This window comes from Microbispora sp. NPDC049633 (genome assembly GCF_040675265.1).
GTDB lineage: Bacteria > Actinomycetota > Actinomycetes > Streptosporangiales > Streptosporangiaceae > Microbispora > Microbispora maris.
Genome location: NZ_JBFAOO010000030.1, coordinates 1 through 53,503 on the forward strand (window position 1 = coordinate 1; position 53,503 = coordinate 53,503).

54 protein-coding genes and 1 riboswitch are annotated in these 53,503 nt (G+C 70.9%); of the genes, 22 read left to right on the plus strand and 32 right to left on the minus strand.

From position 1 onward, the window contains the following. Positions 1–247 precede the first annotated feature (247 nt). From AB0J39_RS10695 to AB0J39_RS10710, 4 genes are all read right to left on the minus strand, one after another. Positions 248–1,000, minus strand: a complete 753-nt coding sequence (locus AB0J39_RS10695; RefSeq protein WP_363463168.1) for an SDR family oxidoreductase — start codon at positions 998–1,000, stop codon at positions 248–250. 2 nt (positions 1,001–1,002) lie between these two features. Then, on the minus strand, positions 1,003–2,319 hold the full coding sequence (locus AB0J39_RS10700; RefSeq protein WP_363463169.1) for an MFS transporter: 1,317 nt from the start codon (positions 2,317–2,319) through the stop codon (positions 1,003–1,005). 67 nt (positions 2,320–2,386) lie between these two features. Next, entirely contained in the window at positions 2,387–2,968 is a 582-nt protein-coding gene (locus AB0J39_RS10705; RefSeq protein ID WP_363463170.1) for a TetR/AcrR family transcriptional regulator, read from the minus strand. A gap of 37 nt (positions 2,969–3,005) precedes the next feature. Then, positions 3,006–4,178: an FAD-dependent monooxygenase gene (locus AB0J39_RS10710; protein ID WP_363463171.1), complete on the minus strand. Its 1,173-nt coding sequence runs from the start codon at positions 4,176–4,178 to the stop codon at positions 3,006–3,008. A gap of 55 nt (positions 4,179–4,233) precedes the next feature. Between AB0J39_RS10710 and AB0J39_RS10715 the strand changes: the two genes are divergently transcribed. Both AB0J39_RS10715 and AB0J39_RS10720 read left to right on the plus strand, forming a co-directional pair. Further along, on the plus strand, positions 4,234–4,803 hold the full coding sequence (locus tag AB0J39_RS10715; RefSeq protein ID WP_363463172.1) for a PadR family transcriptional regulator: 570 nt from the start codon (positions 4,234–4,236) through the stop codon (positions 4,801–4,803). Between the two features lie 50 nt (positions 4,804–4,853). Next, entirely contained in the window at positions 4,854–5,822 is a 969-nt protein-coding gene (locus tag AB0J39_RS10720) for an aldo/keto reductase (protein ID WP_363463173.1), read from the plus strand. Positions 5,823–6,133: 311 nt separating this feature from the next. Here AB0J39_RS10720 and thpR read toward each other — a convergent pair whose 3' ends face one another. The 5 genes from thpR to AB0J39_RS10745 all read right to left on the minus strand — a co-directional run bounded on the left by thpR (position 6,134) and on the right by AB0J39_RS10745 (position 9,458). Beyond that, positions 6,134–6,703, minus strand: coding sequence for an RNA 2',3'-cyclic phosphodiesterase (gene thpR / locus AB0J39_RS10725; RefSeq protein WP_363463174.1), 570 nt, complete (start codon positions 6,701–6,703; stop codon positions 6,134–6,136). Next, the gene (locus AB0J39_RS10730) at positions 6,666–7,919 is read right to left on the minus strand and encodes an MFS transporter (RefSeq protein ID WP_363463175.1); all 1,254 of its coding nucleotides are present in this window, start codon (positions 7,917–7,919) and stop codon (positions 6,666–6,668) included. The genes thpR and AB0J39_RS10730 overlap by 38 nt, the downstream gene beginning before the upstream one ends. A gap of 5 nt (positions 7,920–7,924) precedes the next feature. Continuing rightward, entirely contained in the window at positions 7,925–8,368 is a 444-nt protein-coding gene (locus tag AB0J39_RS10735) for a MarR family transcriptional regulator (RefSeq protein ID WP_169986502.1), read from the minus strand. Between the two features lie 159 nt (positions 8,369–8,527). After that, on the minus strand, positions 8,528–8,956 hold the full coding sequence (locus AB0J39_RS10740) for a VOC family protein (RefSeq protein ID WP_363463176.1): 429 nt from the start codon (positions 8,954–8,956) through the stop codon (positions 8,528–8,530). Positions 8,957–8,966: 10 nt separating this feature from the next. Next, entirely contained in the window at positions 8,967–9,458 is a 492-nt protein-coding gene (locus AB0J39_RS10745) for an AraC family transcriptional regulator (RefSeq protein ID WP_363463177.1), read from the minus strand. 96 nt (positions 9,459–9,554) lie between these two features. On the opposite strand from AB0J39_RS10745, the gene AB0J39_RS10750 reads away from it, so the two are divergent. Further along, positions 9,555–10,118: a TetR family transcriptional regulator gene (locus AB0J39_RS10750; protein ID WP_363463178.1), complete on the plus strand. Its 564-nt coding sequence runs from the start codon at positions 9,555–9,557 to the stop codon at positions 10,116–10,118. Between the two features lie 31 nt (positions 10,119–10,149). After that, on the plus strand, positions 10,150–10,620 hold the full coding sequence (locus AB0J39_RS10755; RefSeq protein WP_363463179.1) for a hypothetical protein: 471 nt from the start codon (positions 10,150–10,152) through the stop codon (positions 10,618–10,620). Positions 10,621–10,674: 54 nt separating this feature from the next. Here the strand turns inward: AB0J39_RS10755 and AB0J39_RS10760 are convergent, their stop codons facing one another. Beyond that, positions 10,675–12,138 (minus strand): NCS2 family permease, encoded by a 1,464-nt coding sequence (locus tag AB0J39_RS10760; RefSeq protein WP_363463180.1) that lies wholly within the window; start codon positions 12,136–12,138, stop codon positions 10,675–10,677. 136 nt (positions 12,139–12,274) lie between these two features. Between AB0J39_RS10760 and AB0J39_RS10765 the strand changes: the two genes are divergently transcribed. After that, positions 12,275–12,535: a DUF2530 domain-containing protein gene (locus AB0J39_RS10765; RefSeq protein WP_363463181.1), complete on the plus strand. Its 261-nt coding sequence runs from the start codon at positions 12,275–12,277 to the stop codon at positions 12,533–12,535. Positions 12,536–12,547: 12 nt separating this feature from the next. On the opposite strand, the gene AB0J39_RS10770 is transcribed toward AB0J39_RS10765, so the two are convergent. Further along, positions 12,548–13,549, minus strand: coding sequence for a GntR family transcriptional regulator (locus AB0J39_RS10770; protein WP_363463182.1), 1,002 nt, complete (start codon positions 13,547–13,549; stop codon positions 12,548–12,550). 155 nt (positions 13,550–13,704) lie between these two features. Here AB0J39_RS10770 and AB0J39_RS10775 point away from each other — a divergent pair, with 155 nt between their 5' ends. Next, complete coding sequence (locus AB0J39_RS10775; protein ID WP_363463183.1) at positions 13,705–14,910, plus strand: FAD-dependent monooxygenase; 1,206 nt, start codon at positions 13,705–13,707, stop codon at positions 14,908–14,910. Between the two features lie 245 nt (positions 14,911–15,155). Here AB0J39_RS10775 and AB0J39_RS10780 read toward each other — a convergent pair whose 3' ends face one another. After that, positions 15,156–15,560 carry a nuclear transport factor 2 family protein gene (locus AB0J39_RS10780; protein WP_363463184.1) on the minus strand — a complete coding sequence of 135 codons (405 nt, stop codon included), beginning with the start codon at positions 15,558–15,560 and terminating at the stop codon, positions 15,156–15,158. 89 nt (positions 15,561–15,649) lie between these two features. Between AB0J39_RS10780 and AB0J39_RS10785 the strand changes: the two genes are divergently transcribed. Continuing rightward, the gene (locus AB0J39_RS10785; protein WP_363463185.1) at positions 15,650–16,438 is read left to right on the plus strand and encodes a helix-turn-helix transcriptional regulator; all 789 of its coding nucleotides are present in this window, start codon (positions 15,650–15,652) and stop codon (positions 16,436–16,438) included. Here AB0J39_RS10785 and AB0J39_RS10790 read toward each other — a convergent pair. Next, the gene (locus AB0J39_RS10790) at positions 16,435–19,365 is read right to left on the minus strand and encodes a hypothetical protein (protein WP_363463186.1); all 2,931 of its coding nucleotides are present in this window, start codon (positions 19,363–19,365) and stop codon (positions 16,435–16,437) included. The genes AB0J39_RS10785 and AB0J39_RS10790 overlap by 4 nt on opposite strands. A 2-nt stretch (positions 19,366–19,367) precedes the next feature. Continuing rightward, on the minus strand, positions 19,368–20,165 hold the full coding sequence (locus AB0J39_RS10795) for a DUF3027 domain-containing protein (protein WP_169986520.1): 798 nt from the start codon (positions 20,163–20,165) through the stop codon (positions 19,368–19,370). Between the two features lie 74 nt (positions 20,166–20,239). Between AB0J39_RS10795 and AB0J39_RS10800 the strand changes: the two genes are divergently transcribed. Continuing rightward, positions 20,240–21,532 (plus strand): MFS transporter, encoded by a 1,293-nt coding sequence (locus tag AB0J39_RS10800; RefSeq protein WP_363463187.1) that lies wholly within the window; start codon positions 20,240–20,242, stop codon positions 21,530–21,532. A 128-nt stretch (positions 21,533–21,660) separates the two neighbouring features. Here the strand turns inward: AB0J39_RS10800 and AB0J39_RS10805 are convergent, their stop codons facing one another. Further along, the gene (locus tag AB0J39_RS10805) at positions 21,661–22,059 is read right to left on the minus strand and encodes a cold-shock protein (RefSeq protein ID WP_363463188.1); all 399 of its coding nucleotides are present in this window, start codon (positions 22,057–22,059) and stop codon (positions 21,661–21,663) included. Positions 22,060–22,256: 197 nt separating this feature from the next. Between AB0J39_RS10805 and AB0J39_RS10810 the strand changes: the two genes are divergently transcribed. The 3 genes from AB0J39_RS10810 to AB0J39_RS10820 all read left to right on the plus strand — a co-directional run bounded on the left by AB0J39_RS10810 (position 22,257) and on the right by AB0J39_RS10820 (position 26,987). After that, a complete protein-coding gene (locus AB0J39_RS10810; RefSeq protein WP_363463189.1) occupies positions 22,257–24,641 on the plus strand; it encodes a helicase C-terminal domain-containing protein in 2,385 nt (794 codons plus the stop codon). A 47-nt stretch (positions 24,642–24,688) separates the two neighbouring features. Beyond that, positions 24,689–25,228, plus strand: coding sequence for a hypothetical protein (locus AB0J39_RS10815; RefSeq protein ID WP_363463190.1), 540 nt, complete (start codon positions 24,689–24,691; stop codon positions 25,226–25,228). Positions 25,229–25,331: 103 nt separating this feature from the next. Next, on the plus strand, positions 25,332–26,987 hold the full coding sequence (locus tag AB0J39_RS10820; protein ID WP_363463191.1) for a DNA repair helicase XPB: 1,656 nt from the start codon (positions 25,332–25,334) through the stop codon (positions 26,985–26,987). Here the strand turns inward: AB0J39_RS10820 and AB0J39_RS10825 are convergent. Beyond that, positions 26,936–27,178 carry a CGNR zinc finger domain-containing protein gene (locus tag AB0J39_RS10825; RefSeq protein WP_363463216.1) on the minus strand — a complete coding sequence of 81 codons (243 nt, stop codon included), beginning with the start codon at positions 27,176–27,178 and terminating at the stop codon, positions 26,936–26,938. The genes AB0J39_RS10820 and AB0J39_RS10825 overlap by 52 nt on opposite strands. Before the next feature lie 85 nt (positions 27,179–27,263). On the opposite strand from AB0J39_RS10825, the gene AB0J39_RS10830 reads away from it, so the two are divergent. After that, complete coding sequence (locus AB0J39_RS10830) at positions 27,264–28,133, plus strand: hypothetical protein (protein WP_363463192.1); 870 nt, start codon at positions 27,264–27,266, stop codon at positions 28,131–28,133. A gap of 540 nt (positions 28,134–28,673) precedes the next feature. Here the strand turns inward: AB0J39_RS10830 and AB0J39_RS10835 are convergent. Further along, complete coding sequence (locus AB0J39_RS10835) at positions 28,674–28,982, minus strand: hypothetical protein (RefSeq protein ID WP_363463193.1); 309 nt, start codon at positions 28,980–28,982, stop codon at positions 28,674–28,676. A 137-nt stretch (positions 28,983–29,119) separates the two neighbouring features. Between AB0J39_RS10835 and AB0J39_RS10840 the strand changes: the two genes are divergently transcribed. Next, entirely contained in the window at positions 29,120–31,105 is a 1,986-nt protein-coding gene (locus AB0J39_RS10840) for an AAA family ATPase (RefSeq protein ID WP_363463194.1), read from the plus strand. Then, positions 31,102–31,530 carry a GNAT family N-acetyltransferase gene (locus tag AB0J39_RS10845; protein WP_363463195.1) on the plus strand — a complete coding sequence of 143 codons (429 nt, stop codon included), beginning with the start codon at positions 31,102–31,104 and terminating at the stop codon, positions 31,528–31,530. Before AB0J39_RS10840 ends, AB0J39_RS10845 begins: the two co-directional genes overlap by 4 nt. Before the next feature lie 78 nt (positions 31,531–31,608). On the opposite strand, the gene groL is transcribed toward AB0J39_RS10845, so the two are convergent. From groL to AB0J39_RS10870, 5 genes are all read right to left on the minus strand, one after another. Next, complete coding sequence (gene groL, locus AB0J39_RS10850) at positions 31,609–33,231, minus strand: chaperonin GroEL (RefSeq protein WP_363463196.1); 1,623 nt, start codon at positions 33,229–33,231, stop codon at positions 31,609–31,611. Between the two features lie 452 nt (positions 33,232–33,683). Then, positions 33,684–33,884: a cold-shock protein gene (locus tag AB0J39_RS10855; RefSeq protein ID WP_079319298.1), complete on the minus strand. Its 201-nt coding sequence runs from the start codon at positions 33,882–33,884 to the stop codon at positions 33,684–33,686. A gap of 252 nt (positions 33,885–34,136) precedes the next feature. Continuing rightward, positions 34,137–34,412 (minus strand): MoaD/ThiS family protein, encoded by a 276-nt coding sequence (locus AB0J39_RS10860; protein WP_030509193.1) that lies wholly within the window; start codon positions 34,410–34,412, stop codon positions 34,137–34,139. A gap of 45 nt (positions 34,413–34,457) precedes the next feature. After that, on the minus strand, positions 34,458–35,732 hold the full coding sequence (thrC, locus tag AB0J39_RS10865) for a threonine synthase (RefSeq protein WP_363463197.1): 1,275 nt from the start codon (positions 35,730–35,732) through the stop codon (positions 34,458–34,460). Positions 35,733–35,746: 14 nt separating this feature from the next. Continuing rightward, positions 35,747–35,886, minus strand: a riboswitch (SAM riboswitch). Between the two features lie 97 nt (positions 35,887–35,983). After that, complete coding sequence (locus AB0J39_RS10870) at positions 35,984–36,535, minus strand: sigma-70 family RNA polymerase sigma factor (protein WP_363463198.1); 552 nt, start codon at positions 36,533–36,535, stop codon at positions 35,984–35,986. 103 nt (positions 36,536–36,638) lie between these two features. On the opposite strand from AB0J39_RS10870, the gene AB0J39_RS10875 reads away from it, so the two are divergent. Both AB0J39_RS10875 and AB0J39_RS10880 read left to right on the plus strand, forming a co-directional pair. After that, a complete protein-coding gene (locus AB0J39_RS10875) occupies positions 36,639–38,063 on the plus strand; it encodes a trehalose-6-phosphate synthase (protein WP_363463199.1) in 1,425 nt (474 codons plus the stop codon). 51 nt (positions 38,064–38,114) lie between these two features. Then, complete coding sequence (locus tag AB0J39_RS10880; RefSeq protein WP_363463200.1) at positions 38,115–39,272, plus strand: MFS transporter; 1,158 nt, start codon at positions 38,115–38,117, stop codon at positions 39,270–39,272. Between the two features lie 12 nt (positions 39,273–39,284). Here the strand turns inward: AB0J39_RS10880 and AB0J39_RS10885 are convergent, their stop codons facing one another. From AB0J39_RS10885 to AB0J39_RS10900, 4 genes are all read right to left on the minus strand, one after another. Then, entirely contained in the window at positions 39,285–39,884 is a 600-nt protein-coding gene (locus AB0J39_RS10885) for a hypothetical protein (RefSeq protein ID WP_363463201.1), read from the minus strand. Positions 39,885–39,952: 68 nt separating this feature from the next. Next, positions 39,953–40,552 carry a hypothetical protein gene (locus tag AB0J39_RS10890; protein WP_363463203.1) on the minus strand — a complete coding sequence of 200 codons (600 nt, stop codon included), beginning with the start codon at positions 40,550–40,552 and terminating at the stop codon, positions 39,953–39,955. A 10-nt stretch (positions 40,553–40,562) separates the two neighbouring features. Beyond that, positions 40,563–41,384: a trehalose-phosphatase gene (otsB, locus tag AB0J39_RS10895; protein ID WP_363463204.1), complete on the minus strand. Its 822-nt coding sequence runs from the start codon at positions 41,382–41,384 to the stop codon at positions 40,563–40,565. 107 nt (positions 41,385–41,491) lie between these two features. Continuing rightward, positions 41,492–41,770 (minus strand): DUF3263 domain-containing protein, encoded by a 279-nt coding sequence (locus AB0J39_RS10900; protein WP_363463205.1) that lies wholly within the window; start codon positions 41,768–41,770, stop codon positions 41,492–41,494. A 107-nt stretch (positions 41,771–41,877) separates the two neighbouring features. Here AB0J39_RS10900 and AB0J39_RS10905 point away from each other — a divergent pair, with 107 nt between their 5' ends. Beyond that, entirely contained in the window at positions 41,878–42,684 is an 807-nt protein-coding gene (locus AB0J39_RS10905; RefSeq protein WP_363463206.1) for an SAM-dependent chlorinase/fluorinase, read from the plus strand. 11 nt (positions 42,685–42,695) lie between these two features. Here AB0J39_RS10905 and AB0J39_RS10910 read toward each other — a convergent pair whose 3' ends face one another. The 5 genes from AB0J39_RS10910 to AB0J39_RS10930 form a co-directional block, all read right to left on the minus strand. Then, positions 42,696–43,712 (minus strand): dipeptide ABC transporter ATP-binding protein, encoded by a 1,017-nt coding sequence (locus AB0J39_RS10910; RefSeq protein WP_363463207.1) that lies wholly within the window; start codon positions 43,710–43,712, stop codon positions 42,696–42,698. Then, positions 43,696–44,727: an ABC transporter ATP-binding protein gene (locus AB0J39_RS10915; protein ID WP_363463208.1), complete on the minus strand. Its 1,032-nt coding sequence runs from the start codon at positions 44,725–44,727 to the stop codon at positions 43,696–43,698. Before AB0J39_RS10915 ends, AB0J39_RS10910 begins: the two co-directional genes overlap by 17 nt. 13 nt (positions 44,728–44,740) lie before the next feature. Continuing rightward, complete coding sequence (locus AB0J39_RS10920; RefSeq protein WP_363463209.1) at positions 44,741–45,688, minus strand: ABC transporter permease; 948 nt, start codon at positions 45,686–45,688, stop codon at positions 44,741–44,743. Beyond that, positions 45,681–46,607, minus strand: a complete 927-nt coding sequence (locus tag AB0J39_RS10925) for an ABC transporter permease (protein WP_363463210.1) — start codon at positions 46,605–46,607, stop codon at positions 45,681–45,683. Before AB0J39_RS10925 ends, AB0J39_RS10920 begins: the two co-directional genes overlap by 8 nt. A gap of 131 nt (positions 46,608–46,738) precedes the next feature. Then, positions 46,739–48,418 (minus strand): ABC transporter substrate-binding protein, encoded by a 1,680-nt coding sequence (locus tag AB0J39_RS10930; protein WP_363463211.1) that lies wholly within the window; start codon positions 48,416–48,418, stop codon positions 46,739–46,741. A gap of 398 nt (positions 48,419–48,816) precedes the next feature. On the opposite strand from AB0J39_RS10930, the gene AB0J39_RS10935 reads away from it, so the two are divergent. From AB0J39_RS10935 to AB0J39_RS10950, 4 genes are all read left to right on the plus strand, one after another. Continuing rightward, a complete protein-coding gene (locus AB0J39_RS10935) occupies positions 48,817–49,722 on the plus strand; it encodes an ABC transporter permease (protein WP_169986566.1) in 906 nt (301 codons plus the stop codon). 121 nt (positions 49,723–49,843) lie between these two features. Continuing rightward, on the plus strand, positions 49,844–50,572 hold the full coding sequence (locus AB0J39_RS10940; protein ID WP_363463217.1) for an ABC transporter ATP-binding protein: 729 nt from the start codon (positions 49,844–49,846) through the stop codon (positions 50,570–50,572). A gap of 19 nt (positions 50,573–50,591) precedes the next feature. After that, entirely contained in the window at positions 50,592–51,128 is a 537-nt protein-coding gene (locus AB0J39_RS10945) for a YbhB/YbcL family Raf kinase inhibitor-like protein (RefSeq protein ID WP_363463212.1), read from the plus strand. Between the two features lie 61 nt (positions 51,129–51,189). After that, positions 51,190–51,360 (plus strand): hypothetical protein, encoded by a 171-nt coding sequence (locus AB0J39_RS10950; protein WP_363463213.1) that lies wholly within the window; start codon positions 51,190–51,192, stop codon positions 51,358–51,360. Positions 51,361–51,499: 139 nt separating this feature from the next. Here AB0J39_RS10950 and AB0J39_RS10955 read toward each other — a convergent pair whose 3' ends face one another. Beyond that, on the minus strand, positions 51,500–52,462 hold the full coding sequence (locus AB0J39_RS10955; RefSeq protein ID WP_363463214.1) for a hypothetical protein: 963 nt from the start codon (positions 52,460–52,462) through the stop codon (positions 51,500–51,502). A 387-nt stretch (positions 52,463–52,849) separates the two neighbouring features. Between AB0J39_RS10955 and AB0J39_RS10960 the strand changes: the two genes are divergently transcribed. Then, entirely contained in the window at positions 52,850–53,419 is a 570-nt protein-coding gene (locus tag AB0J39_RS10960) for a DUF1707 domain-containing protein (protein ID WP_363463215.1), read from the plus strand. Positions 53,420–53,503: the final 84 nt, after the last annotated feature.

The window sequence follows — 53,503 nt, forward strand, 5'->3', positions numbered from 1 at the left end:
GGAACTCGTCCGCAGGCGGGTCGCCGAGCTGGGGCCGCGGGTCGGCGCGGCGCTCGGGATCGCCGCTCTCATCGGCCGGGACTTCGACCCCGCGCTCGTCGCCGAGGCCGGCGGCGTTTCGGCGTGGGACGCGCTGGACCAGGCGGCCCAGGCGGGCCTGGTCGTCCCCCGCGCCGGCCGCATGACCTTCGCCAACGACCTGCTCTGGGAGACCGTCGCCGACGAGGTCCCGCCGTCCCGGAGGGCCTCAGGCAGAGGCGCCGCCGTCGAGCGCCAGGTCGAGCCCCACCGCGAAGCCGGCGTCGTCGGAGGCGAGCCAGAGCACGGTGCCGGTGATCTCGTCGAGAGTGCCGACGCGGCCGATCGGCAGCTGGTCCCGGAGCCGGGCGGCCCGGTCCTCCTCCGTCTCGCCGGGGCGCACGGACATCTCCGTGTCCAGCGGCCCCGGGCTGACCGCGTTGATCCTGACGCCCGCCGCGATGTTCTCCAGCGCCGCCGTACGGGTCAGCACGCTCACGGCTGCCTTGGACGCGGCGTAGGCGCCCAGTCCGGGGACCCTCTTGTGGGCCCCGATGTTCGAGGCGATGTTGACGATCACGCCGGAGCCCTGGGCGCGCATCGCGGCGATCTCGTGCTTCATCGCGAGGAAGGTCCCGGTCGCGTTCACCCCCATGACTCGCGCCCAGTCGTCCTCCGGCAGGTCCGCGACCGCGCCTGCGGCGAATACCCCGGCGTTGTTGACCGCGACGTCGAGGCGGCCGAACCGGGTGACGACATCCCGGACGAGCCGGGCCACATCGGCCGATTCGGTCACGTCCACCGTGAGCGCGGCGGCCCGGCCTCCCTCGGCCTCGATCAGCTTGACGGTCTGCTCCAGCGCCTGGGGGTTCCGTGACGCCGCCACCACGACGGCGCCCTCCCGGGCGAACCCCCGGGCGACCGCCCGGCCGACGCCGGAACCCGCTCCGGTGACCAGAACCACCTTGTCCGTGAACCTCATCGTCACTCCTCGAATCGGGGAAGCGCGACGGCGACCGTCGCCGCCGCGAGAAGGAAGACCGGGGCCATGACGGTGAGGGCGAATCCGTAGCCCTCGGTCATGGCCCGGGTGCCGCCCGCCGGCACGTGGCCCGCGCGGGCGGCGGCGAGCGCCACGAGCACGGCGAGGCCCACCGTCGGCCCCGCCTCCATGGCGGTGTTGACCAGTCCCCCGGCCACCCCGGCGTCCTCGGCGGGCACGTCGTCGAGGGCCGCCACGGTGGCGCCGGAGAAGGCCAGTCCCGAGGCGACCGGAAAGACCAGCAGCCCGGCGAGCACGCTCCCCCCGGCCCCGATATCGCCGAGCAGCGCCATCGACACCGCCGCGAGCACCGACCCGGCGACCAGCACGCGCCGCACGCCGAAGCGGCGCAGCAGGCGGCCGCTCACCGGGCCCATGACGACGACCAGGAGAAAGGGCAGGAAGGCCAGACTCGTGAGGATCGGCGACAGCCCGCGCCCCTGCTGCAGATGAAGACTGAGCAGGAACGTGGTCGCCGCGCTGGCGGCCGCCGTGACGAAGACGACGAGCAGCGCGGCGCCTCTGCGGCGGTGCGCCACGAGCCGGAGCGGCAGCAGCGGCCGCGGCGTCCTCGTCTGGAGTGCGACGAAACCGCACATCAGCAGCAGTCCGGCGGCGGTGACGACCATCGCACCCTGCAGAAGGCCGTAGGCGAACGCGACCAGCCCCGCCGTGGCGAGCAGCGCGCCGGGCAGATCGAGGCGGGCCGCCGTACGCGGCACGGACGGCAGCAGGAGGGCCCCGACGGCCACGGCTACGACCCCGGCGGCGGCGGGCAGGAGGAACGACCAGCGCCACGAGGCCACGGCGGCGACGAGGCCGGACAGCAGGCTGCCGGCGACGGCCCCGGTGGCCGACAGGGTGCCCCACACCGCCAGAGCACGTTCGCGCTCCCGTACGTCCGGGCGGAGCCGCGTCACCAGTGAGACGGCCGCGGGGGCGGCCATCGCGGCGCCCACTCCCTGGGCGAAGCGCGCGGCGAGCAGGACGGCGTGGCCCGGAGCCAGGCCGCCCACCGCCGAGGCCGCCGCGAGCAGGGCCATTCCGGCGAGGAACACCTCCCGGGCGCCCCACCGGTCGGCGAGCCTGCCCCCGAGGAGCAGCAGCCCGCCGAAGGTCAGCCCGTACGCCGAGCTCAGCAGCGCCAGGTCCCCCTGTCCGAGGCCGAACTCCCGCTGGATCGCCGGCAGCGGCACGGTGAGAAGAGTGATCGCCGCGACGAGCGTGACCTGCGCCCCGCCGAGCACGGCGAACGCCACTGTCTTTCTAGACCGATCAGTCAATAATGAGAGCATGGGAAAGCGCACTCCTCTTTCCACGGAGAGATCAGCGGAGGAGCGCGAGGGCCTGGGCGGCGGCGTCGCGGACGCGGCCGGGATCGCCGCGCCCCTTCCCCATCACCCGCAGCCCCTGCAGGAAGACGAGCACGAATCGCGCCAGCGCCCGGGGGTCGGCCTCGGCGGAGATCTCCCCTTGGGCGCGGGCGCGGATGAGCGCGGAGGTGAGCGCCGTCTCCAGGCCCGTCCAGCTGGTCTCGACGAACCGGGCCACCGGCTCGTCGTCCGGCAGGAGCTCGGCCGCCGCGTTCACGATCATGCAGCCCCGCCGGTCGCTGTCGTGGATCGAGTCCTCGGCGTACAACTCGACCACGGCCCGCACGGCCGGCAGCGCGGGACCGGGCTGCGACAGCAGCTCCACGAGGTTCGGGTCGCGCGTCTGGACGTAGCGCTCCAGCGCCTTCAGATAGAGGTCGTGCTTGCCGCCGAACGTGGCGTACAGGCTGGCGCGGCCGATGCCGAGGTGCTCGACGAGGTCGGCCATGGACGTCGCCTCGTATCCGCGCCGCCAGAACAGGTCCAGGGCCCGCTCCAGCACGACGTCGGGGTCGAATTCCTTGGTCCTCGCCATGTCCTCGACTCTAGACCATTCGAGAACGGTCGGTCAATTAAGCCGCGATGTGGTCGTCCCAGGTGATCCGGTGGTCGTACATCCAGGCCAGCGCGTTCCGCTTCTCCACCTGTCGCATGATCACGGGAAGGATCAGGTCGCGGGCGAAGGCCCCGCCTACGCCCGGCGCCTTGCCGTCACCGTTGCGCTTGCCCTGCGCGACGACCCGCTCGACCCGCCGGCGCCGCAGCCGCTCGAAGGCGGCGAACGCGTCCGTGGTGTCCGGCACGTCGCGCAGGCACTTCCCCAGCACCACGGCGTCCTCGATGGCCATCGACGCGCCCTGGCCGGAGGAGGGCGAGGTGGCGTGGGCCGCGTCGCCGACGATGACCATGCGCTCGGCGAACCACTTCGGCACCCTCGGGAAGTCGTAGGTGTTCCAGGCCGGCACGATGCGCGGGGTCGCGGCGATGATCTCCCGCATCGGCCCCGCGTCGCCCTCGAACAGCTCCATGAGCCTCGCCCGCCACTGCTCAGGATCGATCGCCGCGAGTTCCTCGGGGGTCATCTCCCTGCGGCTCGGCGGGTTGGCGAACCACCACACCTGCCCCTCCGGGTGAATCATGTAGCCGAAGAAGCACCGCCTGCCGAAGATGAAGTTGCAGACCCCCGGCCTGCCCGGCACCCGCACTCCCTCGGCGAAGCCGCCGGTGTTCAGCAGCCCGACATATCGGGCGAGGGGGGCACCGGGGTCGATGAGGGCGCGGGTGCGCGAGCGCAGCCCGTCGGCGCCCACCAGCAGGTCGCCCTCGGCCTCGCCGCCGTCGGCGAAGACCGCCCGCACCCCGTTCGAGGTGGCCGAGGCGTCGGCGAGGCGCTTGCCGTAGTGGATTCGCACGCCCCGCCGTACGGCCTCGTCGCGCAGTGCCTGGTAGAGGTCGGCGCGCCTGAGCGTACGGCTCGGCTGGCTCGTGGTCGCCAGCAGCTTGCCGCGCGCGTTGCGGATCTCCATGACCGGCGTGTCCATGCCGAGGCCGCGGACGAGGTCGTCCAGGTCGAGCAGGCGCAGGGCCTCCAGCCCGTTGACCGCGAGCGTGAGGAAGGCGCCGACGCCCTCGGCGCCCCGGTCGTAGGCCTCGAAGATCTCGCTGTCGATTCCGGCGCGCCGCAGCGCCATGGCCGTGACGGGACCCGCGATCCCGCCGCCGATGATCAGAGCTCTCTTGGTCATTCTGTGACTATACATATTATGACTATTTGTCGACAAGGCCCCTATGATGGGCGCCATGTCGACGCGGCGCTCTCCCCTGGCCACGGCGGTGCTCGCCCTGGTCTGCGAGTCGCCGATGCACGCCTACCGGATGCAGCAGCTGATCAAGGAGCGCCATCAGGACGACGTGGTCAACGTCGCGCAGCGCAACAGCGTGTACCAGACCATCGACCGCCTGCTCCGCGACGGGCTGCTGGCGGTCCGCGAGACCACCCGCGAGGAGAACCGGCCGGAGCGCACGGTCTACGAGGCCACCCAACTGGGCCGGGAGACTCTCAAGCAGTGGATGCGCACCATGCTGTCCACCCCGGCCCGGGAGTTTCCCGAGTTTCCCGCCGCGCTCGCCTTCCTGCCCGTGCTGGCGCCGGACGAGGCGCTGGCCGCGCTGCGGCAGCGGATCACCGCCCTGGAGACGCGGCTGGCCGCGCTCGACGCCGAGCTGGCCGAGAGCCTGACCTTCGTGCCCCGCCTCTTCCTCGTGGAGTCCGAATACCAGCGGGGGCAGGTCGCCGGCGAGCTGGAGTTCGTCCGCGGCCTCGCCAACGACCTCGCCGAAGGCCGCCTCACCTGGGACTTCCGCCTCTGAGGCGCGCCGGGCTCGCCTGGAGTCCACTCCAGGTACCTAGGGTGGGAGGCATGGAATACGGACACCTTGGCCGCACCGGCCTGCTGGTCAGCAAGCTCTGCCTGGGGACCATGAACTTCGGTCCGCAGACCACGGAAGAGGACTCCTTCGCGATCATGGATCGCGCCCACGAGCTCGGGATCAACTTCTTCGACACGGCCAACGTGTACGGCTGGGTCAAGGGCGAGGGGATCACCGAGAACATCATCGGCCGCTGGTTCGCCAAGGGCGGCGGCCGTCGCGAGCGTACGGTCATCGCCACCAAGCTGTACGGCTCGATGGGCGACTGGCCCAACGAGGAGAAGCTGTCCGCGCTGAACATCCGGCGGGCGGCGGAGGCCTCGCTGCGCCGCATGCAGACCGACTACATCGACGTCTACCAGGCCCACCACATCGACCGGGACACCCCGTTCGAGGAGTTCTGGGAGGCCATGGACATCCTCAAGCAGCAGGGCAAGATCCTGTACGTCGGCTCGTCGAACTTCGCCGGCTGGCACATCGCCAAGGCCCAGGAGTCGGCCCGGCGCCGGAACACCCTCGGCCTGGTCAGCGAGCAGTCCCACTACAACCTGATCGTCCGCGCGCCCGAGCTGGAGGTCATCCCGGCCTGTGAGGACTACGGCCTCGGCCTGATCCCGTGGAGCCCGCTGGCGGGCGGCCTGCTCGGCGGCATCCTCCGGAAGATCGACAAGGGCCGCTCGGCGGCCGACCACATCGTCGCGCAGCTCGACAAGCACCGCGACAAGATCGAGCGCTACGAGGCGTTCTGCGACGAGCTCGGCGAGGACCCGGCCAACGTCGGGCTGGCGTGGCTGCTGCACCAGCGTGCGGTCACCGCGCCGATCATCGGCCCCCGCACGGTCGAGCAGCTCGACGGGACGCTCCGGGCGCTGGAGATCGAGCTGGACGACAAGGCGCTCGCCCGGCTCGACGAGATCTTCCCCGGCTTCAAGACCGCCCCGGAGGAGTACGCCTGGTGATCAGGCGGTGTTGAGGAGTGCCTGACAAATGCCGCCCGTCGCGAGCGTGGATCCAGGTGGATGCATCGCAAGGCGGAGGAGGAGCCGATAACAGCGTTATCGGCGATCTTCCCGGGCCCCGCGGAGATTCCGAGCCTGCGAGGAATCTCCGTGGGTGGGGCGACAACGCAGCGAGGCGCCGCCTGGGCCACGCGCAGCAGGGCTTGATTTGTCAGGGACGACCTAGGAGTGCGCCGACGATCACGATGAGCACGAGCAGCGCGAGCACCGTGGGCAGCAGCCAGCGTCGAGGACGATCCACGTCATGGAGCCTAGTCGCGGACTGCCAATGGGTACGCCTCGACCTGCTCGTAGCGCACGCTCGCCCCGATGTGGCTGCGTACGAGGTGCACCGACGACACCTCCCAGCGCCGCCCGCCGAAGGCGTCCAGGGCGCCGACCAGGGGGCGCAGGTCGTCGCCGTGGCGTGACCGGGTCCTGGAGCGGGCCAGGGTGAGATGGGGATGGAACCGCTTGCGGTCGGTCTCCGCCGCCCCGGCCCGCCGGGCTCCGGCCGCCACCGAATCGGCGAGCCGTGTCAGCGCCGGTCCGGCGTCCAGGCCGACCCAGAAGATGCGGCCCCGGGAGGCGGAGGGGAAGGCGCCGGCGCCGCCGAACGCCACCGTCTCCGGGGAGTGGCGGGCGGCCGCCCGGGCCAGCCGTACGCGTAGCTCGGGCAGGACCTCGTCGGGCACCTCGCCGAGGAAGGCCACGGTGACGTGCCACAGCGCGGGGTCGACCCAGCGCAACTGCGACCACTCGGCGCGTACGGGGCCGACCGCCGTGGCGATCTCCGCCAGCGCCTCAGGCGGCGGCAGCAGCGCCACGAACAATCTGCTCACGTGCCGATTCTTCCTTGCGGGCGACGCGCGCCGCGACCATCCGGGTCACCAGCACCGCCAGGAAGACGCCGCACATGCTCAGCACGCCGGCGGCCACGACCGAGACCCGGGGGCCGGCCAGCTCGGCGAGCCAGCCCACCAGCGGCGACCCGATCGGGGCTCCCCCGGTGAAGACCAGCACGTAGATCCCCATGACCCGGCCGCGCATCTCGGGCGAGGCGCCGAGCTGCACGATCGTGTTCGCGGTCGTGTTGACCGTGATCATCGCCATGCCCGCGGGGACGAGCATCAGCAGGAAGGCCGGATATCCGGGGGCGAGCCCGGCGGCGACCTGGAACAGCCCGAAGCACAGCGCCCCGGCGATCAGGAACCGGCGGCTCGGCTTGACCCGGCGCGCGGCGAGCAGCGCCCCGCCGAACGCCCCGACGGCGAACGCGCTGGACGCGACGCCGAAAGAGGACGCGCCCGCGCCGAACGCCTGCTTGGCCATCAAGGCGATGCTCGTCGAGAAGCTCTGCGCGAAGATCGCCATGAACGCCACGAGCAGCAGCGGAAGCAGCAGGTCGGGCCGGCTGCCGACGTAGCGCAGCCCTTCCCGCAGCTGGCCCTTGCCGCGCGGCACGGGCTCGGGCGAGCGCAGCTCGGACACCCGCATGAGCGCAAGGCCGGTGATCACCGCGGCGAACGACGCGGCGTTCAGCACGAAGATCGGGCCGGTGCCCATCCAGGAGATCAGCAGGCCGGCCACCGCCGGGCCGACGACCCGGGCGAGGTTGAAGGTGGAGCTGTTCAGCGCGATGGCGTTCGGCAGGTCCCGCCGGCCCACCATCTCCACCACGAACGACTGCCGCGTGGGCACCTCGACGCACGACACCAGGCCGAGCGTGAACGCCATTGCGTACACGTGCCAGACCTGGGCCGTGCCGGTGAGCACCAGCACGCCCATGGTGAGCGCCAGCAGCCCCATGAGCGTCTGGGCCACCATGAGGATCCGGCGCTTGGGGTAGCGGTCCGCGATCACTCCGCCGAACATGCCGAACAGCATCGTCGGCAGGAACTGCAGCGCCACGGTGACGCCGAGCGCCGAGCCGCGGCCGTGCGAGAGGTCGAGGACCAGCCAGTCCTGGGCGGTCCGCTGCATCCAGGTGCCGACGTTGGAGACGACGCCCCCGGCGGCGAACAGACGATAGTTGTGGTTCCGCAGCGAGCGGAACATGCCGCCTACATCGTCGACAGCTTCTCCAGGATCGGCGCCGCCGCCCGCAGTGTCGCCCTCTCCTCCGGAGTCAGGTCCCTGAGCCGCTGCGCCAGCCAGGCCTCCTTGGTGCGGCGCTCCTCCTTCAGCAGCTCCGCTCCCTGAGGCGTCACGCTGACCGTCACCTGCCGCCGGTCGGTCGGATGCGGACTGCGTGCCAGCAGACCCCGCTCCTCCAGCTTGGCGATCACGCGGGTCATCGAGGGTGGCTGCACCTTCTCGTGCTCCGCGAGCTCGCCGGGCGTCATTGCGGTGTGGCGCTCGACGGCGACGAGTGTCGCGAGCTGTGTGGGCGTCAGTGAGTGGTGCGCGGCCTGCCTGCGCATCCGTCGCGTCAACCGGGCGAGGGACACGCGCAAGGCGGACGCGAGAGCGGCGTCGCTGCGCAAATTCTGGGCGTTCGTTAGCATAAGTCATTACCTTTGCTAACTATATGGTCCATGTCCGCATTCCTCCAAACCGTCCGGCTCTGCACGGTGATCGCGACACACCGTACCGGCACGTCACGGGCCTGCGGACGACGAAGGCCCGGCCCCATGGGGACCGGGCCATCCGGACGCGCGCCGGCGTCAGGCGAAGTCCTCCGGCGTGAACTCCCTGGGCTCGACCAGGACGAGCCAGTTGCCCTGGTTGTCGCGGACGACCGCCTCCACCCCGTACGGCCGCTCCTCGGGCTCCTGCAGGACCGTGACGCCCTTGGCGGTGAGCTCCGCGCAGGTCTTGCGGCAGTCGTCGACCCGCAGGCCGAGGCCGCCCATCTGCCCCTTCTCCAGCTGGCGGCGGTAGAAGGCGGCGGTCTCGGGGTCCTGCGGCGGCCCCGGCTTCATGAGCGTGAGCTCGAGCTCCGGGTGGTCGGGGTGGCAGACGGTGACCCAGCGGAAGTCCTCGCCCATGTTGATGTCGGTGCGCGGGACGAAGCCGAGCACGTCGACGTAGAAGTCCCGCGCCGTGTCCTGGTCGAGGCAGTACACGGTCGTCAGGGAGACGTTCTTAATCATGCCGAGGACGCTACTGCGACCCCTCTGACCTGGGCTTCTCCAAAATTGCACAATCCGGGGACCCCTTCCGCGGCGCGGCCGTGCCGGTGAGGTCGAGCACACCGCGCATGAACAGCCAGCACCCCGGGACGTGCGGCCCGCCGCGCGCCGCCCACCGGTCGCGGTACGCGCTCGGGCTCTCGCCCACGAGCTGACGGAACCTGGCCGAGAACGACCCGAGGCTGGTGAACCCCACCGCCATGCAGATCTCGGTGACCGTGAGATTGGCCCCGCGCAGCAGGTCCTGGGCCCGCTCGATGCGGCGCCGGGTCAGGTAGCGCATCGGGGTCTCGCCGTACGCCGCCTCGAAGCAGCGGACGAAGTAGAACTTGGAGATCCCGGCGACCGCCGCGAGCGCGTCGAGATCGAGATCGCCGCGGTAGTCGCGGTCGATGCGGTCGCGCGCCAGCCGGAGCCGGGGCAACAGCTCCACCGGCACCGTCCGCCGTCCCGTCGCAGCCACGGCTCGACCCTAGCCGGACCCACCGACAGGTTTTCGCACTTGCCGACACGTTCTAACGCCGTTAGATTGATTCTAACGATGTTAGAAAGGAACCGCATGAGTCCGGCTCCACGCATCGACACCGATGCGATCGTCCGCGCCGCGTTCGACGTCCTGGACCGGGAGGGTTATGCCGCGCTCTCGATGCGCACACTGGCCGCGCACCTGGAGGTGAAGGCGGCGTCGCTCTACTACCACGTGCCGAACAAGGCGGCCCTGCTCCAGTTGGTCGCGGACCGCGTCGCGCGGGAGGTGGTCGCGAGGCTCACTCCCGGCCGGCCCTGGCGTGAACTGCTGCACGGCACGGCGCGCGACCTGCGCGCGGCCCTGCGGGCCCACCCCGGCGCCGCGGCCGTCGTCGCCGTGCGGAACGCCTCGCCGCAGGTGTTCGAGGAGGCCGTCCCCGTCGTCCTGTCGGCGATGCACGACGGGCTGCGCCTGACCGACGAGGAGGCGCTGCACCTGGTCCAGTCGCTGTACGTCCTGGTGACCGGTCTCGCCCTGGCGGAGTTCGGCGAGACGCCGGAGCCGCCGGTCGCGCCGCCCGCCTATTACGACGCCTGGTTCGACATCGCCGTCTCGACGTTCCTGGAGGGCGTCCAGGCGCGGTACGCCGTCTGACTCCCCGACCGCTCAGAAAGGACCACCGACCGTGTTTGTCACCGCGCTGCTCCTGGTCGTCGCCGCCGTCGCCTATTTCCTCCTGACCACGCTCGTGGACTTCTTCCCGTTCAACAACGTGCGGGAGGCGAAGCGGTCGGAGAAGCTGACCGAGGTGGCCGTGAACGCGCCCGTCATGGCGCTCCCGGCCCTGCTCCTCGTCTGGGCCGCCGCCGCCGGGCTTCCCGCCCTCGCCTACGCCGGGGCGGCCCTCGAACTGCTCGTGGTCCTGGGCGGCCTGGCCCTGTGGTGGCTGCCGTACCTGGCCGGGGTGACGGTCCCCTGGGCGACGGCCGGGACCGGGGAGAGCTGGGCGGCGCTGCACGCGCGGACCTACGCCAAGACCGTCATCGTGCTCCCCCGCCGAGGCGACCGTCCGCGCCCCAACCTGGAGCACATGATCCTGCACACGCTCATCCTCGCGGCCGCCGTCTGCGCGTTCGCCGCCGCCACGACCCTGTGAACAGGTCGGGCCGCCGGGGCGAAAGCCCCGGCGGCCCGTGACAGGGTCCGACGCTCAGGACAGGCCGAGCAGCGTCTTGAGGGGCTCGAGGGCGAAGTACACGACGAACAGCGCACCCACCAGCCACATCAGGGGGTGCAGCTCGCGCACCTTCCCGCGGAACGCCTTGATGGCGATGTAGCTCACGAAGCCCGCGCCGATCCCGGCGGTGATCGAGTACGTGAACGGCATGAGCACGATGGTCAGGAACGCGGGGATCGCGGTCTCGAAGTCGCTGAAGTCGATCTCCTTGACCTGCGTCATCATCAGGAAACCGACGACCACCAGGGCCGGGGTCGCCGCCTCGAACGGCACGATCTCCGTCAGCGGGGCGAAGAACATGGCCAGCAGGAACAGCACACCGGTGACGATGCTCGCCAGGCCGGTGCGCGCACCCTCGCCGACGCCGGCCGCCGACTCGATGTAGGTGGTGTTGGACGAGACACTGGCCGCGCCGCCGGCCGCCGCTGCGAGCGAGTCGACCAGCAGGATCTCCTTGGTGCGCTCGACGGTCCCGTCCTCCTGGACCAGGTTCGCCTGGCGGCCCACGCCGACGATGGTGCCCATCGTGTCGAAGAAGTCGGCGAGCATGAGCGTGAAGACGAACATCACGGCCGCCAGGCCGCCGATCTTGGCGAAGCTGCCGAACAGGCTGAACTGGCCGAGCAGCGACAGGTCGGGCAACTCGATGAAGTTCGTCGGCCACGCCGGCACGTTGAGGGACCACCCGTTGGGGTTGCTGCCGTCGGGGGTTTGCGGCCCGACCTTGCCGATCGCCTCGACGATCATGGCCAGCACGGTGGTGCCGACGATCCCGAGCAGGATGGCGCCCTTGACCCGGCGGGCGACGAGGAAGGCCGTCACGAGCAGGCCGACGACGAAGACGAGCGTGGGCCACCCGGTAAGCGAACCGTTGCCCAGCGCGCCGAGCTTCACCGGGACCGTGGTGTTGCTCGCGTCCGGCATGCGCCGGACGAACCCGGCGTCGACGAAGCCGATCAACGCGATGAACAGGCCGATGCCGACGCTGATCGCGGTCTTGAGCTGTGCCGGGATCGCGTGGAACACCGCCACCCGGAAGCCCGTCACCACGAGGATCGCGATGACGATGCCCTCCAGCACCACCAGGCCCATCGCGTCCTCCCACGACATCTGGCTGGCGATGCCGAAGGCGAGGAAGGCGTTCAGGCCGAGACCGGTCGCCAGGGCGAACGGCACCCGGCCGAAGACGCCCATGATGATCGTGAGAATGCCCGCCGCGAACGCGGTGGCCGCGGCGACCAGCGCGATGTTGGGGTTCTCCCCGTCGCCAAGGAACTGGCCCGTCTTGTCCGCGACGGTGCCGATGATGAGCGGGTTGAGCACCACGATGTAGGCCATCGTGAAGAAGGTGGCGAAACCGCCGCGGACCTCCTGTCCGACGGTGGATCCGCGGGCTGAGATGGAGAAGTATCGATCGAGGAAATTAGGGGTGTTCATGGGGTTCGCATTCACGCGCGCAGAGTCGCAGGCCCTTTCCATCCGCGGAAAGAGCCAGGGGAGCAGCGTTGTCCTTTCGTGACTGGTTTGTCATGAAGATACCGGCTCACCTGCGCGACCTTCTAAGCTGGCTGGCGTGAGCGAGCGCCACCCGGACCCCATGCCTCTCAGGACGAGGGACACCTTCACGATCCTGACCGGAACGGTGCTGTGGGTGATCGCCCTGGCCGTCGTGCTGCTGGTGGTCAGACCGGCCGATCCCCGCCCCGCCTGGGTATGCGTCGTCGGCATCGGCCTCGGCCTGTTCGGGGTCGGATATGTCCGCCGACGGGACGCCCGGCTGCGCGAGGCCTCCCCCACCGGCGATGCCGTCGAATCGGAACCCGGCCGTCCCTGACGCGGCCCCCGTTCAGCGTGTCTCGGCGAGGAGCATCGCGATGCCGTCGAGAAGCCGCTGCAGGCCGAACTCGAACAGGGCGTCCATGTCGAAGTCGAATCCGCCGACCGCGCCGAGCCGCTCGAACAGCCGCAGCCCGCCGCCGGCCGTGATCGCCTCGAACGCCGGTTGGTTGGCGTCCATCCACTCGTCGGCGTTCAGCCCGGTGAGCGCCTCGGCCTCCGCCTCGAACTCCAGGTTGATCGCGGTGCCCCGGATGTGGTTGAACACGGTGATGTAGGCCGTGAAGATCGTCACCGGGTCGAGGCCGTGATCGTCGAGAGCGCCGAGCACCCATTCCATGAACGGGAACGCGTTGGGGATGAGCTGCGGCCGTGTCACCGACATCGCCGGTGCGAGCCACGGATGCCGCCGGAACGTCGACCACAGCATCCGGGAGGCCAGCTCGATCCTGCCGCGCCAGTGCGGGGGCGGCTCCGCGGGCAACCGCATCCGCCCGAAGGTCGTGTCCATCATCTGGAGCAGCAGGGCGTCCTTGTCCGCGACGTGCCGGTACAGCGACATGGTCGCCACCCCGAGATCGGCCGCCACGCGGCGCATCGAGACCGCCGCGAGCCCTTCGGCGTCGGCGACCGCGATCGCCGTCGTGATGATCCGTTCGGCCGTGAGCACTCCGTCCGGGACGGACCGCCGCGTCACCCTGGCGTCCGGGACCGACGCGCCGTAGCCGCCCGCGGGCGGCGGCACCGGACGGCCACCCGCGCCGGCGGCCGGGCCGGCAGCCGGGCCGACGGTTGTGCCGACAACCGTGCCGACGCCCGGTACGGCGCGGACGAGCCCCTCGCGGCGCAGCTCGGTGAGGACCTTCGTCGCGGTCGCCATCGCGACGCCCCACTCCCGGACGATCTCCCGGGTCGACGGCACGCGGTCGCCCGGCCGGAGCTCGCCCGCCTCGATCCGCCCGCGTATCTCGGCGGCGATCTCCTGATAGCGCCCTGCGCCCGGACCGGTCACCACACCTCCCCGCACTAGTGCACCACTGTAGCCGCGCACGCTGCGGCGACACCCCGCGCCACCCGCCGACAGCGACTCAGTGCACTAGTGCTTCGCGCTTGTTTGCCCAGTACAACGGCTTGTTAGCTCGATGCGTACGCCGTACAGTACGCACTATGCCGAACAAGGAAATCCTCGTATCCGGCGGCGGAATCGCCGGACCCGCGCTGGCCTACTGGCTGGGCAGGGCCGGATTCGCCGTCACGATCGTCGAGCGCGCGCCCGCTCCCCGCCCGGGTGGTCAGACTGTGGACCTGCGCGGCGCGGGCCGCACGGTGGTCGCCCGGATGGGCCTGCTGGACCAGGCGCGGGAGATCGCCGTCGAGCAGCGTGGCCTCGCCGTGGTCGACAGGAAAGGGCGCGTCACGGCCCGCCTCCCGGCCGACAGCTTCGGCGGCGAGGGCATCGTGTCCGAGATCGAGATCCTGCGGGGTGACCTCGCCCATCTCTTCTACGAGGCGTCGCTTCCGCACACCGAGTACGTGTTCGACGACACCGTCACCGGGCTGGAGCAGGACGGCGACGGGGTGAACGTCACCTTCGAGAAGTCCGCACCGCGCCGGTTCGCGCTGGTCGTCGGCGCGGACGGACTGCATTCGGCCGTACGCGCACTGGCCTTCGGCCCGGAGGCTCGCCACATCCATCCACTGGGTCTCCACATCTCGTGGTTCACGGCCCACGACGAGCTGGACCTCGACGGCTGGTACCAGATGTACAACGCTCCGGGCGGCCTCAGCGCATCGGCGCGGCCCGGGCGCCTGCCCGGCGAGATCAAGGCCGGCTTCGCCTTCCGCTCCGGGCCGATCGCCTACGACCGCCGGGACGTCGCCGCGCAGAAGGCGATCATCGCCGACCGCTTCGCGGGCGCCGGGTGGGAGACGCCGCGGCTGCTGTCCGCGATGGCCGACGCGTCCGACTTCTTCCTCGAGTCGGTGGGGCAGGTGCGTCTCGACCGGTGGTCGCGCGGCCGGGTGGTGCTCCTCGGTGACGCCGGTTACTGCCCGACGCCGCTGACCGGTCTGGGCACCAGCCTCGCCCTGGTCGGCGCGTACGTCCTGGCGGGCGAGCTCGCCGCCACCGGTGACCACCGCGTCGCGCTGCGCGGCTACGACCGGATCATGCGCCCCTACGTCGGCGAGGCGCAGAAGCTGCCGCCCGGCGGCGTCAACGGCTTCGCGCCGTCCACCGCGCTCGCGATCCGGCTGCGGACCGCCTCCATGCGCGCCATGACGCGCTGGCCCATGCGGAACCTGATCGCCTCGCAGTTCGCGAAGGCTTCGAGCATCGACCTGCCCGACTACGACCTGCCGGCGCTGCGCTGAGGCGAGGCTCGGACCGGCGCGGGCGCGCCGGATGTCCGGAAGAGCATGCGATACCGGTTGTCCCCTCGGGCAGGGTCCGGGCGGAAGGGAACCATGCCGGAACACGGTGCCGATACGCGGTACGGGGACGCGGTGGGTGGACACGGTGGGTGGACACGGTGGGTGGACACGGTGCCGGGACATCTGGGCCCGTCGCCGGCGCCCCGGACGCTCACTACCGCGGCTCTCACCGGCTCGTGACCCGGTCAGCGATCGCCGGGTTCCCACCACGTCAGATGGCCGGTTGCCTCGGCCACCGGCTCGATGATCTCCCACGCCTCGGCGATCAGCCCGTCGTCGAGCCGCCAGATGTCGACGACGGCGATCTCCGGCCCGGCACCGGGCAGCCTGCGCCGCGAGTGCAGCACAACGTGATCGCCGTCGGCCAGCACGTGCCGGATCTCCACCCGCATGCCGGCGAGCGGCACGAGCGCGGTGCGGACGGCGGCGAGCCACTCCGCCTTGGTCCTCGACGTCGCGTCCGGCCGGTGGTGGACGAAGTCGTCGCTCAGCGACCGTGCCAGCGCGTCGACGTCACCCGTCGCGACCAGCGCCGCCAGCGCCTGTCGCACGATGCTCTTGTTGTCTGTGGTCATGTCCTTGGCAGGCATGGACGGCAGTGTTTCCGCCGCCGGCGTGGATTGTCGATGAAGTGGCATTTCATCGGCGTACGGCTCGCCCGGGAGTAGCATCGGCGGCCATGCACACGGTCGGGGAACTGCTGCGGCAATGGCGCCACCATCGGCGGATCAGCCAGCTGGATCTCGCGATCGCCGCCGACGTCTCGGCTCGTCACGTCAGCCTGGTGGAGACGGGCAAGTCCAACCCGAGCGCCGACATGATCGTGCGGCTCGCCGAACAGCTCGACGTGCCCCTGCGCGAGCGCAACCGGTTGTTGCTCGCCGCCGGCTTCGCACCCCGCTACGCCGAACGGCCGCTCGACGGGGACGCGCTGTCCGCGGCCCGGGGTGCGATCGGGAGGGTCCTGCGCGCGCACGAGCCGTATCCCGCGCTGGTCGTCGATCGCGGGTGGAACATCGTGATGACCAACAGCGCCCTCGGCCCGTTCCTCGCACACGTCGCGCCCGATCTGCTGCGGCCGCCGATCAACATGGTGCGGCTCGGGCTGGACCCGCGCGGGCTCGCTCCGCACATCGTCAACCTGGCCGAGGTGCGTGCGCTGCTGCGTACCCGCATCCGGCGTCAGCTCGCCGTCGCTCCCGGCGACGAGCTGGCCGCGCTCTACGAGGAACTGCTGGCGCCCGGACCCGGCCGTGAGGACGCCGGCCCTTCGGTCGAGTCCGAGATCGCGGTTCCGATGATCTTCCGCTTCGGCGGACGGGAACTACGGCTGTTCTCCACCACCACGACGTTCGGCACCCCGACGGACATCACCCTGGACGAGGTCGCGATCGAGTCGTACTACCCGGCGGACGCCGACACCGCCGCGTACTTCACCGCGCCCGGCCCGGTCTCCTACGACGCCTAGATCGAGGCCGTGGGGTCGAGATCGGCCTCGGCGAGCAGCAGGGGGACCCGGGCCGGGTCGCGCAGCAGCGCCGCCACGGCGAGGCGGTCGCCCCACTGGCCGGACGCCCAGGCGAGGCCCCTGGCCAGGCCGTCGACGCCGGTGGCGTGCACCACGCCCTCGAAGAACCGCCACGGCACCGGCCGGCCGTCCACGAGCAGCTCGTCGTGCTCGACGTACGTCGAGGGCGCCCCGGGCAGCAGCGAACGCACCTCGGGCGGCACGGGCTTCTCGGCGCCGGTCGAGGTGACCGCCCCGGCGACCTCCTCCCCGGCGAGCGGCAGGTCGAGCACCTCCGACAGCGCCTCGGCGAGGTCGAACGGCGCGAGCACGAGCGGCCGGTCCTCGACCAGGGGGAGCAGGTCGGGCGCCTCCACCACGACCGGGCCGTCCTCGACGTCCGCGACCGTGACCGTGCCCTTCAGCACCGCGCGTACGGCCTCGGGCGGGCTCACCCGGGCGGGATCGACGGCCGCCAGCGCGATCCACAGGGACCGCAGCTGGGCCCGGTCGACCTCCAGGGACGAGTCGCCCAGCAGGTCGAGCAGCTCCTCCGGGCCGCCGTGCGAGTCGAGCAGCTCGGCGAGGGTGGACCGGACGCCGATCATCTTCAGCGCGTCCGCGTCGATCCCCGCCGGCGCCTCGCCGTACAGGCCGAACAGCAGCGGATCGCCCGCCGGGAGCCGCAGCTCGGTCGGCTTGCGCCCGCCGAGCACCGGGTGCCGCGACAGCCACCAGGCGGTGTACGACGGCACCTCGACGGTCTCCCCCGCCGCGAGCACCCGCATCGGCCGCAGGGCGGCGCGCAGCGGGGGCCGCGACAGCAGCGCGAGCGCGTTCGGCCAGTCCGCGACGTATTCCAGGTCTCGTACGGCGGTGAACTCCCGGACCACCGGCGGCACGTCAAGGTCGGGCAGCAGATCGAGCACGGCCTCCAGCCACTCGTCCTCGCGGTCGAGGTCGTGGTCGCACTCGGCCGGGTCGAGCAACACGTCGGAGTCGTTGACCACGGCGAAGCCGTCGAGCACCCCGGCCGCCGCCAGCACGTGCGGCCCGAACCTGTCCACCAGCTCGGGGGCGGCGACGCCGAACGGCACATCGGGGTCGATCAGACCGGCCAGCGAGCCCTCGGCCAGCAGCAGCTCGCCCGCGGCGTACAGCTCGCCGTCGGCGCCGCGCAGCGCCAGCTCGGCCAGCCACGGCGCCTCCCCCGCGGTCAGGCCCGCCGCGTCGACCAGCGCCAGCACGGCCTGGGCCACCGGCTCGGGGTCGGCGTTGTTCAGCGACTCGGACACGGCCGCGTGGGTGAGCGGGTCCTCCAGCACCGTACGCGGGGTCGCCTCGGCCGCGCCCAGCCGCAGCAGCAGCGGGTGGGCGGCGTCGGGGTGGACGATCCGCAGCCCGAGCGGCGCCAGCAGGGAGGGGTCCACGGAGCTTTCCGCGGTGAGCACGAGCGTGCCGCGCGGGCCGCGCACCAGGCGGCCGTCGGCCAGCGGCACGGCGATCGCGCCGACCGCCTCCAGGTCGTCGGCGGGCAGCACCTCGTAGACCGACCGCCACCAGGACGGGTCCTTGTCCTCCACGGCCTCGCCGGACAGCATGTCCACGACGTCGGCCAGGTCGACCCGGCGCACCCCGAGCGTGGTCAGGGCCGGGTGCCGGGAGGCCCAGCCGGCGGGCAGCAGCCCGGGGACGACGCCGGCGATCAGCGCCAGGAACTCGGCCGATCCCTCGACCGCCCGTGCCTGGCCGCCCGGCACGATTCCGTCGGAGATCGACGGCAGCAGCGGCGTGTCCGGCAGCGACTTGACGATCTCCCGCCGGATCGCGGCGTCGAGCGCGCCCTTGCCCATCAGGCCGGGCACGAGGTCGAGCAGGTCCGGGGTCGCCGGGAGCTCCCGCAGCAACCGGACGTACGCCTCGGCGGCCCGGGCGACGAGGAAGTCGGTGAGCGGCCCGGGGGCGACGTGCCGCCGGTCGGTGGTCATCGGGAAGGACGCGATCAGCAGCGCGGACAGGTCGAGCGGCTCGTCGCTCGGCGTCGGCGCGTGCACCACCTTGGGAACGTCGCTCCGGCGGCCGGCGGGGACGGCCCAGCGGACCTCCCAGTAGGGCCGGGCCCGCTCCTCGGTCGGGCGGTCGGCGAACAGCTCGGCCACCTGCTCGGGAGTGAACGTCCCGGACTCGGCGACGACGTGCCAGCCGTCGGCCGAGATCGCGCGGGTCCGCCCGTCCACCTCGATCTCGACGGTCTCCAGCGCCGGCATCGACAGCGGCAGCGCGGGCCCCGCCTCCTCCAGCATGCGCCGTACGGCCTGCTCGGCGGCCTGGTCGCGCAGCGGGAGCCGGACGACCGTGTCGTAGCCCTGGGGGACGTCCAGGGAGTCGTCGGAGAACGGCAGCCGCAGCAGCGGCACGTGCCCCTCACGGCCCTCCAGCTCGGCGGCCAGCTCCGGCCGGGCGGCGACCAGCGCGGCGGTCTCCGCACGCGACCAGCGGACGCCGCCGGTGGCGCGGGAGGCGATCGAGGGCGTGTCGCTCACCGACACGACGGCGGCGAAGCCGACGCCGAAGCGTCCGGCCGCCCCCGCCTCGTCCTTCTTGCCGGAGACGCGCAGGGTGCTCAGGCCCTCCACCCCGGTCTCGTCGAGCGGGGCGCCGACGTTGGCGGCCAGCAGCACGCCGTCGGCGAGCGTCAGCCGCAGCCGGCCCGGCACGCCGGCCCGCAGCGCGGCGTCGGCGGCGTTCTGGGCGAGCTCCACGACCAGCCGGTCGCGGTAACCGCCCAGGGCGAAGTCCTCCTCGGCGTTGGCGTCCTCCCGGAAGCGGGCGGGCGAGGCCGTCCAGGCCGCGAGAACGGTGTCACGCAGGCGCGCGGTGTCGAACATGATCAGGCGTGACCCAGAGGTTCGGAGTCGGCCTCGTCGACGGAGCCCGACTCGATGATGTCGTATCCCATGTCGTCCAGGATCGGGGGCGCCGGGTCCATGACCATCGAGGGCACGGTGGTCGCCTCGGAGTGCGCCCCGCAGCCGTGGTCGGCGGACACCACGCGGCCGTCGTCCGGCGCGTACTCGTTGGCGCAGACCCCGAAGCCGAGGCCCAGCGCTCCGGCGAGCTGCCAGTAGAAGCCGCAGGTGGAGCATTGCGCCGGGGCGGCGTGCGCGATCGGGGTGTGCGGACCGGCCTCACCGGCCCGCCAGCGCCGGGCGGCGAGGTCCCGGCCGATCGCCGACAGGACGCGGGCGCGCCCCAGGCCCAGCTCGAAGACCATCTGCTTGTCGATGTCCTCGTCGTCCGAGGCGAACCCGGGCACGAGCCGGTCGTCGTCGGCCTCGACCGGCAGCAGGTCGCCCACGCCGAGATCCCCCGGGCGCAGCCGTTCGTTCCACGGCACCCAGCGGGGAGCGAGCAGCGCACCCGAGCCGGGCAGCAGCACGGTCTCGCTCACGGTCACGATTCGGGCGCGGGAGGCCCGGGTGACGGTGACCGCCCAGCGCCAGCCGCGGTAGGCGCGGTCGAGGCACTCGAAGTAGTGGGTGACGAGCCGGTCACCCTCGCTGTCGAAGCCCAGGTGCTCTCCCACCTCTCCCGGACGCGCGATGTCCTCCGCGGCCCGGCGGGCGAGGTCGACCGCCGCGGCACAGGCCTGGTCGACTGGAGTGCTACGGATTCGGGTACGACTCACACTCCATTTTCACCCACGCCGCGAGCGGACCGCACCGGCTGGATGGGTAAATCATGGAAGGACCCTCGGTGCCTATGGTGAAGATTTGGGCGAACGTCACGCGTGTCGTAAGGGCACCGGCGCGGGCGGCGCGCCGGCTCACGCACGCCCAGGGAGCCGGCCGGACCGGTCTCGGCCGCCTGATCGAGTTGACGGCCGCGCACTCGGCCGGGGACGCGCTGGTCACGGTGGCCCTCGCCGGGGCGCTGTTGTTCGGGCTGCCGGTCGGCCAGGCCCGCGGCCAGGTCGCGGCGTACCTGCTGATCACCATGCTGCCGTTCGCGGTCGTGGCGCCCTTCGTCGGGCCGGTGCTCGACCGGCTCCGCTCGGGCCGCCGCTACATCATGGCCGGCACCCTGCTGGCGCGGGGGCTGCTGTGCTGGGGGATGGCCGGGGCCGTCCACACCTCCGACGCCGTCACGCTGTTCCCTTCGGCGCTCGCCGTACTGGTCCTGTCGAAGGCGTACAACGTGTCCCGCGCGGCGATCATGCCGAGCGTGCTGCCCGCCGACATCCCGCTGGTGACCGCCAACGCCAGGGTCGCGTTGTTCGCGCTGGTCTCGGCCGGCGTGGGCGCGGGCCTGGCGACCGGCCTGTCCGCCGTCGCCGGGCCCGACTGGGTGCTGCGCGGCGCCGTGCCGCTGTTCCTGCTGTCCGGAGTGTTCGCCGTACGGCTGCCGCGGCACGTGGACGCGCCCGACCTGGAGGAGGACGAGCCGCGCCCCCGATGGCGCACCGTGCTCAACCTGGGCCCGGTGGTGGGCGAGGCCATGGGCGCCAACGCCGCGATCCGGGTGCAGTCGGGATTCCTCGTGTTCTTCCTGCTGTTCCTCGTCCAGGACGGCCACCTGCGCGGCGTGGACCCGAAGGTCGCGCTGGCGTTGCTGGCGGGCGCCGCGGGCGCGGGCGGCCTGGCCGGGGCCGCCGCCGGCTCCTGGTCGCGCTCCCGGTCCCCGCACCTGACCGTCATGGCCACGCTCGCGCTGGCCACGGTGTCCACGGTCGCGGCGGCGTTCTTCTTCACGGTGTGGACCGCCGCCGTCGTCGCCCTCGTGGGCGCGTTCGCCCAGGGCCTCGGCAAGCTCGCGTTCGACGCCATCGTGCAACGCGAGGTCGGCGAGGAGGTGCGCTCCTCGGCGTTCGGCGTCGCCGAGACGCTGCTCCAGATCGCCTGGGTGCTGGGCGGCCTGCTGGGCCTGGTGATGTCGCTGTTCGTGGCCGGTCCCGCCGGGCTCGGCGTGATGTCCGCGGCTCTCGCGCTCTCCTTCGGCCGCCTCGTCATGCTCCGCCGCCGCAGGCTCGCCGCCCGCGCCGCCCCGGCGACCTGAACGTGCCGGGATCCCGCCGCTCTGTGCCTTCGATCGGAGGGCCTTCGATCGGAGGGCCTTCGATCGAAGGGCCTTCCGTCTCGGAGGGCCGGGCGGCGGGACGGACGCCTTCTAAGCGCCTACGCCTTCTACGCGTCGAGGTCGTCGGCGACGGCCCGGAGCACGGTCGCGATCTTCTTGGCGTGCGCCGCGTCCGGGTGCTTGCCCCGCTGGTAGGAGTTCGAGATGTCGTCGAGCAGCTTGATGAGGTCCTCGACGATCACGACCATCTCGTCGGGCTTCTTGCGCTTCACCTTGCCCTTGACGGTCTTGGCCAGCGTCGGGGGCTGGTCGATCACCCGCACCGAGAGCGCCTGCTGGCCGCGGCGGCTCTCTGCGACACCGAACTCGACCTTCTGCCCGGGCTTGAGCGCCTCGACGCCCTTGGGCAGGGCGGAGGAATGCACGAAGACCTCACCGCCGTCGTCGCGGGTGAGGAAGCCGAAACCCTTGTCGGCGTCGTACCACTTGACCTTGCCACTCGGCACAGGGGTGACCTCGTTCAGACTGTCGTGAAGGTGACTGTAGGTAGGTTATGCCCAGAGACAGGCCTCGTGGACCCACTCGGAGGCCAATGAAGCATCCCGTGACGACATTCTTGTGGATCTTTCCGGCGAGTGCGCGAAACCCCTGCCGTACGGGCGCTCCGGCGGCCGGATGAAGGTCGAGCCCTACCATGGAGAGAATGACGGGCACGGACTTCAGCGAGTGGCTGCGCGGCCGTTCCGACGAGCGACTGCGGGCGCTCGTGGCGGCGCGGCCCGAACTCGTGACACCCGTCCCGGCGCACATCGACGGTCTCGCCGCCCGGGCCTGCAGCCCTTCGGCGATCGGCCGGGCGCTCGACCGTCTCGACCGGTTCACACTCTCCGTGCTGGAGACGCTGGCCCTGCGGCCCGGTCCCGCCGACCGTGAGACGTTGCTGACCCTGCTCGGCCGCGCCGTGCCCGACGGGCCCGACGGACCCGGCGCCGAGGTCCTCGGGCCCGCCCTCGACGCCGCGCTCGACCTGCTGACCACGCGCGCCCTGATCTACGGGCCCGAGGACGCGCTGCTGCCCGCGCCGGGGGTGGCCGACGCGCTCGAACCCCCGGCCGCTCTGGGGCCGCCGGTCGCCGAGGTCTTCCGCCATCACCCGCCGGAACGGCTCGACGTGCTGCTGCGGGACATCGACCCGGCGTACGAGGGCGGCGGCGGGCACACCGACGGCGGACGGCCCGCCAGGGAGCGTCTCGCGGCGCTGCTCGCCGACCCCGCGACGGTCGGCCGCCTCGTCGGCGAGGTCTCCCCGCAGGCGAGGGCCGCCCTGGACGAACTGGTGTGGGGCCCGGCGAGCGGACGGCTGCCGAACGCGCGCCGCGACGTGGACACGGCGGGCGCGCAGTCGCCCATCGAGCAGTTGCTGGCCCGCGGCCTGCTGGGCGCCACCGGGGAGGAGACGGTCGCGCTCCCCCGGGAGGTAGCCCTCGTGCTGCGCGACGGCCGGGTGCACCGCGACCTGTCCCCCGGCCCGCCGGCCCTGGAGGGGCCCGTACGCGACCAGGATCTGGCCGACCGCACGGCCGCCGGGCAGGCGTTCACGTTCGTGCGCACGGTCGAAGAGCTGTGCGAGGTGTGGAGCGTGGACCCGCCGGGGGTGCTGCGCGCGGGCGGCCTCGCCGTACGGGACCTGAGGCGGACGGCGCAGCTGCTCGACCTGCCGGAATGGGCGGCGGGCCTGGTCGTCGAGGTCGCGCACGCGGCCGGGCTGGTCGCCGCGGGCGAGGGGGAATGGCTGCCCACCGGCGGTTACGACGCCTGGCGGATCAAGGCCACCGAGGACCGGTGGGCCGTGCTCGCCGGCGCGTGGGCCGCGATGGAACGCGCCCCCGGGCTGATCGGCGAGCGCGACGACCGCGACCGCCCGCTGAACGCCCTCCACCCGGACCTGCGCAGGCCGGGGGCCGCCCAGATGCGGGCACGCACGCTCGCCGTGCTGGAGTCAGCGCCGCCAGGCCTCGCTCCGACGCCCGAGTCGGTGCTGGCCCGGCTCGCCTGGGAGCAGCCCCGCCGCCGTCCCGCGCTGCGCGACCGGCTCGTACGGTTCGCCCTGCGCGAGGCCGAGCACATCGGCGTGACCGGTCTCGGCGCGCCGTCCTCACACGGCCGCTCGGTCGCGCGCGGAGACGGCCGCGCGGCGGGCCTGCTCGCGCCGCTGCTGCCGCGGCCGGTCGACCACGTGCTGCTGCAGGCCGACCTGACGGCCGTGGCGCCGGGCCCGCTCACCACCGATCTCGGCCGCCGGCTCGCGCTCACGGCCGACGTGGAGAGCAAGGGCGGGGCGACGGTGTACCGCTTCTCCGAGCAGTCGATCCGCCGGGCGCTCGACGCGGGGCACTCGGCCGGCGACCTGCTCGCCATGCTGGAGCGCCACTCGGCCACCCCGGTCCCCCAGCCGCTGGCCTACCTGGTGACGGACGTCGCCCGCCGCCACGGCCGCATCCGCGTCGGCGCGGCGTCGGCCTACATCCGGTGCGACGACCCGGCCCTGCTCGACGAGGTGCTCGCCGACAAACGGGCCCACCTGCTACGGCTGCGGCGGCTCGCGCCGACCGTGCTGGCGTCCAAGACGTCCCGGGCCGCGCTGGTCGACTCGCTGCGGGCGATGGGTTACGCGCCGGTGGCCGAGTCGCTGGAGGGCGACGTGGTCGTCGCGCGGGCCGACGCCCGGCGGACCGAGGGGCAGCTCGCCGCCCGCGTGACCGCCACCGCCGCGCCCGATCCCGAGACGCTGACCGCCGCCGTGCGCGCGATGCGGGCGGGAGACTCACGCCGGCGGCCGGTCGAGGCGCCCGAGGGCCAGGTGCCCCGCTCCCCCGCGACCGCCACGATCAGCGCGCTCCAGGAGGCCATCCGGCAGGGGTCGCGGGTGTGGATCGGCTACCTCGACTCGCAGGGGCACGCAACCAGCCGCATCCTCGAGCCGGCCCGGATGGAGGGCGGCTACCTCACCGCGTACGACGAGACCCGGGCGACGGTCCACCGCTTCGCCCTGCACCGGATAACGGGCATCGCCGAGATCGGGCGATGACTGATTCGTGGTAAATCTTGGGGTCCGCTGTAGTAAAGGATTTCAGGGTGACGACTCCAGAGCAGCCGGGGCAGGGACCCCAGGATTGGCAGACGCCGTCCAATCCCTATGGACCGCCGTCCGGCTCCAGCCCCTACGGACAGCAGCCGCACGGTCAGTACGGCACGCCGCCTGGCCCCGACCCGAACCAGCAGTACGGCCAGTACGGCCAGCAGGGACAGTACGGGCAACAGGGTCAGTACGGCCAGCAAGGGCAGTACGGGCAGCCGGGGCCGAACCCCTACCAGCAGCAGCCGTACGGCTACTACCCGCCCGGCGGCTACCCGCCGCGGCCGGAGGGCCCGCGCACGCACGCGATCGTGGCCCTCGTCGTCAGCATCGTGCTGTCGTTGAGCTGCTACGTGACCCTCGGCGGCATCGCCGGCGCCATTCTGTCGGGAATCGCGCTCAGCAAGGTGGACACCGCGCCGGACCAGGCGCGCGGACTGCTGAAGTGGACGTGGATCGCCATCGGCATCAACGTCGTCCTGCTCATCCTGGCGATCGGAGGGCTCTTCTACGCCGGGATCAACGGCTACCTCGACTGACCGCGCCCAGACGTCGCCCATACATACGGCATCGGCGAGACCGGGACTGATTCGGCCCGGCCTCGTGTTTGATATGCGGTAGCCGTACAAGGGGGAGCAGGCATTGAGTGACGGGCCGCTGATCGTTCAGTCGGACAAGACGCTGCTGCTGGAGGTCGACCACCCCAGGGCGGACGAGTGCCGCAAGGCCATCGCGCCGTTCGCCGAGCTGGAACGCGCGCCCGAGCACGTCCACACCTACCGCGTCACCCCGCTCGCGCTGTGGAACGCCCGCGCCGCCGGGCACGACGCCGAGCAGGTGGTCGACGCGCTGATCGGCTTCAGCCGCTACCCCGTGCCGCACGCGCTGCTCGTGGACGTCGCGGAGACCATGGCGCGGTACGGCAGGCTGCGGCTGGAGAAGCACCCCATCCACGGCCTGGTGCTCACCAGCACCGACCGCGCCGTGCTGGAGGAGGTGCTGCGCTCCAAGAAGATCCAGCCGCTGGTCGGGGACCGCTTCGGCGCCGACGTGGTGGCCGTGCACCCCTCCGAGCGCGGCAACATCAAGCAGACGCTGCTCAAGCTCGGCTGGCCGGCCGAGGACCTCGCGGGGTACGTCGACGGCGAGCACCACCCCATCGACCTGCGCGAGGACGGCTGGACGCTGCGCCCCTACCAGAAGGAGGCGGCCGACGCCTTCTGGCACGGCGGCTCCGGCGTCGTGGTGCTGCCGTGCGGCGCGGGCAAGACGATCGTGGGCGCGGCGGCGATGGCGCACGCGCGGGCGACCACGCTGATCCTGGTCACCAACACGGTCTCGGCGCACCAGTGGAAGCAGGAGCTGCTCAGGCGCACCTCGCTGACCGAGGACGAGATCGGCGAGTACACCGGCACCAAGAAGGAGATCCGCCCGGTCACGATCGCCACCTACCAGGTCATGACCACCCGGCGGCAGGGCACGTACCGCCACCTGGAGCTGTTCGACGCCCGCGACTGGGGGTTGGTCGTCTACGACGAGGTCCACCTGCTGCCGGCGCCGATCTTCCGGATGACCGCCGACCTGCAGGCGCGGCGGCGCATCGGCCTTACCGCCACGCTCGTGCGCGAGGACGGCCGGGAGGGCGACGTCTTCTCGCTCATCGGCCCCAAGCGGTACGACGCGCCCTGGAAGGAGATGGAGAACCAGGGCTACATCGCCCCCGCCGAGTGTGTCGAGGTGCGGGTGACGCTCAGCGACGACGAGCGGCTGGCCTACGCCATGGCCGAGAGCGACGAGCGCTACCGGTTCTGCTCGACCACGCCCGCCAAGACGAGGGTGACCGAGGCGCTGGTGCGGCGGCACGCGGACGAGCAGGTGCTGGTCATCGGGCAGTACATCGACCAGCTCGACGAGCTGGGCGAGCACCTGAACGCGCCCGTCATCAAGGGCGAGACCAAGGTCAAGGAGCGCGAGCGGCTGTTCCAGGCGTTCCGCGACAAGGAGATCCGGGTGCTGGTGGTCTCCAAGGTCGCCAACTTCTCCATCGACCTGCCCGAGGCGGCCGTGGCGATCCAGGTCTCCGGCACGTTCGGCTCACGCCAGGAGGAGGCCCAGCGCCTCGGCCGAGTGCTCCGTCCCAAGGCGGACGGCGGCGGCGCGCGGTTCTACTCCGTGGTCAGCCGCGACACGGTCGACCAGGAGTTCGCCGCGCACCGGCAGCGGTTCCTGGCCGAGCAGGGGTACGCCTACCACATCATCGACGCCGACGACGTGGGCGAGGAGGACCCGGCGAGGTGACCTCCCGGGTCACGTACGGCGCCGCGCCCGGTAGGCGCTGGCCTTGGCGGGTTCTGGCAGGACAGATCGCAGAAGCGGCGCGAGGCGTCGCGCGTGGTGTCGTAGAAGACCGGGGAGCACGTCGTGGCCTGGCACGCGCCGAGCCGCGCCCCCTGACCGACCCCGACGACCATGGCCGGCGCCGTGCCCATGTCGGCGGACCAGGCGTCCACGAGCGTCGCGCCGGCCGGCCTGAAAGGCCAGCCGGAGCTTTATCTAGACAGTGAGGTTTGAGGGATGTCCGCACGCCTGGCCCGCACCATGTGGCACCAGATCGAGCCGGTCCACGCCACGCTCTACTACAGCCCGCAGGCCTTCGAGGAGGCCGCCGCACTCGGCTACGACGTCTCGACGCGCTGGCCGAGCTACTTCGCCTGGCGCACCGCGCCGCTCGGCGCGGCGGGACCGGCGCTGGTGGCCGCCACCTACTACAGCTTCAGCCCGGACATGATCGCCGAACTCGTGCCGGGCGTCTGGGCGACCGCGTCGCCTCGGCAGGTGCTCGACGCGCGGCTGCGCGCGATGGACCGGACGCTGCGCGGTCTACTCGGCGACCGGATCGACGAGGGCGTGAAGGAGGCGGCCGAGCTGGCCATCCGGGCGGCGGAGAGCGCGGACGTCGCTCACCGGCCGCTCGCCGCGGCCAATCTCGACCTTCCCTGGCCGGAGGAACCGCACCTCGCGCTGTGGCAGGCCTACACGGTGCTGCGCGAGCACCGCGGCGACGGGCACCTGACGGCCCTGCACGCCGCCGGCCTCGACGCCTGTGAGGCCCTGGTCTCCTTCGCCGCCGTGGGCGCGGCCCCGGCGGAGAACTTCGCCGGCCGCGGCTGGACCGACGAGGAGTGGGCCGCCGCACGCGAGCGGCTGGCCGTACGCGGCCTGGTGGACGGCGAGGGGAGGGCCACTCCGGCGGGGCGCGCGCTGCGCGACCAGGTGGAGCGCATGACCGACGAACTGGCCGCGGGCCCGTGGCGAACGCTCGGTGACGCGGGCGCCGAGCGGCTGGCCGCGCTCAACCTGCCACTGCTCGGGGCGGTGTTCGAGTCGGGCCTGCTGCCCGCCGTCACCACACTCGGCATCGGCAAGATCCAGGCCCCGGTGTGAGTTCCGGGGTGTGAGTTCCGGCCGGCGGACGCTCGCCCGCGCGGCCGACCTGGAGCGCGCCGCTCCGGGCGTGAGGACGAGCCGTACGCGGCGTCCTCCACGGGCCGCCGGGGACGCCTGACCAGCCCGCACGCCGCGTCACGATCTCCGGGCGCCCTCCCGCGGACGCTCACCCGTACGGCGATGGCGACCCTAAATCCAGGAAATACCCTTGGGCGTTGTCACCACGTCACCCCCTCGCGCCTTACCCTCACATGATGCAGTCGTGATGGCCGCAATACCCAGCAGACGAGGCGAATCACGCAATATACGCATTTTTCGTCTTACTCCTGGTTCGTCGTTATCCCTTGCCTCACCCTGCCGGCGAGCGTCCAAGGCTCACACAACAGGGCATTTCACGACAAATCACCCCACTACCGCATGACGCTGCCCGGCGAGCCGAGGAGAGGACGATCCCCTCGGCCGCCGGGAAGTCTCCGACCGGTCACCCGGACGCGGTCACCGGACCGCGATCACCGAGGCACGGTCACCGGGCCGCGGTCACTGCGCGGCCAGGCCGCCGACGAACAGCACCACCAGCGCGACGACCCATGCCACCACGGCGGCGCCGTACAGGGACTCGCGCCGGCCGAGCCAGGCGGCCCCTGTGGCGCACGCCGCGACCACCGCGACCACAACGGACAGCGCGATCACCGAGGCGATCCGGTCCGCACAGTCCGGCGAGGGCCCCAGGCTCGTCACGCAGAAGGCCTGCCTGCTCCAGCCGCCGAAGACCGCGAACCCCCACAGCGTGGCGAGCAGCAGGCTCGCCGCCGCCTGGATCGCCGGAGGAACCACGGTGCGCGTCACCCGGGTACAGATACCCGCCCCGGGAAACGGTGACACGCGCGAGAAATACTGTTTCGGCGTCGCGGGGTCCGTCGCTAAGCTCTTGTGTTTCCCGCTTCCACCAGTCCTGTCCTCGTCATGTCCGGAGGAGTTTCCGCATGCCCGGAAATGTGCTCGAAGACGAGCGCGCCCATCTGGCGGCCTCCCGTGCCGCGCTCCGCGCGATGCGTGAGCACGCGCAGTCGCTGTCGGCGGACGCCGCCGGCGACTGGGTGTCGCAACAGGTCCTGCAGGGCCTGCTCGACCAGAGAGTGGCCGCCCTGGCCGACCATCCCGACGCGCCGCTGTTCTTCGGCCGGCTGGACCGCGCGCCCGGCGACGACCTGCCCGGCACGGTCTACGTCGGACGCCGGCACGTCCACGACGAGAGCAGCCGGCCCCTCGTCATCGACTGGCGCGCCCCGATCTCGCGCGCCTTCTACCAGGCGAGCCCCGCGGACCCGATGGGCGTCCGGCTGCGCCGCAGGTTCGGCTACCAGGGCGGCGACCTCACGGCGTACGAGGACGAGCCGCTCGACGGCAGGACGCTCGGGCAGAGCCGACTGCTGACGGAGGAGATCGAGCGGCCCCGCACCGGCCCCATGCGGGACATCGTCGCGACGATCCAGCCCGACCAGGACGAGATCGTCCGCGCGGACCTCGGCGTGACCGTCTGCGTGCAGGGCGCGCCGGGAACCGGCAAGACGGCCGTGGGCCTGCACCGCGCGGCCTACCTGCTGTTCACGCACCGCGAGAAGCTGTCGCGCTCGGGCGTGACGATCGTCGGGCCCAACCGGGCCTTCCTCGCCTACATCTCCTCGGTGCTGCCCGCGCTCGGCGAGGTGAAGGTCGACCAGACGACGGTGGCCGGCGTCCTGGGCGACCACGCCCATCCGGAGGACCCCGCGGCGGCGGCCGTGAAGGGCGACGCACGCATGGCCGAGGTGGTGAAGCGGGCCCTGTGGCTGCACGTCACCAAGCCGGTCGAAGGGGTGCTTTTCACCAAGGGCATCAACCGCTATCGGGTGCCCGATCACGAGGTCCGCGAGATCGTCGCCTCCCTGCGCGGCACGACGAGGTACGGCCCGGGCCGCGCCACCCTGGCCCAGCGGCTCGCCCACGCCGTGCTCGTGCAGATGGAACGGCGTGGCGAGTCGCCCGACGACCGGGTGCAGGACGCGGTGGCGCGTTCGAAGCCGGTCAAGGCCATACTGGACGCCGCCTGGCCGAAGCTCACCCCCGAGCAGGTGCTGTTCCGGTTGCTGTCGGACCCCGAGTTCCTCGCCAGATCGGCCCGGTCGGATCTGTCGCCCGAGGAACAGCAGCTCATCCTGTGGCGCAAGCCGTACAAGTCTCATCGGTCGGCCAAGTGGACGGCCGCCGACGCGGCCCTGCTCGACGAGCTCGGCGACCTGATCGAGCGCACGCCGTCCCAGGGGCATCTCGTGGTCGACGAGGCGCAGGACCTGTCGGCGATGCAGTTGCGCGCGCTCGGACGCCGCTGCCGCACCGGCTCGGCGACCGTGCTGGGCGACCTCGCGCAGGGCACCACGCCCTGGTCGGCACGCTCCTGGAAGACCGTGCTCGACCACCTCGGCCAGCCGTCGGGTGAGGTCACCGAGCTCACGCTCGGCTTCCGCGTGCCCCGCGAGATCCTCGACTTCGCGGCGCGGCTGCTGCCCTCCGTCGCGCCGGAGCTGGCCCCGCCGCGCTCGCTGCGTCCCGGCACGGGCTCCCTGTCCGTACGCCGCGAGGCCGACGTCGCCGCCGCCCTTCCCGGGGCCGTACGGCAGGCTCTGACGCAGGAGGGGTCGATCGGCGTCATCGCCGCCGACGCGGACGTACCGGGCCTCACGGCGGCGCTGGACGCCGCGCACCTCCCGCACGCGGTGCTCGGCCCCGACTCGACGGGCGACGACCGGCTGCTGCTGGTGCCGGCGACGCTCGCCAAGGGTCTGGAGTACGACCATGTGATCGTCACCGAGCCCGCCGCCATCGCCGAGGCGGAGGAGCGCGGTCGCGCCCGTCTCTACGTGGTCCTCACCCGGGCCGTGACGTCACTGACCATCCTGCACAGCCGCGACCTGCCCGAGGAGCTCCGATGAGCGCGCCCGACGTACGAGTCCGCGACGGCGTCCTGGAGGACGTCGAGGCCGTCCTGCGGTTCTGGCGGGAGGCCGCGGAGAACACCGACAGGCACGACGACGCCGCCAAGGTCGTGGCCCTGATCGAGCGCGATCCCGAGGCGCTGCTCATCGCCGAGATCGACGGCCGCGTGATCGGCACGCTCATCGCCGGGTGGGACGGCTGGCGCGCCCACCTCTACCGGCTCGCCGTGGACCCCGCCCACCGCCGCATGGGCATCGGATCGCTGCTGATCCGGGCCGCCGAGGAGCGGTTCCGGAAGTTCGGCGCGTTCCGTGCCGACGCGATGGTCCTGCACGACAACACCCTGGCGCACCACGCCTGGACGTCGGCGGGATACGCGATGCAGACCGACTGCGCCCGCTGGGTCAGGCGCCTCACCTGAACCTGAGGCGCACAACGGGAAAGGGCGGCTCCCCCGAGGGGGAACCGCCCTTCCGTTGAGACGAAGCAGGCAGATGGATCAGAAGTCCATGTCGCCGCCGCCGGGCATGGCGGGGGCCTTCTCCTTCTCGGGCTTCTCGGCGATGACGGCCTCGGTGGTCAGGAACAGCGCCGCGATGGACGCCGCGTTCTGCAGCGCCGAGCGGGTGACCTTGGCCGGGTCGATGATGCCGGACTCGAACATGTTGACGTACTCGCCGGTCGCGGCGTTGAGGCCCTCACCAGCCGGGAGGTTGCGGACCTTCTCCACCACGACGCCGCCCTCGAGGCCGGCGTTGACGGCGATCTGCTTCAGCGGCTCCTCGAGGGCCTTGCGGACGATCGCGGCACCGGTGGCCTCGTCGCCGTTGACCTCGAGCTTGTCGAACGCGTTGGCGCCGGCCTGCAGCAGGGCCACGCCACCGCCGGGGACGATGCCCTCCTCGACCGCGGCCTTGGCGTTGCGGACGGCGTCCTCGATGCGGTGCTTGCGCTCCTTGAGCTCGACCTCGGTGGCCGCGCCGGCCTTGATGACGGCCACGCCGCCGGCCAGCTTGGCGAGGCGCTCCTGGAGCTTCTCGCGGTCGTAGTCGGAGTCGGTGCGCTCGATCTCGGCGCGGATCTCGTTGACCCGGCCGGCGATCTGCTCGGCGTCACCGGCGCCGTCGACGATCGTGGTCTCGTCCTTGGTCACGACGACCTTGCGGGCGCGGCCGAGCAGGTCGAGGGTGGCGTTCTCGAGCTTGAGACCGACCTCCTCGCTGACGACCTGACCACCGGTGAGGGTGGCGATGTCGCCCAGCATGGCCTTGCGGCGGTCGCCGAAGCCGGGGGCCTTGACGGCCACGGACTTGAACAGGCCGCGGATCTTGTTGACGACCAGGGTCGCCAGGGCCTCGCCCTCGACGTCCTCGGCGATGATGACCAGCGGCTTGCCGGACTGCACGACCTTGTCGAGCAGCGGCAGGAGGTCCTTGTTCGCCGATACCTTCGAGTTGACGATCAGGATGTACGGGTCCTCGAAGACCGCCTCCATGCGCTCGGGGTCGGTCACGAAGTAGCCGGACACGTAGCCCTTGTCGAAGCGCATACCCTCGGTGAGCTCCAGCTCCAGGCCGAAGGTGTTGCTCTCCTCGACGGTGATGACGCCTTCCTTGCCCACCTTGTCCATCGCCTCGGCGATGAGGGAGCCGATCTCGGTGTCGGCGGCGGAGATGGAGGCGGTGGAGGCGATCTGCTCCTTGGTCTCCACGTCCTTGGCGAGCTTCGACAGCTCCTCGCTGACGCGCTCGACGGCGGCCTCGATGCCCTTCTTCAGCGCCATCGGGTTGGCGCCGGCGGCCACGTTGCGCAGACCCTCGCGGACCAGCGCCTGAGCGAGCACGGTAGCCGTCGTCGTGCCGTCACCGGCGACGTCGTCGGTCTTCTTCGCGACTTCCTTGACCAGCTCGGCGCCGATCTTCTCCCACGGGTCCTCGAGCTCGATCTCCTTGGCGATGGAGACACCGTCGTTGGTGATCGTGGGGGCGCCCCACTTCTTCTCCAGCACGACGTTGCGGCCCTTCGGGCCGAGGGTCACCTTCACGGCGTCGGCGAGCTGGTTCATACCGCGCTCGAGACCGCGCCGGGCGTCCTCGTCAAACGCGATCATCTTGGCTGCCATTAGGCTAGACCTCCCAGTAGCAGGGTGTCTTCAACGGACCGAGCCGACGCCCGCGACGGCTTGAGCCCGCTATCCCTGCGCGGGCCCCATCGCCCCGATCCCGATTGTTGTCACTCTCGACCTCAGAGTGCCAAACAAGTATTTAGCACTCTCCCCCCGAGAGTGCAAGCGGAAGCCACCCTGACCAGCTTGGACGGTATGTCCAGAACGAGCGCAGCAGGTCACACCGGACCCGCCGGAAGTGAGCGCCCCGACGCGCGACGCGGGAGACACAGAGCAAGCCGGAGGGGCGCGCCGCCGGTCTGGACTGAGGAGCGCGCGGGAGCGAAGCGACCAAGCGCGACGAAGGAAGACGGCGGAAGTGAGCGCCCCGACGCGCGACGCGGGAGACACAGCGGAAGGCCCGGCGCGCGGAACTTCGTGCGCCGGGCCTTCCAAGGTCGATGACGGGATCAGACGGCCCGTACGGCCTCCGCCTGGGGGCCCTTCTGACCCTGCGTGATGTCGAACTCAACCCGCTGACCCTGCTCGAGGGCCTTGTAGCCGTCCATCAGGATTGCCGAGTAATGGACGAACACGTCCTTACCACCGTCTACCGCGATGAAGCCGTAGCCCTTGTCCGCGTTAAACCATTTGACGGTGCCCTGCGCCACTTCCGACTCCTCTTGCTGGGCTGGGGACCACCAAGAAGCCCCCGGTTTTGTCGATCGTCCTCGACCATACCCGTGTCAAGGCGTAGGACAACAGAGTCAATCCGCAAACTACTACTTGGCGTTCGCTCTAAGCAGGACCGAAGAATTTTCACTTTGCTGTTGAATAGTTGAGAGCTACACCATTTGCCATAGCACCGCCCGACTTCTTCGCCATAGAAGTGCATGTCAGGTGCTCGGCGCCGGTGCGGCGGCTCAGCCTCCGGCGACGGCGGGGATGACCGAAATCTGCACCCCGTCCGGCGTGGCGGTGTCCAGACCGTCGGCGAATCGGACATCCTCTTCTCCGACGTAGACGTTGACAAAACGCCGAATCTTACCCGTTTCGTCCAGGATGCGCCCGCCGATGCCGGGGTAGTCCGCGTCCAGCTTCTGCAGAACCTCTCGAAGCGTTCCCCCCTCCCCGCTCACCTCCGCGGCTCCGTTGGTGTACGTCCGGAGAATCGTCGGAATCCGCACGGAAACGCTCATTGTTCGCTCGCTTTCGTTGCTGCCGATGGGCCTGGTGAAACGCTTTCAGTTGGCGAATGCCGCACGGAAGGCGTCGAGAGAAGGACGGATGACGGCGGTGGGGCGGGCGTGCTCGGCCACCGCGTCGAGCGTCTTGAGCCCGTCGCCGGTGTTCAGCACCACGGTCTCGGCGTCGGGGTCGAGGCGCCCCTCGCGCACCAGCTTGCGCAGCACGCCGACCGTGACGCCACCCGCCGTCTCGGCGAAGACGCCCTCGGTCCTGGCCAGCAGGCGGATCGCCTCGACGATCTCCTGGTCGTTCACGTCCTCCACCGCGCCGCCCGTGCGCCGGGCGATGTCGAGCACGTACGGCCCGTCCGCCGGGTTCCCGATCGCCAGCGACTTGGCGATGGTGTCGGGCCGCACCGGCTGCACCACGTCCTGCCCGGCCTTGAACGCCCGGGAGACCGGCGAGCAGCCCTCGGCCTGCGCGCCGAAAATCCGGTACGGCCGATCCTCGACCAGCCCCAGCTTGATCAGCTCGCGGAAGCCCTTGTCGATCTTGGTGAGCTGCGAACCGGAGGCCACCGGGATGATGATCTGGTCGGGCAGGCGCCAGCCGAGCTGCTCGGCGATCTCGTACGCCAGCGTCTTGGAGCCCTCGGCGTAGAAGGGCCGGAGGTTGACGTTGACGAAGCCCCACTTCTCGCCCAGCTCGTCGCCGATGAGCTCCGAGCAGAAGCGGTTGACCTCGTCGTAGTTGCCGTCGATGGCGACCAGACGGCCGCCGTACACCGCGGCCATGACGACCTTGGCCGGCTCCAGGTCGGCGGGGATGAAGACGCAGGAGTCCAGTCCGGCCCGGGCGGCGGCCGCGCTCACCGCGCCGGCGAGGTTGCCGGTGGAGGAGCACGACAGGGTGTGGAAGCCGAAGTTGCGCGCGGCCTCCAGCGCGATCGAGACGACCCGGTCCTTGAAGGAGTGGGTGGGGTTGCCGGAGTCGTCCTTGACGTGGAGCGACCGCAGCCCCAGCTCGGCGGCCAGCCTGTCGGCCTTAACGAGCTTGGTCCAGCCGGGCTGGAGGTTGGGCTTGGCCGCCACGTCGGCGGGAACGGGGAGCAGGGAGCGGTAGCGCCAGATGTTCGCCGGACCGGACTCGATGTCCTCCCGGCGGATCTCGCCGAATTCGTACGCCACCTCAAGGGGGCCGAAACACTCCGTACAGGCGAAGATCGGGCCGAGTTCATAAAGCGTGCCGCATTCGCGACACGAAAGACCCGTGGCGGGGCCGAACTCGACGGTGTTCGCGGCGGTGTTAGCGGCAGTGCTGGTGTGCGCCATGAAGCGAGGCCTTTCCCTCATCTTCGCTCGCGACCACCCTGGCCGCGAGCCGGAATTGGCACCTGTCCCGGCCGGGCCTCGTGGACACGAGTTCGACACCGGGGAGGTTGCCGGGGCTTCGCAGGGCCGGTCCCTCCACCCCTCTGGATGAGCATGTTCAGTTGTGGAACCTTTCCGAGAAAGGTCCCTAGCACTGTACCCCGGCGTCCTCCGTGTCCGTTCCGATGTCTCACATAACGAGACGATCCGTATCAGCCGTACGCCTCGCCGAGAGCGGCCTGCACGTACTTGCGCGCCTGATGGATCCGGGACTTGACCGTGCCGAGGGGGATCTTCAGCTGGTCGGCGACCTCCGAATAGTCGAGCTGGCAGATGTCGCGCAGCACGAGCGCCTGGGCGAGGTCGGGCCGCTCGGCCTCCAGCGCCTCCATCGCGTCGAGCAGGTCGAGCCGCGACCCGGCGATGACGCTCACCCGCCGGGGATCGGGCCGCTGGTCGGGCAGCTCCTCCGCCTGCTCCGACGAGCGCCGCTTCAGCGAGCGGTAGGTGGTCCTGGCGCAGTTCACGGTCACGATGTGCAACCAGGTGCTGAACTTGGCGCGCCCCTCGAACCTGCCGATGTTGCGTGCCACGGCGAGCAGCGTGTCCTGCGCGGCCTCCTCCGCGTCCTGCCGATACGGTAGAAGCCTCTCGCAGTGCCGCAGCACGTCGGGCTCGATGCGTCGCAGCAGTTCACCGAGCGCGCGATGGTCCCCCTGGGCAGCCGATCGGGCCAGGTCCTCGGTCGTGTCGTCCAGTGCCATGCCGTATCCAGCCCTTCCGCGATCGGTTGACATCCTATTGACGGAGGTCGGCTTTTATTAATCTTCCGGCATGCGCGCCCGCTCTGATCGAGGGACAGCCCAGATGAGCAGCACCGTTCTTATCGCGTCCAACAGGGGCCCGGTGTCCTTCACGCTGTCGGAGGACGGCGGCCTGACCATGCGCAGGGGCGGTGGCGGCCTGGTCTCGGGCCTGTCCGAGGTGGTCAGGGACACCGACGTCCTGTGGGTCTGCGCCGCGCTGTCGGACGGCGACCGGGGCGCGGTGCGCCAGGCGCCCGGCGGCCGGCTCGACCGGGCCTTCGAGACGGGGCCGATCCGCATGCTGGACATCCCGCCCGCGGTCTTCCACCGGGCCTACAACGCCGTGGCCAACTCGACCCTCTGGTTCGTCAACCACCTGCTGTACAACACGCCCTTCTCCCCCGAGTTCGGCACGCGGTTCCGCCGGGAGTGGGAGTCGTACCGCACGTACAACGGGGCCTTCGCACTGGCCCTCGCCGAGGAGGCGGCGCCCCGGGCGCGCGTCATGGTGCAGGACTACCACCTGACGCTGACCCCGGCGATGCTCCGGGTCGACCGCCCCGACCTGCGCATCGGCCACTTCTCGCACACGCCCTGGGCGCCGCCCGAATACTTCGCGCTGCTGCCCGAGGACGTCGCGGCCGAGGTGCTGACCGGCATCCTCGGCGCCGACCACGCGGGGTTCCTCACCGCCCGCTGGGCCCGCTCCTTCATGGACTGCTGCGACGTGCTGCTCGGAGCCCGGGTGGACCACGCCGCCCGTACGGTGACCTACGACGGGCGGACCACCAGGATCGGCGTCCACCCGCTCGGGGTGAACGGGGAGGCGCTGCGGGCGCGGGCGGCCGAGCCGGACGTCGAGTCGCACATGACCGCGATCAAAGACCACGTCGGCGACCGCAAGCTCATCGTGCGCATCGACCGCACCGAGCTGTCCAAGAACATCGTGCGCGGCCTGCGGGCCTACCAGGAGTTCCTGGCCGCCCATCCCGAGTGGCACGGCCGGGTCGTCCACCTGGCGTTCGCCTACCCCTCCCGGCACGACCTGCCCGAGTACCGCGAATACACGGCGGCCGTGCAGCGCTGCGCGAAGGAGATCGAGGACGAGTACGCCACCGAGGACTGGGACCCGCTCATCCTCAACGTCAACGACGACTACCCGCGCTCCCTGGCCGCCTACCGGCTGGCCGACGTCCTGCTCGTCAACCCGATCAGGGACGGCATGAACCTGGTGGCCAAGGAGGGCCCGATCCTGTCGCCCCGGTGCGCGCTGGTGCTGTCGCGCGAGGCGGGCGCGGCGGCCGAGCTGGGGGCCGACTCGCTGCTGGTCAACCCGTACGACGTGTCCGGCACGGCGGCGGCGCTGCACGAGGCGCTGACGCTGCCGGAACAGGAACGCCTCACGCGCGGCCTGCGGCTGCGGGAGGCCGCCACCGCCCTGCCGCCCCAGCGCTGGTTCGAGGACCAGCTCGCCGCGCTGCACTGAACGAGGCCGCCGATCAAGGCTCTTTCCTCGTTGCGCTAACCTTGCCTGGTTTTGGAACGCAACATAAAGGTCACCAGGGACGGCCCCACCTGGTTGGTCTATCTGCAGCTCGCCACCTTCGCCACCTACCTGTACGGCCTGTCGGCCGCCGTGCCGCTCCTGCGCGCCGAACTCGGCGTGTCCCAGGCCGTCGCCGGGCTGCACGGCACCGGGATGGCGCTCGGCGGCATCGCCGGCGGGCTGGCCCTGCCCACGCTGACCAGGCGGCTCGGGCGCCGCGCCGTCACCTGGGGCGGCCTGGCCGGGATGAACGCCGGGGTGCTCCTCGTCGCGTTCGGACACTCGCTTCCGCTCACGCTCGCCGGTTTCACCCTCGCCGGCGGCTGCGGCTCGACGGCCCTGTACGTGATGATGGCGGTGCTCAGCGACCACCACGGCCCGGCCGGGGCGGCCGTGATCAGCGAGGCCAACGCGGTCGGCGTCACCGCCGGCATCGCCACCACCTACGTCTTCAGCGTGGTGGCCGAGTCGCCGATCGGCTGGCGTCCCTCGCTGTTCGTCCCGGTGGCGGCCACCCTCGTGCTGGCCCTGGTCATGGGGCGGGTGTGGGTGCCGCCCGCGCCCGTCCCGCCGCCGTCGCCCGCGGCCTCTCTCCGGGTCCCGTACGGCTGGCGCTTCCACGTCGCCGGCTTCGTGCTGTTGTGCTGCGTGGCCCTGGAGTTCGCCTTCAACCTGTGGGCCGCAGCGTTGTTCGGCCAGCGGACCGGCCTGTCGCCCGGCGTGGCGGCGACCGGGCTGACCGCGATGCTGGCCGGCATGGCCGCGGGCCGGTTCGGCGGCGCCCGGCTGGCCCTGCGCTTCGCTCCGGGAGTGGTGCTGCTGGGCTCGCTCGGGGTGACCCTGGCCGGCTGGACGCTGTTCTGGATCGGGACCTCGGCGCCGGTCTGCTACGCCGGGCTCGCGCTCAGCGGGCTCGGCATCTCGGTCCAGTTCCCCATGGGCCTGACGCGCATGATCGAGGTGTCGGGAGGCCGGCCGGACCAGGCGTCCGGCACGGCCTCGATCTGGGCGGGCGTGGGCTCGGGCAGCGGGCCGTTCGTGCTCGGCGCGCTGGGGGACGGCTTCGGGACGCACACGGCGTTCCTGCTCGCGCCGGCCCTTATCGCGGTGGCCGCGGGCGGGGTCGTGGGCTCCCGGTCGCGTTCCTGAGCCCCGGACCGGTCAGCTCCAGGTCGCGTTCTTGAGGATCGCGGCCAGCTGCGGGTGGTCCCACTGATCGAGGACCAGCACCTTGGACGAGGGCAGATACCACTCGCGCTGGTTGTAGTGCAGCTTCACCCGCCACTTCTTGTCGACGCAGGTCGCCGCCCACTTGTGGTAGTCCGCCTTGTGGCCGGGCCCGACCTGCCGCAGCCCCTTGTCCGCGAGCTTCCACTCGCCCTTGTACAGCTTGTAGCTCTTCGGGCAGATGCTGACGTCGGTCGCCGGGTCGAATCCGTACTTCGACTTGTAGGACTGGAACGTGTGGTTCCCGATCTTCAGCGCCTTCGGGCCGAGGATCCAGAAGCCGTGGCACCCATAGTCGCGGAAACCGTAGTCCTCGGTGCCGAAGGTGGGACACGAGCCGGTGATGACGCGCACCCAGTCCTTGTCGTCCTTCGCCACCTTCCACGACTTGGGGATCGTGAGGGTCAGGCCGCTGCGCAGACGGACCTGTTTGGTGCCGCCGCTCTCGCTCGCGTACGCCGCCGCCGGAACCGCCAGGGACGCCGCGAGCACGGCCAGACCGGCCGCCGCGGCCGAGATCGTCTTTCTGAACATGCCGAAAACACTAGGCGCGGTCACTTGCGGACGACTTGTGGCCCGATAGGCAGGAGATCGCCAAGCGCTCAGCTCCAGGTCGCGTCCTCGAGGATCGCGGCGAGACCCGGGGTCCTCCACTGGTCGACCACCAGGATCCGCGACGACGGCAGGTACCACTCGCGCTGGTTGAACCGGGCCTTCACCGTGCCGGAGGTCAGGGTCCTGCAGGTGCCCGCCCAGTCGCGGTAGTCGGCCTTGTGCCCCGGCCCGACCTGCCGAAGCCCCTTCTCGGCGAGCGTGGTCCGGCCGATGTAGAGCTTCTTCTTGACCGGGCAGGGCCCGACGTCGGTGGCCGGATAGAACGGGCCGTCCGGCGTGTACGCCTGGAACAGCTCATGGCCCACCTTGATGGCCTTGGGGCCGAGGATCCAGAAGCTGTGGCACCCCGAGTCGCGGAAGCCGTACGTGTCCGTGCCCTTGGTGGGGCACGAGCCGGTGACGACGCGCAGCCAGTCCGCGCGACCGGCGTCGACCCGCCAGGACGAGGGGATCTTGAGGGTCAGGCCCTTGCGCAGGTGCAACGTCTTGGTGGCCGCGCTGTCGCTCGCGTACGCCGCCGCCGGAACGGCCAGGGACGCCGCGAGCACGGCCAGGCCGGCCGCCGCGGCCGAGATCGTCTTCCTCATGCCCAGGACGTTACGCCCGGCGGGTTGCAGACGGCTTGCCCATCCTTGCCACGAGGTCGCCGAGAAGTGCCACGACGCCGTCGGGCCCGTCCACCACCACGTCGGCGCGCTCCGCCAGCGCGGTCACCTCCGCGGACCCGCTGCACACGCGTACGCCGGGAATCCCGGCCGTCTCGACCGCGCCGAAGGCGGCGAGGTCCCCCAGGTCGTCTCCGACGAACATGACCGAGCGGGCGCCGCGCTCGGCGAGGAAGGCCGACAGGGCCCGTCCCTTGTCCATCCCGGCGGGCCGCAGCTCCAGCACCATGCGGCCCGGCTCGACCGTCAGCCCGGCCTCCCCGGCCAGCGCCGCGACCGGCCCACGCAGCGCCTCCAGCGCCCCCACGGGATCGGCGCACCGCCGGGTGTGCACGGCGACGGCCCGGTCCTTGTCCTCGATCCACACCCCGTCGAGGCCCGCCGTGAGCTCGGGCAGCCGGGCGCGGACGAGGTCGAGCCCCGGCGGGGGCGGCGGCGCCGTCAGGCGGCCGTCCTCCCAGCGCTCCAGGCCGTAGTGGCCGAGGATCACCAGACCGGGCACGTCGGCGAGGGACGGCCCGCCGGAGACTTCGCCGAGGGCCAGCGCCGTACGCGGCGGGCGGCCCGTGACGATGACGACGGCGCGCACCAGCGGTGCGAGGGCGGCCAGCACGCCGGGAACGCCGGGATGCACCCGGGCGGCGGCGGGGTCGGGCACGATCGGGGAGAGCGTGCCGTCGTAGTCGAGCCCGATCACGGCGCCGGCCGGATCGGAGACGATCGCGTCGAGTCCTGCGTGCGCGGGCAGGGTCATGGCCTCACTCCGGTGGGGGTCAGATGCGTACGCCTCGGAACGGCCTCATGCCCCGGTGGCGGGGCTCATGCGTGCGGAGGGGAAAAGCCGGTGCCGCGGGAGAGGCACTAGGAGTTGAGTCCGAATCGGCGGGCCGAGCGGTCGCGCCGCCTGCCGGCCCTCATCCGGCGCAGCCGCTTGACGAGCATGGGGTCGTGCTCCAGCGCCTCCGGCCGGTCGATCAGCTCCCCGAGTAACTGGTAATACCGGGTCGCGGAGATGCCGAAGGCCTCCCTGATCGCCTGTTCCTTGGCGCCCGCGTAACGCCACCACTGGCGCTCGAACGCGAGCATCTCGCGGTCGCGGTCCGAGAGGCCGGGCCCGTCGCCGGCCGGTTCGGTGTCCATCCGCTCCTCCTCGATCGGCTCGCGAGCCCGTCCTATGGTAATGCGCGAACCAGCGAGGCGAACCCGGGGTGTTCAGGCCGGGCGGGACGGACGTAGTGTCACGTGATGTGAGCTCTGTAATCACGCTCCTGACCGACTACGGGCTGGAGGACGGGTTCGTCGCCGCGTGCCACGGCGTGATCGCGGGCATCGCTCCGCAGGCTCGGATCATCGACGTGGGTCACCTCGTCCCCGCCGGGGACGTACGGCGCGGCGCGGCCATCCTCGCGCAGACCCTGCCCTACCTGCCGGCCGGCGTACACCTCGCGGTCGTCGATCCCGCCGTGGGCGGCAACCGGCGCCCGGTCGCGGTGGAGGCCGGAGGACGGGTGTTCCTCGGCCCGGACAACGGCATCCTGTCGTGGGCCGTGCGCGCCGCCGGCGGCGCCGACGCGGCCTACGAGCTGACGAACACCGACCTGTTCCTGGAGAGCGTCTCTCCGACGTTCCCGGGACGGGATCTGTTCGCCCCGGTGGCCGCCCACCTGTGCACCGGGCGCGCGGTCGCCGACGTGGGGCCGCCGATGCCGGTGAACCGCCTGGTGACCCTGCCCGCGCCGACCTGCCGATTGCGGGACGGCGCGGCGGAGGGCGAGGTGCTGTCGGTGGACAGGCACGGCAACGTCCAGTTGTCGATCACCGCCACCGATTTGGCCGAGCTCGGCGTACGGCTCGGCGACACCCTCGCCGTGTGGCTTGGGCGCCGCCAGATCACCGTGCCGTTCCGCGAGACGTTCACCGCCGTGCCGCCCGGCGACCTGGTGGCGTTCGCCGACTCCGCAGGCCTGGTCGCGATGGCGATCAACGCCGGGGACGCCGCCGACCGCCTGGGTCTGCCCCCGGGCGCGCACGTACGGCTGTCGCCCGGGCGCTGACCCGGCCGGTCCTACTGGGCGTTCACCACGTCGCGGGCCTCCGCGAAGTGGCACGCGCTGGGGTGATCGCTGCCCGGGCGCACCTCGAGCGCCGGCGCCTGCTGGGCGCAGATGTCCTGCGCCTTCCAGCACCGGGTGCGGAAGTGGCAGCCCGAGGGCGGGTTGGCCGGCGAGGGCGGGTCGCCCTGGAGGATGATCCGCTGGCGCGTCTCCCGGCCCTCCGGATCCGGCACCGGCACGGCCGACAGCAGCGCCTGCGTGTACGGATGCGTCGGGCTGTCGTAGATCTGGGCGTCGCTGCCCAGTTCGACGATCTTGCCGAGGTACATCACCGCGACCCGGTCGGAGATGTGGCGGACCACCGACAGGTCGTGCGCGATGAAGATGTAGGCGAGGTCGAACTCGTTCTGCAGCCGCTCCAGCAGGTTCATGACCTGGGCCTGGATCGACACGTCGAGCGCGGAGACCGGCTCGTCGCAGATGATGATCTCAGGCTGGAGCGCCAGACCGCGGGCGATGCCGATGCGCTGACGCTGGCCGCCGGAGAACTGGTGCGGGTAGCGGTTGATGTGGTCGGGGTTGAGGCCGACCACCTCGAGCAGTTCCTGCACCCGGCGCCGCCGGCCGCCCTTCGGCACGACGTCCGTGTGGATCTCGAACGGCTCCCCCACGATGTCGCCGACGGTCATCCGCGGGTTCAGCGAGGTGTAGGGGTCCTGCATGACCATCTGGATGTTGCGGCGCATCCGCTTGAGCTCGGCGCCCCTGGCCGTGGTGATGTCCCTGCCGTGGATGCGCACGGAGCCCGAGGTGGGCCGCTCCAGCGCCATCAGCAGCTTGGCCAGCGTGGACTTGCCGCAGCCCGACTCGCCGACGACCCCGAGCGTCTCACCCCGGTGCAGGTCGAAGGAGACCCCGTCCACGGCCTTGATCGCGCCGATCTGCCGCTTGACGACGACGCCCTGGGTGAGCGGGAAGTGCTTGACCAGATCGCGGACTTCGAGGATCGACTCAGCGCTCGCCTTCATCGATGACCTCCCTCCAGTAGTGGCAGGCGCTGCCGCGGGTGCCACTGATCGTGTACAGCGGGGGAACGTCGGTCACGCAGTTGTCCCGCCGATACGGGCACCGCGGGTGGAAGGCGCAGCCCGTCGGCATCTCCAGCAGGTTGGGCGGCAGGCCCTTGATCGCGTACAGCTCCTGGCCCTTCTGGTCCACCCGGGGGATGGATTCGAGCAGCCCCTTCGAGTAGGGGTGGGCCGGGTTCTTGTACAGCTCGTGCACCGGCGCGTTCTCGACGATGCGGCCGCCGTACATGACCGCGATCTTGTCAGCGACGTCGGCGACGACGCCGAGGTCGTGGGTGATCAGGATCAGTCCCATGTTGCTGTCGCGCTGCAGTTCCGCGAGCAGCCCCATGATCTGGGCCTGGACGGTCACGTCGAGCGCCGTGGTCGGCTCGTCGGCGATCAGGATCTCCGGGTCGAGCGCGATCGCCATGGCGATCATGATGCGCTGCCGCATACCGCCGGAGAACTGGTGCGGGAAGTCGTTGACCCGGTCCTTGGCGGCCGGGATCCTGACCCGGTCCATCAGCTCGACGGCCTTCTTCTTCGCCTCCGCCCGCGAGGTGCCGCGGTGCATGCGGAACATCTCGGCGATCTGCCAGCCGACCGGGAAGACCGGGTTCAGCGACGACAGCGCGTCCTGGAAGACCATGGAGATGCCCTCCCCGCGGATCCTCCTGCGCTGGTCCTCGGGGAGCTTGAGCAGGTCGACGCCGCGGAAGCGGATCTCGCCGCCGGTCACCTTCCCCGGGGGCATGTCGAGGATGCCCATGATGGTCTGGGCGGTGACGCTCTTGCCCGAGCCCGACTCGCCCAGCACGGCGAGCGTCTCGCCGGCGTCCACGCTGTAGGTCACGCCGTTGACGGCCTTGGCCACGCCTGCCCGGGTGCGGAACTCGACATGGAGGTCGTCGACCTCCAGCAGGGCGCCACTGTGGGAGCCCCTGCCCATCTGCTCGGAAAGCACTTCCGTCACTCGCTGTGCCTCCTCATCGAAGCTTCGGGTCGAGGGCGTCGCGTACGGCTTCGCCGAGCATGACGAAGGTCAGCACGCACAGGGACAGGAACGCGGCCGGGAAGAACATGGCGTGCGGTCCGGTCCTCAGGTACGAGGTGTGGTCGGCGATCGCGATGCCCCAGGAGATGACCGGCGAGCGCAGGCCGATGCCGAGCAGCGACAGCGTGGCCTCGGCGCCGATGTAGCTGCCGATCGTGATCGTGGCGTACACGAGGATCGGCGCCAGCGAGTTCGGCAGCAGGTGCCGGAAGATGATCCGCAGCGGTCCGGCGCCGAGCGCCCTGGCGGCCTGCACGTAGTCCTGGTGCTTGGCCTGGATGACGGCCGAGCGGGCGATGCGCATCAGGATCGGCCAGCCCAGCAGGGCGAGCACGATGATGACGACCGCCATGATCATCGCTTTGCCGGGGTTCGACTGGGCCGGCGCGACGGTGCCGAGGATGATGATCGCGCCCAGCACGTACGGCAGGCCGAGGAACATCTCGCCGATCCGGGAGATGATCGCGTCGAGCCAGCGCCCGAAGTAGGCCGCCAGCACGCCGGTCAGGCCGCCGAGCAGGACGGTGGCCAGCGTGGCCAGCACACCGACGATGATCGAGGTGCGGGCGCCGTAGATGGTCCTGGCCCACACGTCCCGGCCCTGCAGGTCGTAGCCGAACCATGCCTCGGAGCTCGGCAGCTCCATGCTCTTGGCGAGCGTCGCGTACTCCGGGTCCTTGTGCGTGAACAGCGACGGGAAGGCCGCCATCAGGAGGAACACGATCAGCATCACGAGCGAGACCCAGAAGATCTTGCGTCGCTTCAGGATGTCCCACGTGTCGCGCCAGAGGCTGCGCTGGCTCTCCCGGACCGCGACCGGGCTCGCGGCCGGATCGTCCGCACCCTTGATCAGGTCTTGCGTCGCGGTCGGGTCACTCATAGCGGATCCTCGGGTCGAGCACGCCGTAGAGGAGGTCGACGAGCAGGTTGGAGATCAGGTACACGAGCACGAGCAGCGTGGCCACGGGGACCACGATCGTGTAGTCCTGACCGTTGATGGCCCGCCACAGCAGGCCGCCGATGCCGTGGATGTTGAAGATGCCCTCGGTGATGATCGCGCCGGACATCAGCGAGCCGACCTCGGTGCCGAGGAACGTCAGCACCGGGATGAGCGAGTTGCGCAGCAGGTGGATCCCGACCACCCGCCGGTTGCTCAGTCCCTTGGCCACGGCCGTGCGCACGTAGTCGGAGCGCAGGTTCTCCACGATGCTCGTACGCGTGAGCCGCGCGGTGAACGCCATGTTGAGGCTGGCCAGCACGAGCGCGGGAACGATCAGCTCGGGTACGGTCGCGGCGTCCGTCACGGTCGGCGAGATCACGTTCAGCTGCACGCCGAGCACCCACTGCAGCAGGTAGCCGGTGACGAAGATCGGCAGGGAGAGCAGGAACAGCGTGGAGAGCGTCACCACGTTGTCGATGAAGCCGCCCCGCTTGAGGCCCGACAGCACGCCGGCGCCGATCCCGATGATCGCCTCGAAGGCCACCGCCATCAGCGCGAGCCTGATGGTGATCGGCCAGGCGTCGCCGAGCTGGCTCGCCACCGAGACACCGTTGAAGTCGGTGCCGAGGTTGCCGGTGAACAGGTTCTTCAGGAAGTTCCAGTACTGCAGCAGGAGCGGCTGGTCCAGGCCGAACTGCTCGCGCATGGCCGTGACGTAGGAGTCCGGGCATGGCCGCTGGCCGCACCTCCCGGCGAACGGGTCGCCCGGGAGCTGCCAGACCATGTAGTTGATGATGAACGTCGTGCCGAGCACGACAGGCACGAGTTGCAGCAGGCGCCGGATCGCGTATCGGCCCATGCGCACCTCCGATCTGACGCTAAAGGTCGTACATGCGCCCCCGTGGGTCAACACGGAGTTCGCGAATGGACAGCCCACGAGGCCGGCCCCGGTGGGGGAACCGGCCTCGGGGGGTTCACGTACGAGCTGTCCTACGCTTCCTTGATCGCGATCGACAGCGGGTCGAGCACGCCGAAGGGAGTGACCTTCACGCCGGTCACCCACTTGGAGGTGCCGGCCTGCAGGCCGTAGGACCACAGCGGAATCGCGGGCATGTCCTGCTGCAGCATAGCCTCGGCCTCCTGGTAGAGGGCGTTGGCCTGCGCGGGGTCGGTGGCGGTGTCGGCCTCGTGGAGCTTCGCGTCGAGAGCCTTGTTGCTGTAGAGACCGTCGTTCGAGGAGGCGCCGGTCTTGTACAGCGGGTTCAGGAAGTTCTCGATGTGCGGGTAGTCCATCTGCCAGCCGGTGCGGAACGCGCCCTTGATCTTGTGCTGGGTGATGGTGTCACGCAGCTCGGCGAAGGTGGGCATGTCCTTGTGCACGAACTTCACGCCCGCGTCGGGACCGAAGGCCTGGTTGATGCTGTTGACCGTGGCCTCGATCCAGTCCTTGTGGGTGCCGTCGGCGTTGGACCAGATCGGGAACTCGGCCGGCGGGGTGTAGCCCTCGGACTTGGCCTTGGCGAGGAGCTCCTTGGCCTTGGCGGGGTTGTAGGTGCACAGGTCGCCGCAGGCGCCGTCCTTGAAGCCCTCGACGATCGGGGAGACCCAGCCGTTGATCGGGCTACGGCCCTTGTTGAAGATCTTCTCGGTGATCGTCTTGCGGTCGATCGCGTACGAGACCGCCTTGCGGAAGTCGGCGTTGCCGCCGAACTCCTTGTCGTACACCGGGAAGGTCAGCGTCTGAATGACGCCCTGCTGGCCGTCGATCGCGCGGTCGCCGAGGTCGGTCTTCCACTTGTCGCCGGCGAGGGCGGACGGCGGGATCAGCTCGGTGAAGTCGAGGTTGTTGGAGACCAGGTCCGCGTAGGCCGCGTTGTCGTCCTTGTACATCTTGTAGACGATCTTCTTGACCTTGGGCTTCTCCGGCCCGGGGTAGTCGGGGTTGGCCTCGACGATGATCTGCGAGTTGTGGTCCCACTGCACGAACTTGAAGGGGCCGTTCGTGACCGGCTTCTGCGCGAAGCCCTTCGGGTCCTTGAAGAAGGCCTCGGGCAGCGCCGAGAAGGTCGAGTAGCCCAGCTTGGTGCGGAACACCGAGATGGGCGCGGTGAGCGTGACCTTGAAGGTGAGGTCGTCGACGACCTCCAGGCCCTCCAGCTTGTCGGTCTCCGGCTTCGGAGCCTCCTTCGGCCCGTCGGGGCCGTCGGGGTCGGCCGTGTTGACCTTGTCGAAGCCCACGATGTCACCGAACCAGAAGCTGCCGAGCTGAGCGTTCGGCGAGTAGGCGGTGTAGTTCCAGGCGTCGACGTAGTTCTTCGCGGTGACCGGCGTGCCGTCGGTCCACTTCAGACCGGGCTTGAGTTTGATCGTCCACACCTTGTTGTCGGTGGTCTCGATCGACTCGGCCTGGTCGAGCTCAGGGGCGGCCGTGTCCGAGTTGTACTGAACGAGCTTGCTGTACACGAAGTCGTTGATCGTGCCGCCGCAGGTCTCGTTGATGTTTCCCGGGACGAAGCCGGTCTGGGGCTCACAGCCACGGATGTAGACGGTTCCCGACGCGGCTCGGGGGTTGTCCCCGCCGCCGCTACTGGAACCGCCGCCCCCGCCGCACGCGGCGACGCCGAGCGCAAGCAGCGCGGTGCCGGTGGCGATCTTCGCGCCCTTAGTCACGCGCATAGTGGATTGGTCCTCCCTCTAAGGATGGGCGTTCGCGCTGGTTAGCACCCGGTTTGCCGGGCTTCGTCAAACCAGCTGACGTCCTGCCAGTCGTCCGGAGCATCCCTTACCGGACGCACCAGAGGAGTCTCCGGCACGTTGCAGTTCGGTCACACGTGCGTCAGTCGGGCGTCACACACATTCTCGTGAGCCCAACCTTAAATGCCCAGCACGGCATCAAACTCCCCTTTAGAGTACATATACCGACAGACTGCCGGTCCTTTGGCCAAGGAGGGAGACGACACCCGCCTCCCGGTCCCCGGACGAGGATGTCCTGGGCTACCTTTGACCAGTCGCAGCCACGTCCGGTGCGACAGCCGTCCCACCGACCTCCATCCAATAGAGTCCATGCCATGAGCCAGCCGGAATCCGCGCTCGCGGAGGCCCAGGGTGGCGGCCGAGCCCCGGAGTCGCTGGCCGCGCTCGCCGAGCGTCACGGACTACGACGCGCCATCGCACGCCCCAGCATGCCCGCCTACCTGCGCCAACTGTGGGACCGGCGGCACTTCATCCTCACGTACGCCACCTCGCGCAACGTCTCGAAGTATTCCGAGTCGATGCTCGGCCAGCTCTGGCAGGTGCTGACCCCCCTGCTCAACGCCGCGGTGTACTGGCTGATGTTCGGCGTCATCCTGGGGCAGAGCAAGTCGATCGAGAACTACCCGGCGTTCCTCATCACCGGGGTCATGGTATTCACCTTCACCCAGCGCACGGTGATCAGCGGCGCCAAGTCCATCTCGTCGAACCTGTCGCTCATCCGGGCGCTCCACTTCCCCCGCGCCTCGCTCCCGCTCGCGTACACCATGCAGGAGCTCCAGCAGCTCGGCTACTCCATGGCCGTGCTGGTCCTCCTGGTGCTCGTCACCGGGGAGCCGATCACCTGGCTCTGGCTGCTGATCCCCGTCACCCTGCTCATGCAGCTGGTCTTCAACATCGGCATGGCCATGTTCATGGCCCGCCTCGGCGCGTTCATGCGGGACCTGAACCAGCTCATGCCGTTCATCACCCGCACCTGGCTGTACGCCTCCGGCGTCTTCTACGCGATCGACGACAAGACCAGGGAGCTGCCGGAGCTCCTCCGCTGGGTCCTGGAGTTCAACCCCGCCGCCGCCTACATCGAGTTCATGCGCGATCTGCTGATCTACCAGCGGTTCCCCGAGCGCTGGGCGTGGGTGACTTGTCTATTCTGGGCAGTGTTCGCGCTGATCGTCGGCTTCTGGTACTTCTGGCGAGCCGAGGAGAGGTACGGCCGTGGCTGAGCTGACCGAGGAGCTGTCGCAGGTGGCGCCCCAGCATTCCGAGACGCAGAATTCCGAGACGCAGAATTCCGAGACGCAGGCCCCCGAGACGCGCAATCCCAAGGTCGGGACCCCGACCGTCATCGTGGACGACCTGCACATCGTCTACAAGGTGTACGGCGCCGCGAGCGAGTCCGAGAAGGGCAACGCCGCCAACGCCCTCATGCGCATCCTGCGGCGGCAGGGCCGGCCGCAGATGAAGGAGGTCCACGCCGTCAAGGGCGTGAGCTTCGTCGCCCACCACGGCGACGCCATCGGCATCATCGGCCGCAACGGCTCGGGCAAGTCGACGCTGCTGCGCGCGATCGCGGGCCTCCTGCCCCCGCACAAGGGCGCCGTCTACACCAACGGCCAGCCGTCGCTCCTCGGCGTCAACGCGGCCCTCATGAAAGAGCTGACGGGCGAGCGCAACATCATCCTCGGCTGCTACGCGATGGGCATGACGCCGGCCGATGTACGCGAGAAGTACGACGAGATCGTGGACTTCTCCGGCATCGGCGACTTCGTCCAGTTCCCCATGTCGACGTACTCGTCCGGCATGGGCGCCCGGCTGCGCTTCGCCATCTCCTCGGCCAAGACGCACGACGTGCTGCTCATCGACGAGGCCCTCGCCACCGGCGACCGCGAGTTCAAGAAGAAGAGCCAGCAGCGCATCAAGCAGATGCGCGAGTCCGCCGGCACGGTCTTCCTGGTCGCCCACAACCTCGACGTGATCGAGGAGACGTGCAACCGGGTGATCTGGCTGCACAAGGGAAAGATCAGAATGGAAGGCGACCCCCAGGAGGTCCTGGAGGCGTACAACAAGGCCTGAGAGAAACGGAGGGGTGACCGTGCCGACGCCGCCACCGATCCCGTACGACCATCTGCCCGAGGTGCCCGCGCTGACCGTCGAGAGCGACGACGTACGCGACGGCGAGCGGCTCCCCGAGGCCCACGTGTTCAACGACTGGGGCATGAGCGGGCAGAACGTCTCCCCGCATCTGCGCTGGTCGGGCGCCCCGGAGGGCACCAAGAGCTACGCCGTCACCTGCTTCGACCCCGACGCGCCCACGGGCAGCGGCTTCTGGCACTGGGTGCTGTACGACATCCCGGCCGGCGTCACGGAACTGCCGGCGGGCGCGGGCAACGGCCCCGACTTCAAGGCACTGCCCGAGGGTGCCAAGCACGCGCGCAACGACTTCAGCACCAAGGAGTACGGCGGGGCGGCGCCGCCTCCCGGCTACCCGCACCGCTACCTCTTCGCCGTGCACGCCCTCGGCGTGGAGTTCCTGGGCGTCGACGCCGACACGCCGCCGGCCGTGGTCGGGTTCAACATCACGGCCAACACGCTCGCCCGCGGCTATATCGCACCTGTGTACGAAACCTGATGCGTGAGGGCCGCTCGTTCCACTATGATTCGAACGGAGATTCGACATAGGGGAGGGGCGGATGAGCGACCTGGCGACGGCGATCGACAATCTGGCCGCCGAAGATCCCTCGGAGCTTCCCGTCGGGCTGATCGCCGAGCAGCTCATCGAGCTGCACTGGCAGATGGCCCGCCTGCAGGCCCAGATCGCCAGGCGCACCCACCTGCGCCTGCATACCGACTCACCGAACTAGCGCGCGGACGGCCGGCGCCCTTCAGGGGCGCCGGCCGCTTTCGTCATCGACGTCTTTCCAGTGGTCCTGCCGTACGCGGGGCCTCCGGTGCCACTCGGCGTATCGCCTTCGCGGCGGCGGAGGAGGACTCAGGCGTCGATCACCTGCCGTAGCCGCCCTGCCGCGCGGTCGGCGGCGCGACGCTGGACACCATGCCCGGGGCGGACGAGACCGTGCTCGACGCCGTGGCGTCGGCCGTGGCCGTCGCGGAGGTGGCCAGCCCGGCCGCCGCTCCCGTCGACGCGGCGGCTCCCCGCGCCGGAACGTCCGTCGTGCCGCGGACCGTCTTGGTGACCGCGTGGGCGTTCGCGTCGGCCCGGGCGGCGGCATCGGTCGCCGTCGCCTGGGTGCTGCTCATGGCGCCGTCCGCCGGAGTGTCGCACGGCACCAGCGCCAGCAGACCGCCCGCGCTGCCCGCGGTCGCCGCGACGGCGGCCTTTGCGCTGAGCAGCACGCTGAGCCTGGCGGTGGCGTTGAGCCCGGCGTGGGCGGCGGCGCCCACGGTGGCGACGGCCGCCGCCGAGGCGTCCACGGCGGCGGCGGTCTGGCCGGTGACGGCGACGACCGGCCTGCCGACCTGGGCGGCGAGGTCCGCCGCGACGTCCGCCTTGGCGGCCACCGCCGCGTAGACGTTCGCGTTGACGTCCGCGACCGCGACCAGGGCGGCCGTCAGGTGGGCCTCCAGCCGGGCGACCACGTTCGCGGTGACGGTGACGGTCGCGTCGGCCACGATGTCGGCCGCGATGTCGGCCGCGGCGTTGATCTGGGCGTTCGCCTCGGCCGACAGACCGGCCGTGACGGTGCCGCAGAGCTTCGCGACGGCGAGGAGGTGGGCCCTGATGTCAGCGGTCAGGTTCACCGCCACCTCGGCGGTCGCGTCGGCCTGCGCGGCGACGCCGCTCGTCGCCCCGCCGACGGCCGTGCCCTGCAGATCGGCCAGAAGCCTCGCCACCGACGCGACCCGGTGCTCCGTGCACTTCTGTGCGCACACGTCGGCCTGCGCGGGCGCGGCGAGCATGCCGGCGATACCGATCGTGACGGCGACGACGGCTGTCCTAACCACTCGTTTCATTGACTTGCCCCCGGTTCATATTCCTTTTCACGAGAGTGGGAATGACGAACCCAAGAACCCCCGTGCGTCGGCGAGCACGCCGACAAAGACGTCGGCATTTCTATCAGGCCCGATCACGGCCGAAAGCCCTGCCGAGCAGGGGATCCGCGGCCCGTGCCCGCCCGGAAAGTCGGTATATCAAGCACCGGACGACCACTTCGCGGTCACCGCAATCCCGCCTCCGGAGAAAGCCACGGTAAACACGACGCCCAGTCCCGGCGACAGATCTTTCCGCTCACTTTTAGCGACGCGCCGCCGAGCCTCGCGACCCGGCCCCGCCGGGACCGATCGCGAGCTCGCCTTATCGCGACATATCTCGACAGGAGTTACGCTGGCGGAGTGACTCTCCTCACCCCCCATGCGGGCGACGACCCCGCACAGCGCGCTTCGGACGCCGACCGCGACCAGGTCGCCGCCGTCCTCGGCGAGGCGCTTGCCACCGGCCGCCTGACGAGCGTCGAGCACGCGGACCGGCTCGACGCCGCCTACAGCGCGGTGACCGTCGGCGACCTCGTGCCCCTGGTCAGGGACCTGCCCGACGTGGCCCGTCCCCCGGCCACGCCCGCCACGGAACGGCACCGGGTCTCCGCGGTGTTCAGCAAGGTCATCCGGCGTGGGCGCTGGGTCGCCGGGCGGCACACCGAACTCAGCTCGGTCTTCGGGGCGCTGATCGTGGACCTCAGCGACGCGGTGCTGCCCGGCCGTGAGGTGACGCTGGAGCTGAACTCCTTCTGCGGCAAGCTCATCGTCACCGTGCCGGCCGACGCCAGGGTGATCGACGAGGGCAGCGCGGTCTTCTCGAAGCGCTCGGTGACCGGCGGGAACGGCGACGGCGACGGCCCGCTGATCCGCGTCACCGGCAACGCGCGGTTCGGCAAGATCGTGGTTTACCGCGGGACACGTCGCTGACGGCCTACGATGCGGCCATGCAGCCCACCGGCCGTGCGCTGCCCGTGGCGCTCGACGCCATGGGCGCGTTGTCGCCGCCCAGGG

Bases quoted from the DNA above. Each gene is read 5' to 3' on its own strand.
- AB0J39_RS10830 (WP_363463192.1), top strand. From the start codon at position 27,264: ATGTCCGCACGCCTGGCCCGCACCATGTGGCACCAGATCGAGCCGGTC.
- AB0J39_RS10935 (WP_169986566.1), top strand. From the start codon at position 48,817: ATGAGCCAGCCGGAATCCGCGCTCGCGGAGGCCCAGGGTGGCGGCCGA.
- otsB (WP_363463204.1), bottom strand. From the start codon at position 41,384: ATGACCCTGCCCGCGCACGCAGGACTCGACGCGATCGTCTCCGATCCG.
- AB0J39_RS10825 (WP_363463216.1), bottom strand. From the start codon at position 27,178: ATGGGCACGGCGCCGGCCATGGTCGTCGGGGTCGGTCAGGGGGCGCGG.
- AB0J39_RS10695 (WP_363463168.1), bottom strand. From the start codon at position 1,000: ATGAGGTTCACGGACAAGGTGGTTCTGGTCACCGGAGCGGGTTCCGGC.
- AB0J39_RS10860 (WP_030509193.1), bottom strand. From the start codon at position 34,412: ATGAGCGTTTCCGTGCGGATTCCGACGATTCTCCGGACGTACACCAAC.
- AB0J39_RS10885 (WP_363463201.1), bottom strand. From the start codon at position 39,884: ATGTTCAGAAAGACGATCTCGGCCGCGGCGGCCGGTCTGGCCGTGCTC.
- AB0J39_RS10735 (WP_169986502.1), bottom strand. From the start codon at position 8,368: ATGCTAACGAACGCCCAGAATTTGCGCAGCGACGCCGCTCTCGCGTCC.
- AB0J39_RS10730 (WP_363463175.1), bottom strand. From the start codon at position 7,919: ATGTTCCGCTCGCTGCGGAACCACAACTATCGTCTGTTCGCCGCCGGG.
- AB0J39_RS10750 (WP_363463178.1), top strand. From the start codon at position 9,555: ATGAGTCCGGCTCCACGCATCGACACCGATGCGATCGTCCGCGCCGCG.
- AB0J39_RS10775 (WP_363463183.1), top strand. From the start codon at position 13,705: ATGCCGAACAAGGAAATCCTCGTATCCGGCGGCGGAATCGCCGGACCC.
- AB0J39_RS10870 (WP_363463198.1), bottom strand. From the start codon at position 36,535: ATGGCACTGGACGACACGACCGAGGACCTGGCCCGATCGGCTGCCCAG.
- AB0J39_RS10920 (WP_363463209.1), bottom strand. From the start codon at position 45,688: ATGAGTGACCCGACCGCGACGCAAGACCTGATCAAGGGTGCGGACGAT.
- AB0J39_RS10925 (WP_363463210.1), bottom strand. From the start codon at position 46,607: ATGGGCCGATACGCGATCCGGCGCCTGCTGCAACTCGTGCCTGTCGTG.
- AB0J39_RS10810 (WP_363463189.1), top strand. From the start codon at position 22,257: ATGACGGGCACGGACTTCAGCGAGTGGCTGCGCGGCCGTTCCGACGAG.
- AB0J39_RS10785 (WP_363463185.1), top strand. From the start codon at position 15,650: ATGCACACGGTCGGGGAACTGCTGCGGCAATGGCGCCACCATCGGCGG.
- AB0J39_RS10800 (WP_363463187.1), top strand. From the start codon at position 20,240: ATGGTGAAGATTTGGGCGAACGTCACGCGTGTCGTAAGGGCACCGGCG.
- AB0J39_RS10760 (WP_363463180.1), bottom strand. From the start codon at position 12,138: ATGAACACCCCTAATTTCCTCGATCGATACTTCTCCATCTCAGCCCGC.
- AB0J39_RS10875 (WP_363463199.1), top strand. From the start codon at position 36,639: ATGAGCAGCACCGTTCTTATCGCGTCCAACAGGGGCCCGGTGTCCTTC.
- AB0J39_RS10715 (WP_363463172.1), top strand. From the start codon at position 4,234: ATGTCGACGCGGCGCTCTCCCCTGGCCACGGCGGTGCTCGCCCTGGTC.
- thrC (WP_363463197.1), bottom strand. From the start codon at position 35,732: ATGGCGCACACCAGCACTGCCGCTAACACCGCCGCGAACACCGTCGAG.
- AB0J39_RS10900 (WP_363463205.1), bottom strand. From the start codon at position 41,770: ATGGACACCGAACCGGCCGGCGACGGGCCCGGCCTCTCGGACCGCGAC.
- AB0J39_RS10780 (WP_363463184.1), bottom strand. From the start codon at position 15,560: ATGCCTGCCAAGGACATGACCACAGACAACAAGAGCATCGTGCGACAG.
- AB0J39_RS10720 (WP_363463173.1), top strand. From the start codon at position 4,854: ATGGAATACGGACACCTTGGCCGCACCGGCCTGCTGGTCAGCAAGCTC.
- AB0J39_RS10705 (WP_363463170.1), bottom strand. From the start codon at position 2,968: ATGGCGAGGACCAAGGAATTCGACCCCGACGTCGTGCTGGAGCGGGCC.
- groL (WP_363463196.1), bottom strand. From the start codon at position 33,231: ATGGCAGCCAAGATGATCGCGTTTGACGAGGACGCCCGGCGCGGTCTC.
- AB0J39_RS10845 (WP_363463195.1), top strand. From the start codon at position 31,102: ATGAGCGCGCCCGACGTACGAGTCCGCGACGGCGTCCTGGAGGACGTC.
- AB0J39_RS10740 (WP_363463176.1), bottom strand. From the start codon at position 8,956: ATGATTAAGAACGTCTCCCTGACGACCGTGTACTGCCTCGACCAGGAC.
- AB0J39_RS10910 (WP_363463207.1), bottom strand. From the start codon at position 43,712: ATGAAGGCGAGCGCTGAGTCGATCCTCGAAGTCCGCGATCTGGTCAAG.
- AB0J39_RS10790 (WP_363463186.1), bottom strand. From the start codon at position 19,365: ATGTTCGACACCGCGCGCCTGCGTGACACCGTTCTCGCGGCCTGGACG.
- AB0J39_RS10840 (WP_363463194.1), top strand. From the start codon at position 29,120: ATGCCCGGAAATGTGCTCGAAGACGAGCGCGCCCATCTGGCGGCCTCC.
- AB0J39_RS10710 (WP_363463171.1), bottom strand. From the start codon at position 4,178: ATGACCAAGAGAGCTCTGATCATCGGCGGCGGGATCGCGGGTCCCGTC.
- AB0J39_RS10950 (WP_363463213.1), top strand. From the start codon at position 51,190: ATGAGCGACCTGGCGACGGCGATCGACAATCTGGCCGCCGAAGATCCC.
- AB0J39_RS10890 (WP_363463203.1), bottom strand. From the start codon at position 40,552: ATGAGGAAGACGATCTCGGCCGCGGCGGCCGGCCTGGCCGTGCTCGCG.